The sequence below is a fragment of the Mesorhizobium sp. B2-8-5 genome, from assembly GCF_006440675.2.
Classification (GTDB): domain Bacteria; phylum Pseudomonadota; class Alphaproteobacteria; order Rhizobiales; family Rhizobiaceae; genus Mesorhizobium.
In genome coordinates this window covers 2,948,667-3,004,570 of sequence record NZ_CP083951.1, presented here as the reverse complement: position 1 = coordinate 3,004,570, position 55,904 = coordinate 2,948,667, and the positions used below count along the sequence as shown (strand labels likewise).

The following is a 55,904-nucleotide window of genomic DNA, read 5'->3' as shown; positions in this document are numbered from 1 at the left end:
CCATTCATAGCGGCTGCGGCATGTGCTTTCCAGCGATGTGCCGGCGTCTTCCGACTTCTGAAATTTTCGCCGTTGACAAGTTATAATATTATAATCTTAATGACGTAGAGGAGCGCGCCGGGATCGGCGTGGGCGTGACGGTGCCGGTTGCGGGGCCGGTGGCGTGCGCCGCCAGGGAGGTCAGGATGGAAAGCGCGGCTGACGTGAGCTCGCCGCCCCGGGATGGGCAATCGTTCCGGCGGCGGCTGATCGGCTTCATTGCCATCGGCGAAGTGGGCGTGCTGGCGGCGATGGCTCTGCTGATCGTCTTCTTCTGGCTGCTCGAACCGGCTTTCCTGTCGGAGCGCAACATCCGCGCCATTCTCAACGTCGTGTCGTTTGTCGGCATCATCGCCATCGGCCAGACCATCCTTCTGGTCGCCGGCGAGTTCGACCTGTCCGTCGGCTCGGTGGCCGGGCTGTCCGCGGTCGTCGCCGCCAAGCTGATGACGGCGGCCGCGCTGCCAGTGACCGTCGCCATTCTAGGCGGTGTCGGCGTCGGTGCGCTGATCGGCCTCGTCAACGGCCTGATCGTCGTCAGGCTCGGCATCCCCGCCTTCATCCAGACGCTCGGCATGCTGTTCATCGGCCAGGGCCTGATCCAGGTGGTGACGGGCGGCTACCCCGTCTATCCGCTGCCGGAGGCGATCAGTGCGATCGGCGGCACCGACCTCGCCTTCGGCCTCGGCTGGAGCTTTGCCTTCTTCATCGTCGCGGCGATCGCCGCCGATTTCGTCCTGCGGCGCACCGTGCTCGGGCGCAACATCTATGCCACCGGCGGCAACCAGGAAGTGGCGCGCCTCGTCGGCATCGACACCAGCGCCTACAAGATCGGCGCCTTCATCGTCGTCGGCGCGCTGGCGGCGATTGCCGGCATGTTCGTCATGGCCGATCTCGGCAGCGGCGGCACCTCGATCGGCAGCGGCTGGGAACTGACGGTCATCGCCGGAGTCGTGGTCGGCGGTGTCAGCCTGTTCGGCGGCGCCGGCACGGTCGCCGGCGGCGTTGTCGGCATCCTGATGCTGAAGGTGGTGCAGAGCGGCCTCGTCGTCATCGGCGTCAACTCCAACTGGCAGCAGATCGCGGTGGGCGTGATCATGGTCATGGCCGTTGGGCTCGACATTGTGCGCCGCCGCTACTTCATCGCCGGCGCATAGCCGGCCACGAGGGAGCAACGAACTCACGCACGGACCATTTCCAAACGCCGGAAGATGACGCGAACAGCAGATCTTACGCCGGCAAGAACGCCGGTGAAGCAAGGGAGGTAGGACATGAAAATCGATTTGAGAAAAGGACTGATCCGCACTGCTTTCGCGGCCATGGCGGCTGCCGCGTCGCTGGGCTCGGCGAGCCTCGCCCAGGCGGCCGATATTCATCTGCTCTGGGTGCAGGCGATGAAGGATCACCCCGTGCACCGGCTGATGCAGGCGGGTTTCCTCAACAAATGCAAGGAGCTTGGCTACACCTGCGAAGTCGTCGGCGACCCGAGCGCGACGAATTGGGACATTCCAGCAACGCTGCCGCTGGCCGAAGCCGCCCTGGCCCGCACCAAATACGACGCGATCGGCGTCTATGGTCCCGATCCGGCGATCTACTCCTACATTTCCAAGCTGGCCAAGGAGGGATTCCCGATCGTGACCTGGCATGTGCTGCCGCCGGAAGGCACGGTCCAGGGGCTGAAGGCAGCGACAGGCGAGGATATTGCCGGCGCCGGCCAGAACGCCGCCGTCGCAATCGGCGAAAAGCTCGGCGGCAAGGGCACAGTGGCGCTCACCCAGGGCGCGTCCAACGATACCGAGAACGCCATGTCGGCCGCTTTCCGCAAGACCATCGCCGAGAAGTACCCCAACATCAAGGTGCTCGACACCCAGATGGAAGGCTTCGAACCATCGGCGGCCGAGGCCAAGGCGGTGGCGATCCTGCAAGGCAATCCGGACGTGACCGCGGCCTTCGGCACCACCGGCAACAGCATCCAGACCTGGTCGGGCGCGGCCCGCAAGGCTGGACGCGACGTCGTCATCATCGGCATGGACTATATCAGGCAGAATCTCGACCTGGTGAAATCGGGCGCCGCCTACGGCATCGTCGCGCAGCCGCTCTATGAAGAGAGCGCCAAGGTTGCCGAACTGCTCGGCGATCTCGCCCAGGGCAAGGCCGTCCCCTACAGCAACCCGCTGCCGGCCAGGGTGATCACCGCCGCCGACCTCGACCCCTATTACAAGATGCTGGACAACGCCGGCCAGTAACGCCCATCGCCGGGTCCGCGGCTTGCCCGGACCCGGCTTCCGCCGAGAGGGTCGCCTTGCCCAACGCCGTCCAAGAACCGCTATTGTCGGCCATCGCAATCGCCAAGAGCTTCGGCGGCGTGCAGGCGCTGCGCGGCGTCGATTTCGACGTGATTCCGGGCGAGATTCACGCTCTGCTTGGCCAGAACGGCGCCGGCAAGTCGACGCTCGTCAAGATACTCAACGGTGTGCATCCGGCCGGCTCTTATGTTGGCACCATCAAGCTCGACGGCAGGCCCGTCAGCTTCGCTTCGCCCGCCGACGCGCGGTCGAACGGTGTCGGCTATGTGCCGCAGGAGATCGAAGTGCTCGAGCAGCTCTCGGTCGCCGAGAATGTCTTTGCCGGCCGCACGGGACTGGGCGACGGCTTCATGGTCCACCAGCGGAAACTGGAACAGAAGGCGGGCGAGATTTTTGCCGAGCTTGGCATCGGCATCGATCCCAGGGCCTATGTCGCATCGCTGACTTCGGCGCAGCGACATCTGGTGATGATTGCCCGCGCCATCGTCATGAAGCCGCGCGTGCTCATGCTGGACGAGCCGACCGCCTCGCTTTCCGGCACCGAGGTCGATGCGCTCTTCAGCGTGCTGCGTCGCCTCAAGGCGCAAGGTGTGGCGATGATCTACATCACCCATCGGCTGCCGGAAGTGCTGGCCATCTGTGACCGCGCCACGGTGCTGCGCGACGGACAGGTGGCGGTGCGCATCGCGAGGGAGGATTTCGACGCCGAGACCTTCATCTTCTCGATGTCGGGACAACGATTGCAGCGGCTGTTTCCCGAGCATGCGGCCTCTGTCGGAGCCCCAACCGCGCTGGAGGTTCGCGATCTGACCGTCGCCGGCCATAGCGGCGCCGTCCACGGCGCCAAGGACATCAATCTGTCGGTGGCCGCCGGCGAGATCGTCGGGCTTGCAGGCCTGCTTGGCTCCGGCCGCAGCGAGATCCTGCACGGCATCTACGGCCGCGTCCCGGCCACGGGCGAAATCCGCGTCGCCGGCGAGACCCTGCCGATCAGATCGCCAGGCGACGCCCGTGCCGCCGGCATTGCGCTTCTGACCGAGGACCGCAAGCGCGACGGCCTGCTGTTCAATCTGCCGGTCGGCGCCAACATCACCATCGGCAATCTCGCCCCCTTGTCGCGGCGCGGCGTCGTGCGCGGCGGGCTTGAACGCAGCTCCATCCTGGCCGCCATGCGCGCGCTCAACGTCAAGGCATCGTCGCCGCAGGCTTCGGTCAGCCATCTTTCGGGCGGCAACCAGCAAAAACTTCTGTTCGCCCGCGTGCTGATGCGCGCGCCGAAAGTGCTGCTGCTCGACGAGCCGACCAAAGGCGTCGACGCGGCAACCCGGCACGAAATCTACCGGCTCGTGGTCGACCTTGCCGAAAAGGGCGTGGGCCTGCTGATCGTGGCCTCCGAGCTCGAGGAGCTGATTGGTCTTTGCGACCGTTGCCTCGTCGTTGCCGATGGCCGCATCGTCGACGAATTCAGACGCGGCGAAGGCGGCGAGGATCGCGTGCTGCGTTCGGTGACCACGGCGCAAGCAGAACGCCACGCTTCGCAGGTGCAGGTATTGCCATGATGTTCGCCGGCAAACGCGTTCTGGTGACCGGCGCGGCCACCGGCATCGGCCGGGCGACGGCCGAATATCTCGTCGCTCAGGGCGCGGCCGTGTTCGGCGCCGGGCTGGATGCCGAGGAGGGCAAGGCACTTGCCGGCCGTTACGCCGGCGACAAATTGATCTTTCGCAAGACGGATCTCGCCCGCGAAATCGAGGTGCGAGCGGCCGTGGCGGAGGCGACGGAGCGGTTCGGCGGGCTTGACGCCGTCGTCAACTGCGCCGGCATCTATCCGACCGGCAAGCGGCTCGAGGAGCTTTCCGACGAAGACTGGGACAGGACCATTGCTGTCAACCTGACCGCCATCTTCCGTGTCTGCCGCGCGACCTTGCCGCTGCTGCGCGCGGCTGGCGGCGGCTCGATCGTCAACATCGCCTCGGTGCACGCCGATGCCACGGTTCCCGGCGTGCCAGCCTATGCGGCGACAAAGGCGGCGGTCGTTGGATTGTCGCGACAGATGGCGCTCGACTATGCCGTCGACCGCATCCGCGTCAACGCCGTGCTTGTCGGCTCGGTCGCCACCCGAATGACACTGGACGGGCTGGAGGCGGCCGGCGGCGCGGAAGCGCTGGGCCTCTCTTTCGAACCCAACAGGATCGCGCGCATCGCCAACCCCTCCGAGATCGCCAGCGCCATCGGCTTCCTGATCTCGGACGCCTCGTCCTTCGTCACCGGCAGCGCCATGCAGGTGGATGGCGGTCTCCTGGCCCGGCTGCTCTAAGCTGCCCCGGGTGGAAGCGCGAACGGCATGAACGAGACGGCGCCCGCCGCGCTTTCGCCGGGCGCAAGCACGATCACGCCTTCATCCGGATCGCTCCATCGGCCACGGCCGAAAGCGCCCGAGGCATTCGTCTGCGGTTCCAGGCAGAAATAGGGCTTGGTCGGGTCGGCATAGAGCATCAGATGCTTGAAGACGGGATCGGCGGCGATCCGCAATCCGGCGCCGCGCGACGGAAAGCGGATGATCGCTTCGCCGGTCCAGCCGCCGTAGTCATTGTTGCGCCAACCGTCGGGCAGCGGCCCGCCCTTCGCGAAATCCAGTTCGGGCGGCAGCGTGATCGGATCGCCCGAAATGCCTTCGGGCTCTTCGAGATGGAAGCGCCGGGCGCTGAATTGCAGCGTCACGCCGCGATCTCGATCGAACCACGGATGCAAGCCAAAGCCGAACGGCATGGGAACCGGCCCGGTGTTGGTCAGCGTCATCGTGACGCCGAGACCCTCCTCCGAGACGACAAAGGCCTGCTCGGCGCGATAGGAATAGGGTTCCGCGCCGGCGGCGACCTCAAGCACCAGCGTGGCCGCGGCGGCACCGCTTCCGGTGACGGTCCACGGCTGTTTCCAGCCGCTGCCATGCACGTTGAATGTCTCAGGCGGATTGTTGGGCAGAACCCGCCAGCGCCTTGCCCCGAAGTCGAATTCGTTGCCGGCGATGCGGTTGGCGTAGGGCACCATCGGGAACATGGCGACGCCCAGCACGTTGCCCGCATCGCGATCGTCATCCGAAAGCCGGCGCATGAGATCAACGCCGCGCCAGCGCATCGCGCTGACGCTGCCGCCGATTGCCGGTGCCAGTTCGACGTCCAGCGCCCCTGCCCTCAGTGTCGGCGCCTCAGAAGTTGCGCCCATAGCCCGCCGCCCAGCCGCCGTCGACGCCCAGCATCTGCCCGGTGGTGTAGCTGTTCAACGGATCGCAGAAGAACAGCACCGCGGCGACCGCTTCCTCGATGCTGCCGGCGCGGCCGACCGGGGTGTGGCTGAGCATCGCCTTGTCGCCTGTAACGATGGCGTCGTCCTCGACCGCGCCGAAGCCAACCGCATTGACCAGGATTTTCGGCCCGAATTCCATGGCCAGGGCACGCATCCCGGCAAGGATCGACGCGTTCTCCATGGAAAAGCGCGGATGGCGACGCATCGGCATGCCGGCGACCGCCGAGATCAGGAAGACGATGCGGCCGCCGCGCTCGGTCATCGTCATGGCGGCCTTGCGCGCATCGGCATACAGGGAGCGCGGATCTTCGGCTTTCGTTCCCGGGCGTAGCGGACACGAGATCAGCAGGATATCGGCGGCGGCGCGCGTGGGGGCGCCCTCGACGATATGACCGCCATTGGCGCGCAATGCGGCGAGCACCGCGTCGACGATCGCATTGGTTTCGCCGTCCAGCGCGATCGTGGCGCCGGCAAGATCGATTTCCATGGCGGCGCTCACATCATGTATCCCGCGGTCCAGCCGCCATCGACGGCCAGCACCTGGCCGTTGATGTAGCTGGCGGCCGGAGAAGCCAGGAACAGCACCGCTTCGGCGATCTCCTCCGGCTGGGCCGGCCGGCCGAGCGGCACATGGGCGAGGAACTCCTGGGTGCGCCCGGCGAACTTGCCGTCGTCCCCGTAGAACAGCTTGGCGGTCAGCGCAGTCATCACCGAGCCGGGCGCGACCGCATTGGTAAGGATCCCCTGGGCGCCCAGTTCGATCGCCATCGACCGCGTCAGATGCACGATGGCGGCCTTGGCGGCGACGAACGGGCTTTGCAGGCGCATCGCGGCAAGGCCGACGACCGAAGCGATGTTGACGATACGTCCACCCCTCCCGGCCGCAAGCATCGGCGCCAATGCGGCGCGGCTCATGATGTAGAGGCCGTCGAGGTCGATGCCGGTGATGCGATCCCACTCCTCGGCAGGAAATTCGTCTATGGTGACGCGGTGCGCCAAGGTATTGACGCCGGCATTGTTGACCAGGATGTCGAGCCGTCCGTACTGCTCGCAAACCCTGGCGATCGCGGCATCGACCGATTGGCCGTCGCGAATATCGAGCGCGCAGGCCCTCGCATTGCACAGTCCGGCCGCGACGCGCTCGGCGCCTGCCATGTCGATGTCCGCGACGACAACCGCGGCCCCGTTATCCGAAAGCCGTTTGGCGATGGCACTTCCGATTGCGCCCGCCGCCCCGGTAACCAAGGCGACCCGATCCGATAAGTTACACCGCATTGCGCGCCGTCATCATCACCCTTCGATATGAAGATCACCCTTCGATATGAAGCTATTATAATAATATCAAAGGTCAAGGAAGTCCAAAAACGGAGCCGATGATATCGGATTTCCTTGGATGACCAGAGCCATTTCAGCCTCGGCACGATCTGCCGACGGAAGCCGCGCGGATCTAGCAAAGCGCTACCGCGCCGGTCGATCGCCTCGAAGGGGTCCCAGTTGAGCGGCGCTAGCCGTCCGCCAGCGCCGTCACCTCACGCCGGAAAGGCAGCGCGTCACCGATATCGGCTTCGTCCAGTTCGCGGGCGAAGCGATGGCCGGCATAGGTAGCCCAGGCGATCGGTCCCGGCGCTTCCGCATCGCCGATGACCTTGACCGAACGGATGCCATTGTTGGCCCACTCGTTTTCCCGGGCTTTCAGCGCGTGCCAGACGGCGTCGTCCTGATTGCGCGACGTCACCAGGACGACGGCATCGGCGGCCATGTCCTGTTTCGCGCCGGTATAGACGCAGGCCGTCGCGAGGCCGCCCGAAACGATGCTCGTGACGGTCCTGTTGAGGACGATATCGACCCCCAACTCCGCCAGGCGGCGGTGGATGGCCCCCTGCTCCAGCGTGTTGCGGGTCCAGTCCGAGACATAGGCCGAAGGGGTCACCAAGGTCACCTTCGCGCCCTGGCGCGCCATCAGCTCGGCCAGCACGCCGCCCATGTAATAGTGGTCGTCGTCGAACAGCACGACGTTGCCGGAGGGCACCTTGCCGCCCATCAGATCGTCGGGCGTGTAGACCGGCATTGCGGCGTCGATCGGCATCGGCACGACATGGGCGCGTGCCACGCCGTCGCGACGCCAGGTCGATCCGGTGGCGATGGCGACGTTCTGGAAGCCGAAGGACAGGATGTCGTCCGCCGACAGCCGGCTCTCGAAATAGATGTCGACATTCGGCATCTGGCTGAGCTGGTACTGCCGGTAGTCGCGCACCCGGCCCCAGGCCGACAGGCCCGGCAGCAGGCACTCGCGCGCCACGCGGCCACCAAGCTCGGTGCCGGCTTCCGCAATGGCCACCTGGTAGCCGCGCAGGCCGAGCGCGCGGGCGGCCTCCAACCCGGCGGGCCCGGCGCCGACGATCAGCACGCTGTCGCTGTCGCCCTTTGCCTGCATGCGCTCCGGATGCCAGCCCTTGCGCCATTCCTCCATGAAGGTCGGGTTCTGCGTGCAGCGCGAGATCGACATCGTCATGTCGCCGGTGATGCAGATGTTGCAGCCGATGCATTCGCGGATATCCTCGATGCGGCCTTCCTCGACCTTCCTCGGCAGGAAGGGATCGGCGATCGACGGGCGGGCGCAGCCGATGAAGTCGAGCGTGCCCGACTTGATCATCCTGACCATGACATCCGGCGAGGTGAAGCGGCCGACGCCGACGACCGGCCTCGAGGTCAGCTTCTTGATGCCGGAGACGAGGCTTTCCTGCGCCGCCTCTTCCTTGAAGCGCGACGGTCCCGAGCAGTCCTCCCAGGCGCCGTGGGCGAGATCCCAGAGATCAGGCAGCTCGGCATGCATCTCGATCATGTCGCGGACTTCCGAATTGGCGAAGCCAAGCTCACCGATCATCTCGTCGAGCGACAGCCTGAGCGTCAGGCCGCACGTGTCGCCGATCGCGTCGCGCCCTTCCTCGATCAGCTCGCGCATCAGCCGCGAGCGGTTTTCCAGCGAGCCGCCATATTCGTCGCTGCGCTGGTTGGTGGCAGTGGACAGGAAGTGCTGGATGATGCCGAAGCCGTGCGCGCCGTAAAGGCAGACCAAATCGAAGCCTGCCTGCTTGGCGCGTTTGAAGGCGTTGCGGTGCCAGCGGCGCAGGTCGCGAATATCCTCTCTGTCCATCGCGCGCGCCTGCACCGGATCGTTGGTGAAGGTGCGGATCGGCAAGGCCGACGGCCCGCGCGGGACCTCCTTGGTGTAGAGATTGGGGCCGTTGATGCCGGAATAGGCGAGTTGGACGCCGGCCAGCGCGCCATATTCGTGCATCGCCTTGGCCATCTTGGCCAAGGCCGGAATATCGGCGTCGTCCCACAGCCTGAGCTCGATGAAGGGCGTGATCTCGGAGGTGTGGTGCATCTCCGTCTGTTCGGTGAAAATGACGCCCCAGCCACCTTCGGATTTCATCCGGCGCATCTCGGCAGCGGCGGAAGGATCGCGATAGCCGCCGCCATTGCAATGGGGAACCTGGTAGAAACGGTTCTTGGCCGTCACCGGACCGATCTTCATCGGCTCGAACAGAATGTCGTAGCGTGGGTCGCGCATGGTGCTTCCTTCCTGTCGGCTTGGCGCTGCCGCAGTTGCCGAGACTACTCATAAGTTGGCGCCGGCGCGGGAAAACTATGGATTTCTTCTGCGCGGATTAGGACGCGCCTAATCGCCCTTGCATGGATTAGCCTGCGATGAATCGGGGCTGAGCCAAATGCGACTTCAGGACCGCTACGGCGCGATGTAAACAGCCGGCTGCGGCAACGGAACAAGAGATATGGACAGCACCAGGATCCTCGAAAAGTTGATCGCCTTCCCGACAGTGAGCCGCGACTCGAACCTCGACCTCATCGGCTATGCGGCGGAGCTGCTCGGAGAGAGCGGCATCGCCAACCAGATCATCCACAGCGCGGACGGCCACAAGGCCAATCTCTTTGCCACCATCGGACCGGCCGACAAGCCCGGCATCATGCTGTCCGGCCATACCGACGTCGTTCCCGTCGACGGCCAGAACTGGACCCTGCCGCCATTCGCGATGACCAAGCGCGACGGCAAGCTTTTCGGGCGCGGCGCGGCGGACATGAAGGGTTTCGTGGCCTCAGCTCTCGCGGCCTGTCTCAAGGCCCGGAAGATGGCGCTGCGCACGCCCTTGCATCTGGCGCTCTCCTACGACGAGGAAGTCGGATGTCTCGGCGTGCGCGACCTGATCGAAATGCTGAGTGCAGCGCCCCAACGGCCGCTGCTGTGCATCGTCGGCGAGCCGACCAACATGCAGGTGGCGACCGGGCACAAGGGCAAGCTTGCGGCGCGCGCTCTCTGCAAGGGACGCGAAGGCCATTCGGCGCTCGCCCCGCTGGCGCTCAACGCCATCCATCTCGGTTGTGATTTCGTGCGGGCCTTGCGCGACGAACAGGATCGGCTGGCCCGCGACGGCGCTCGCGACGGCGACTACGACATTCCCTACACGACCGTGCATGTCGGCAAGATCAATGCCGGCGTGGCGCTCAACATCGTGTCCAACCTTTGCCAGGTCGATTTCGAGATCCGCAACGTCGCCGCCGACGATGCCGCCGGCATTCTCGACAGGCTGCGCAGTGCTGCGGCGCGCATTGCCGCCGACGCCGCTTCGATCGCGCCCGAAGCGGCGATCGACATCGAGATCACCAACACCTATCCGGGTCTCGACACGCCGGCCGCTTCGGAAGCCGTCGCCTTCGTCAAATCGCTGACCGGCGCCAACAGCACCATGAAGGTCGCTTTCGGCACGGAAGGCGGCTTGTTCAGCCGCGATCTCGGCACGCCCGCCGTCGTCTGCGGACCGGGCTCGATGGCGCAGGGGCACAAGCCGGACGAATTCGTCAGCGTCGAACAGCTGCGGCGTTGCGACGAGATGCTGGAGAGGCTGCTGTCACGGCTCGCCGACGGCTGGCCGTGATATCGCTCACTTGACGATGCGTTCGGTGCCGAAGACGCCCTGCTCGACCACGAAGCGGCGGCAGTGGTCGATGAAGGCCTGCACCGTCAGCGTGCGGTGCTCGGCGTTCGGCAGCGCGATTCCCATGGTCAGCGGCCGCAGGTCCCCCAGCAAGGGCACGAAGACCAGCAGCTTGCCGTCCGGCGACATGGTGTTGAGCGGCCGCATATTGGCGATGCCGTAGCCGAAGCCATTGGCCACCATCGAACGCATCACTGCGATATCGCCAGTGCGCTCGACGATCCTGGGCCGCAGGCCTTGGAACGCCGAGAGGAAATATTCGCGGCTATAGGGCAGATCGAGCAGCACCATCGGCTCGTCGACCAATTCCTCGGGCGTGATGCCCGCCCTCGCGGCCAGGCGATGCGCGGCCGGCAGCATGACATAGGCCGGCAGCTGCATCAGCGGCTCGAACGTCATGTCCTGCGACAATTCGAGATCGTAGGTCAGTGCTGCGTCTATTTCGCCACGCTGCAGCATCTCGAACAATTGCCCCTGGTTGCGCTCGAACTGCCTGACGCGCACATCCGGAAAGGCGTCCTCGAATTTCCGGCGCAGCGCCGGCAGCACGATCTGCGCAAAGGTCAGCAGGCAGCCGATCGCCAGCGGTCCGCGCACTTTTTCCGCGATATCGCCGGCAATGTCATGCAGCGCATCCGCATCGTTGAGCAGCCGCGCGGCTTCCTTGAGGAAAAGGCGCCCGCCTGCCGTCAGCGCCAAGGCATGCGAGTGCTTGCGCACGAAGAGCTGGACGCCGAACTCCGCTTCGAGCTGGGCGATCGAGGCCGAGATCGAGGGTGGCGAGACATTGACCTGCTCGGCCGCCTTGGCAATCGAACCCGCCTCGCCGACGGCGACGAAGTACTCGAGCTGTCTGAGTGTGAAGCGGAGCGGCATGGTCCTATGTTGCCGGTTTGCACCCGGTGATCAAGGTCACGGCCCTCAGTACTTGATCCAGGTGGTCTTCAGCGCCGTGTATTTGTCGAGCGCGTGCAGCGACAGGTCGCGCCCGAAGCCGGACTGCTTGAAGCCGCCGAAGGGTGTCATCGGGCTCAGCGCATCGACGGTGTTCACCGAAACCGTACCCACCCGCAGTCTCTCCGCGATGCGGTGTGCCCGCGACAGGCTGTCGGTCCAAAGCGATGCCGCCAGCCCGTAGACGCTGTCATTGGCAATCCGGAGCGCCTCGTCTTCGGTGTCGAAGGCGATGACCGACAGCACCGGGCCGAATATCTCGTCGCGGGCAAGCGGATCCTCGGGCGCAACATTGTCGAAGATGGTGGGCTGCACGAAGCTGCCGCGCCCGTCGACCGAGATCCGGCCGCCGCCCGTAACCAACCGGGCCGACTTCCTGCCGCCATCGATGAAGCGCATGACGGTCGCGGCATGCCGCGCGTCGACCATCGCCCCCATCCTGGATGCCGGATCGAGCGGGTCGCCGGGCTGGGTCGCCGCTGCGCGCTCGGCCAGCTTCTCGACCAGCGCATCCTTGATGCCGCGCTCCACCAGAAGCCGGGAATTGGCCGAGCACACCTGGCCCTGGTTGAAGAAGATGCCGAAGGCGGCCATGTCGGCCGCCGCGTCGAGGTCCGCGCAATCCGCGAACACCAGATTGGGGCTCTTGCCGCCGGTCTCCAGCCAGACCTGCTTCATGTTCGACTGGCCGGAATATTGCAGGAACAACTTGCCCACGGCGGTCGACCCGGTGAAGGCGAGGCAATCGACATCCATATGGCGGCCAAGCGCCTGGCCGGCCGTCTCGCCGAGGCCGGGCACCACGTTGAGCACGCCAGCGGGCAGGCCCGCCTGCATGGCAAGCTCCGCCAGCCTGAGCGCCGAGAAAGGCGATTGCTCGGCCGGCTTCAGCACCACCGAATTGCCCGCCGCCAGCGCCGGCGCGCATTTCCAGGTCGCCATATCGAGGGGGAAATTCCACGGCACCACGGCACCCACGACGCCAAGCGGCTCGCGTCGTACCAGTGCCAAGTCGCCATGGCCGGTCGGCGCCACCTCGTCATAGACCTTGTCGATCGCTTCGCCATACCATTGGAAGATCGCCGCCGAGCCCGGCACGTCGATGGTGGCCGCGTCCTTGACCAGCTTGCCCATATCCAGCGATTCCAGCAGCGCGAGCTCCGGCAGGTTCTCGCGCAGCAGCTCCGCCAGCCTGAGCAGCACCTGCTTGCGATGCGCGGGGGCCGTTCGCGACCACACGCCGGCCTCGAAGCTGCGCCGGGCCGCGGCGACGGCCAGATCGATGTCTTCTTCTCCGCAGGAAGCGACCTCGGCGAGCGTCGCTCCCGTGGCCGGATTGATGCTGGCAAAGGTTCGGCCGGAGCGGGCCGGCACGGCCTTGCCGTCGATGAAGGCTTTGTCGCGAAAACGGATCGCCGACGCCTTGCCGACCCACTCCTTGTGGCTGAGTTCGCTCATGCTGACTCCAGAACTGGCCGGACTATTCGTCACCGGGGACGCCGTAGCTCGGCGCGCCGGACGGGTTGAGGGCGCGGGTCACGTAGGCATCGAGCTGGGGCTTGTAGATGTCCCACAACGTTGCCAGCTGCTCGATCGGGCAGTCCTCGGTCCAGTCACAACGCAGGTCGGCGACGGGCCAGGATACATCGCGCACCAGCTTCATGCCGGCGGAGCGGACAGGCCCCGCCTCGCCGCCTGCTTTGAGCGCGGCGCGCATCGTGGCGATCAGCCGATCGCCGAGATCGCCTTCGGAGGCAAGGAAGGCCTCGACCATGGCGCGCGGGACGCCGTCGTTTGCAAGCAGGTTGCCGCCGCAGGCCACGTCCTCGCCGCGCGCCTCGGCCCAGATGCCGAGCGCTTTCGGCCCGGAGTGGATCACGCTGACGCCCGCGGCGTCGACAGCCAGTATCTGCCGGTATTCGATAAAAGCGCCCGTGCGCTTCAGGATCGCGACGGCCTCCGTGGCCGAGGCGCCGCGCGCCATCAACGCCAGCGCCCGTGGCCCGAGCGTCGGGTCGGTGACGTTCTGGCTGGCGACCGCGCCGACGCCAGCCTGCGCGTAGGCGCAACGCGCCGCGACCGCGGGAGACGACGATGACACCGCGACGCCGAACATGCCTGTGCGCCGGCACCGTGCAACGATGGAAAAGGTCATGGCGTTCAGTCCGGGATGACGGCGGTGCCGTCGATCTCGACCAGCCATTCCGGCCGCGCCAAGGCCGATACGACCAGCCCGGTGGAAACCGGATGGACGCCCTTGATGTACTCGCCCATCGTCCGGTAGACGGCTTCGCGATGGCGGACGTCGGTGATGTAGATAACCACCTTCACCAGATGCTCCATCGTGCCGCCGCATTCCTCGATGAGCTGCCTGATGTTCTGCATGACCTTGTGGGTCTGTTCGACCGGATCGTGGCTGTCGATGTTCTTCGCCGTATCGAGGTCCTGCGGGCACTGCCCACGCAGATAGACGGTCCGGCCGCCACGCGTGACGACCGCCTGGCAGAGATCATTGTCGAGCTTCTGCTCGGGATAGGTGTCCTTGGTATTGAATTTGCGAATTCGCGTATGCGCCATCTTGGTCTCCATAAGGGTCGGGCTCGCAGCTTTGGTCAGGCGTCCACGGGCTCGCGGGTCGCGGCGGCGTGATAGGCCAGATATTTGCGCTGCGTCGAAATACGGTCGGCCACGTGCTTGGCATCGTGCCAGACGCCCCAGATGAAGCTCGACCCTCTTCGCGACTGCCAGGGCAGTCCCAGGAAGTAGATCCCGGGCTCGACCGAGACGCCGCGCTGATGCCTTGGCCGGCCCTTCTCGTCGAAAGCGTCGACCTTCAGCCAGCTGTAATCGACGGCAAAGCCCGTTGCCCAGATGATCGTCGCGACCCCGGCCTCGGCCAGGTCGAGTTCGCGGATCGGATTGGTCACGCAGTCCGGATCAGGGTCGATCTTGCGCAGAGCGGGTTCTTCCGGAAGGTCGAGACCGTTGCGGGCAACATAGGCATCGGCTTCGTCCAGCAGCGACATCAGATTGGCGTCGCCGCGGGTAATGTTCTTTGCAAGGTCCGGCGCGAAAGTCATCACGCCGTCCTGGTATGTCTTTGTCATGCCGACAAGCGTAAGCCCCTGCGCGGCCAGGCGGCGGAAATCGATCGTCTCGCCGCCGCGAGCGCCGCTGACCGCGATCGTGACATGTTCCGTGCCGGGTCCCGGGGTCTCCAGGTCCCATTTGCCGAGAACGCCCAGCCACCAGCAGAAGTCGCGGCCGCGATAGGCGCGCGGCGGGCGATCATGCGGGCCGACCGAGAGATAGACGCGCCTGCCTGAGCGCTGCAACTCGTCGGCAATCTGCACGCCCGAGGATCCCGCGCCGACCACCAGCACCGCACCCTTTGGCAGTTGCGCCGGGTTGCGGTAGGCGCTGGAGTGGATTTGCAGGATGCCGGCATCCGCAGGAACGACGGGCGGGATGACGGGGACCTGAAAAGGTCCGGTCGCGGCAACAATGCTGTTGGCTTCGATCACGCCATCCGACGTCTCGACGCGAAATCCCGGACGGCCGACATTTCTCTGCACGAGCTTGACCTCCACGCCGCAGCGGATCGGCGCGTTGATCTGCTTTGCATAGGCGACGAAATAGTCGGCGACCTCCTCCTTGGAAGGGAAGCCATCGGGGCCAGTCACGGGAAACTCCATGCCCGGAAAACGGTCATGCCAGGCCGGACCGTTGGCGACCAGGGAGTCCCACCGCTGCGAGCGCCAGCGTTCGGCGATCCGGCCGCGTTCGAGGACGAGATGAGGCACCCCGCATTTGCTCAGGTGCTCGCTCATCGCCACCCCGGCCTGGCCGCCGCCGACGACGAGCGTGTCTACCTTCTCAACCGACATATCCACGTCTCTTTCGATAGGGCTTTCGCCGCTGCGATGGAGGTCCGGTTTGCTTTTAGTGACGGGCTGGCGGAGCGAAAATTATGATTTCATGTGTCAGTGCTTAGCTTATCCCTAAACGCTGGAACGGGATCGCCGAGGGGCGCCCAATTCCAGCGATCACGATCAGCAAGACCCGCCTCCGGACATCGGGAAAAGCTTAGGCGGACCCTAAGCACGGGTGCTGGAAAAAATAATTCTTGCGCCTTGGGTTTGGTGGTTCCCTGCGTCACCCGCATCAGAGCGACGACCGCTGAGAGTGAAATGGCGCGAGAGACCCTTTATACAAACGGCGCGCTATACACGGTCGATGCGGCGAATCCCGTTGCTGAGGCGATGCTGGTTCGCGGCGACCGCATCGTTGCTGTCGGCTCTTGGTCCTCCGTCAGGGCGCAGGCCTCCGCGAATGCCGAAATCGTCGATCTCCAGAGTCGGTTCGCAATGCCGGCCTTCATCGACTCCCATGTCCATTTTGCCTGGGGGAGCAAATATCTCGATGAAGTACGGTTGCGCGAGGCAAACACCTTTGGCGACGTCCTCGCCCGGTTGAAGGCCTATTCGCAAACCCATCCCGACCGCGCATGGATCGTGGGCAGCGAATTCAGTTATGGCTACCCCGATCTCCCCGAAGGCGGCTTCCACAAATCGCTGCTCGATCAGGTTGTTGCCGATCGCCCCGTTTTCTTCCGCTCCGGCATGGCGCACGCGGCCTGGGTGAACAGCAAGGCGCTGGAACTTGCCGGCATCAGAAGGGACACGCCCACCCCCGAAGGTGGCGAGATCGTGAGAGACGCGAGCGGCGAGCCGACCGGGTGGTTGAAGGAGAGAGCCTGGTCCCAGCTTGAAACCCTGGTTCCCCAATCCTCGAAATCCGATATGCGATCGGCGCTGCTTCGCGCCATCAAGGAAGCAAACCGTTTGGGATTGTCGCGGGTCCAAAGCGCGGGGATGGATGACGAAGCAGTTCCCTTGCTGGCAGAGATATTCGCGAATGGCGAGCTAAGCCTGCGGTTCACGCTTTCCAGCATTGCAAACCCGGAGTCGAACCTCGACGAGGTGATTGCGCGCGTATCCGGATGGAGGGGTGGCCTCGACCCTGACTTTCTCGACGGGCGCGTCGTCAAATTCTTCCTGGACGGCGTGCTGGAATCCCACACCGGCTTCATGCCCCAGGGCTATGCCGACAAACCGGGCGAAACCGGAACATGCCTTTGGAAGGTATCGGCCTACAACGCGGCCGTCAGCCATGCGCAGCGGGAAGGATTTCAGGTCTGGACGCACGCGATCGGAACGGGGGCCATCGAAATGGCCCTCGACGCCTATGCCGCGGACGGGGAACGCTCGCGGCAGCGCCGGCCGCGGGTAGAGCATTGCGAAATACCCACCGCGCGCGACATCGAGCGTTTTGGCGAGATAGGAGCGATAGCCAGCTTCCAGCCCGCCATGATCTATCCACGAGACCAATGGCTCGGAATGGAAGGGCTTTGGGAGGTGCGTGTCGGCTCCGGATCTCTTCCACGGGCCTTTCCTGTTCGCTCCATCCTCGAGGCCGCGGGCGCCGTCGCGTTCGGAACTGACTGGCCCATCGTCGACCTCAATCCACTCATCGGCATTCGCAATGCGGTGTTGCGCCAGAGCCGGGACCACCAGCCGGAAGGCGGCTGGGTCCCTGAGCAGAGGACCAGCGTCGCGCAGGCGGTTCATGCCTATACGCTGGGGGCGGCCTTTGCCTGCCACCGGGAAAACGACGAGGGCAGTTTGGCGGCGGGAAAGCTCGCCGACTTCATCGTCCTTTCCGATGATCCGCTGCAGGTCGAGCCGGACAGAATCGCGGACATCAAGGTGCTGAAAACGATCGTCGGCGGCAGATCGGTCTGGGACGAACCCGCGGCTTGAGGCCGCGTCTTGGGGGTTGGATGGAAGCGGCTGAATTTGACTACATCGTCGTCGGCGCGGGTTCGGCCGGTTGCGTGGTCGCCAATCGGCTGAGCGCCGATCCGTCGGTCAAAGTGTGCCTGATCGAGGCCGGCGGCAGCGACAACAGCCTGCGGGTCAAGGTGCCGGCGGGCATCCTCTCGCTCTACGGCAACCCGGCCTACGACTATTGTTTCGTCGGGGAGCCGCAGCCTGAGCTCAACAACCGCCGCATTCCGGTCAATCGCGGCAAGGCGCTGGGCGGGTCGAGCTCGATCAACTCGATGGTATATATTCGCGGCGCCGCCGAGGACTATGACGAGTGGGCCGCGCTCGGCTGCGCCGGCTGGGCTTATCGCGACGTGCTGCCCGTGTTCAGGAAACTGGAACGCAATCTGCTCGGACAGGACCGGCGCTATCATGGCGGCGACGGCGAATTGCTGGTCGACAATCCGCGTGATCCGAACGTGCTTTCCGGCATGTTCGTCAAGGCCGGCAGGAACGCCGGCCTGCCCGCCAACGCGGACTTCAATGCCGAAAGCCAGCTCGGCCTCGGGATCTACAACGTCACGCAGGACCGTGGACAGCGCTTCAGCAGCTTCAGTGCCTTCATGCGTCCAGTGCTCGACCGCAAGAATCTGACGCTGCTCAGCCAATGCGAGGTGATCGGCCTCGTCATTGCCGAAGGCCGCGCCACGGCAATGCGCGTGCGGCACGAGGGCCAGCAGAAGACGCTCTCCGCAAATCGCGAGATCGTGCTCTCGGCCGGCGCCATCAATTCGCCCAAGATCCTGATGGCGTCCGGCATCGGTCCGGCGGCCGAGCTCCGGCAGATCGGCATCACGCCGGTTCTTGACCTGCCCGGCGTCGGCAAGAACCTGCAGGACCATGTCGACGGCATGATCACCGTGCGCTCCAGGAGCACCAGGACGCTCGGCCTGTCGATCGCCAACCTGCCGCGCATGGCGGCCGCGCCCTTCCAGTATTTCGCGCGCCGCAAGGGTATGCTCACCACCAACTATGTCGAAGCCGGCGGCTTCGCGAAGACCAGGCACGCGAACGGCCTTCCCGACATCCAGTTCCACTTCGTGCCGGGCTATCGCAGCCATCGCGGCAGGCTGATCGAATACGGCCACGGCTACGCCATCCATACCTGCGTGCTCAGGCCGAAAAGCGTGGGCGAGATCAGGCTGTCGCGCGACAGTTCCCGCCGCGACGTCCTGATCGACCACCGCTTCTTCACGCATGAAGACGACGCCATGGTGCTGGTCGAAGGCATCAAGATCGCGCGCCAGATTTTTGCCTCGCCCGAGTTCGACGCGGTGCGCGGCAAGGAGATGCTGCCGGGCAAGGATGTCCGCAGCGACAACGAGATCCTCGCCTATCTGCGCGCCGAGGCGCTGACGGTTTATCACCCCGTCGGAACCTGCAAGATGGGAACCGACGATATGGCTGTCGTCGATCCGGCGACGCTCAAGGTGCGCGGCGTGGACGGGCTGCGGATCGCCGATGCCTCGGTCATGCCGAAGCTGATCGGCGGCAACACCAACGCGCCAAGCATGATGATCGGGCAGAAGGCTTCGGAGATGATCCTCGGCAAATAGGTCGCCGCTGTTTCGGTGAACCATCGCAAACGTCTGGAATTGGCTTGTCCCCCAAACAGCGTCATTCTAGGGCGGAGCAAGGAGCGGAGCGACGCGCGCAGACCCTAGAATCTATTCCGTGACGCCGAGGCGCCGCCGCGGTGAAGAATTCTGCTCCGCTGCGCCTCGGCCAAGGTTACGGAATGGATCCTCGGGTCTCCGCGTCCGCTCCGCCCGTGGATGACGAAGCTGAGAGGCTTTGGTCAATCCCCAGCGGCTGCGCTGATTTCACGGAAATGAACGGTGAAATCCTGCCGCGACGAGATTGGTTTAGTGATCCTCGTCGATCTCGTCGTGCAGGAGGCCGAGGATGCGGCGCTTGAGCGCGATGAAGTCGGGTTCGAGGATCACGTCCATCGAGCGCGGCCGCGGGATGTCGACCTTGATCTCGGCCTTGATCTTGCCGGGCCTGGCCGTCATCACCAGAACGCGATCGCCAAGCACCAGCGCCTCGTCGATGTCGTGGGTGACGAACAGCACCGTTTTCTGCTGCCGCTCCCAGACGCGCAACAGCAGCTTCTGCATGGTGCCGCGCGTCTGGCTGTCGAGCGCGCCGAACGGCTCGTCCATCAAGAGGACGGCCGGATCATTGGCGAGCGCGCGGGCGATCGCCACGCGCTGCTTCATGCCGCCCGAGAGCTGCGCCGGATAATGGTCGGCAAAGGGCGCGAGGCCGACCTCGTTGAGATACTGGTCGACGATCTGCTTGCGCTGCTCCGCCGGCAGGCCCTTGCGCTTGGGTCCATATTCGATGTTGGCGCGCACCGTAAGCCAGGGAAACAGGGTGTAGCTCTGGAATACCATCCCTCTGTCGGGACCCGGCTCGATCACTTCCCTGCCGTCCACCTTGATAGTGCCCGAGGTCGCGTCATTGAGGCCGGCGGCGAGATAAAGCAGGCTGGATTTGCCGCATCCCGAAGGGCCGACGATGACGCAGAATTCGTTCTTCGCCACCTTCAGCGACACATCGTCCAGCGCCAGCACGCCGTTGGCGTCGCCATAGCGCAGCGTCACGTCCTCGATGGCCATCGTGGTGCCGGTTGAATGCGGATCGCCGGCCGCATGGGCCGTGCCGGCCGGAATGTTCGCCTTGACGATTTCGGTCATCACTACCCTTGATCCGGCTGCGGTTTGCGAGGATGCGTTCAACATCAAGGTGCCCATGGCGCGACCCTTGCCCGGAGAATGCGGAATGCGGTGTCGGTGATCAGGCCGAGAAGCCCGATCGCGGCGATCGCCATGAAGATCACATCGACCTGGAAGCCGCGCATCGCCTTGAGGCTGATATAGCCGAGGCCGCTCGACGCCGCGACGAGCTCCGCCACGACGAGATATGTCCAAGCCCAGCCCATGGTGACGCGAAGCGTATCGAGTATCGAGGGAAGCGCGGCAGGGAAAATGACGTGCCACACCGCCTCCGAGCGCTTGGTGCCCAGAGTGTAGGAGGCATTGACCAGGTCCCTGGATACGCTGCGCGCGCAGTCGGAGATCATCACGAGTTGCTGGAAGAAGGTGCCGAAGAAGATGACCGCGATGCGCTGCTCGATGCCGATGCCGATCCAAAGGATGAACAACGGCACGAAGGAGGTCACCGGCAGGTACCGGATGAAATTGACCAGCGGCTCCAGCGGTGCCTGCACCGCCCGGTAGGTCCCCATCCACAGTCCCAGCGGCACCGCGATCACCGAGGACACGATGAAGCCCAGGATGACCACCTTGGCGCTGGTAAGCGTGTGGTAGAAAAGGCTGCCGTCCAGCGACATGCGATAGGTCGTTTGCAGCACGGTTCCAGGCGTCGGCAGGAACATGTTCGGCACGACGCGGCCATAGGACAGCAAGGCCCAGCCGCCGATCACGACCACCCACATCGCCAGCGCGAGTGTCGTTGCCGTGCTGGCGGGGATGTTGGCGAATGGGGTCGTCAGGCGTGTCCACGCCGTCCGCCTTTGTGCCATAAGATGGCCTCCGTTGATTTAGAGCAATTCCACCAAAAGCGAGGGCGGCTTTCCGTTCGGAATTGCGTCAAAACAAGTAATAGAGATGTTCGCCGTTTCGGTGAAACGGTGAACCGACCCAGGCGCGAAGCTCAGGCGTTCGAGAAACCGGGATCGGCCCGGGCGGGCCGACTCCGGCTATCCCGAAGGCTCACTGTTCCTTGATGAAATCGGTGTCGAGGATGGTCTTCGAGTCGATCGTCATCTTGAGCTTGCCGGCCTTGCCCCAGATGTCCTGCGCGAAGTTCACCAGGTCGGACGCTTCGCTCTTCTGCGGCGTGCCGAAGAATTCCAGGTTGCGGGCGCGGTCATAGTAGCGCACGCCCTGGGCGCCGGCCGCGAAATCCTCGGGCTTCTCAAGATAGCCGCCAATGCCCTTGGCCATGATCTCATAGGCCTTTTCCGGGTTGGTCTTGATGTAGTCGACCGCCTTGTAATAGCCCTTGATGAGGGCCTTCACATCCTCGGGGTGCTTCTCGATCAGGTCGCATTTGAGCGCGATCACATCGACGATCAGGCCAGGCGTGGTCGTGGAATCGATCAGCACCTTGCCCTTTCCGCCCTTGCGGACTTCGGTGAGATGCGGCTCCCAGGTCACGGCGGCGGGAACCTGGCCGGCGATGAAGGCGGTCGCCGCATCGTCGGCGGTCATGTTGGTGACACTGACATCGTCCTCGGTCATGCCTTCCTTTTTCAGGAGCACGTTGAACCAGAATTCGGAAACAGAGCCCTCGTTCAAGGCGACGGGCTGGCCTTTCAAATCCTTGAGCGATTTGACGTCGGCCTGCGTGACGACGCCGTCACCGCCATGGCTGTCGTCAAGCGCCACCACGTATTTGAAGCAGAGCTCGTCCGAGCGGTACTTCATCAGTTCGTCGACGGTGGAGGCGGCGCCGTCGAGATCGCCGCCAGCCACCGCCGCCATGTAAAGCGCTGATTCTTCGATGACTTTCAGGTCGACATCGACGCCGGCTTCCTTGAAGTAGCCAAGGTCGCGGGCAAGGAACAGCGGCCCGTAGCCCACCCAGGTGGTCATGCCGAGGCGAATGGCGCCGGCGTTGGCGGGAGCGGCAAGCCCCAGGCCCAGCAGGCCTGCGCTGACCGCGGTCATCAGGCAATTTCGAAATGTCTTCATTGTCGTGGTTCCCCTATGGCTGTTACCGGCATCGACCTCGTTCGAGTGGCGTATGCCAGGCTGTCGTTTCGGCAGCCGCTCTCTTGTTATGCGTCGCCCTCCCAGGCGGGCCTTGTTCTAGGTCCCGCAAGAGAGCATCCGGGCCGGATCGCAAAAAGAAGTCTTTTTCTGTGCTTTGCTTCGCCGAAACCGAAGCAGCGGACCCTGCATGGTTGACGCGCTTGAATTGACGGCGCCAGGCGACCGCGGTTCCGATGGCGCCGGCAGATGCGCCAATGACCGTGGACGGCTTGCTGACAAAGAGATTGTAGCGGTAGGGACGCTCGCCCGATCGAAGGCGCTCTCGACCATCGGGAAATCGACGGCGGCGCCAGGATGAGTGGCAAATTCAGGCGCTTTGGGGCACTGTCGAGGGATGCGGCCTCGTCGGCCGCAACCCGGAGATTTTCGGCGCGATCGCCACGCCCCCCGACGTGGCAATGCGGACTATGCCGCCAAGGCGCCCGACTTCTTGGCGGTCCAGGTGGCGATATAGTCCATCAGGCCGGGGCTGAGGCAGTCATAGGGCTCCAGCCCGATCGACTTCAGCTGGGCGCGGATGCCGTCCATGCGGCTCGGATCGACACCGGATTCGATGATCGAGGAGACGAAGGCGGTGAAGCCCGGCGGCGACCAGCCATCCTCCTCGAAGCGCTCGGGATGGATGAAGGACAGGCCCTTGAAGGGATGGTCGCGCTCGACCGGGCCGTACATGTGGACGCCGCAGCTTGTGCAGGCATGGCGCTGGATGAGGGCCGAGGGATCGACCACCTTCAGCTTGTCGCCATTCTCGGTGACGGTGACGTCGCCGCTGCCGGCAACGGCAACCACCGAGAAGATGGCGCCGTCCGGCTTCCAGCATTTGGTGCAGCCGCAGGCGTGGTTGTGGGCGATCTGGCCCTTGACCTTCACCTTCACCGGATTGCTGGTGCACAGGCAGACCAGCGTGCCGCCGGCAAAGCTCGCGCTCTCCCTCGGCAGGCCATTGTCGATCTTCGGATGCAGTTTTTCAGGCATGAGTTCCTCCCTTGTTGAACCTGTGCAACTTCAGTCGCTGGCCATAGGTCGGCGACTTGTTTTTCCTCAGTAAACCACGACGCTGCGGATCGACTTGCCCTCATGCATGAGGTCGAAGCCCTTGTTGATGTCTTCCAGCTTCAGCGTGTGGGTGATCATCGGATCGATCTGGATCTTGCCTTCCATGTACCAGTCGACGATTTTTGGCACGTCGGTGCGGCCGCGCGCGCCGCCGAAGGCGGTGCCCATCCAGTTGCGCCCGGTGACCAGCTGGAACGGCCTGGTCGAGATCTCCTGGCCGGCGCCGGCAACGCCGATGACGACCGACTTGCCCCAGCCGCGATGCGAGGCCTCCAGCGCCTGGCGCATCACCTTGGTGTTGCCGGTGCAGTCGAAGGTGTAGTCGGCGCCGCCGATCTGGTCGGCGCCGCGCTTGGTCAGGTTGACCAGGTAAGGCACGACGTCGCCGTCGATCTCCTTCGGATTGACGAAATGCGTCATGCCGAACTTCTCGCCCCAGGCCTTCTTGTCGTTGTTCAAATCGACGCCGATGATCATGTCGGCGCCGGCAAGGCAAAGTCCCTGGATGACGTTCAAGCCAATGCCGCCGAGGCCGAAGACGACCGCCGTCGCGCCTTGCTCGACCTTGGCGGTGTTGATCACCGCGCCGATGCCGGTCGTCACGCCGCAGCCGATGTAGCAGATCTTGTCGAAGGGGGCGTCGGGATTGACCTTGGCCACCGCGATCTCGGGCAGCACGGTGAAGTTGGAGAAGGTCGAGCAGCCCATATAGTGGAACAGCTTGTCCTTGCCCATCGAGAAGCGCGAGGTGCCGTCGGGCATCAAGCCCTGCCCTTGCGTGGCGCGGATGGCGGTGCACAGATTGGTCTTGCGCGACAGGCACGACGGGCACTGCCGGCATTCGGGCGTATAGAGCGGGATGACATGGTCGCCCTTCTTGACCGAGGTGACGCCCTTGCCGACATCGACGACGATGCCGGCGCCCTCATGGCCGAGGATGGCCGGAAACAGCCCTTCCGGATCGGCGCCCGACAGCGTGAACTCGTCGGTATGGCAGATGCCGGTCGCCTTGACCTCGACCAGCACCTCGCCCTCGCGCGGCCCTTCGAGGTCCACCTCCATGATCTCAAGCGGCTTTCCGGCGGCAACGGCAACGGCGGCACGCGTCTTCATGAGGCACTCCTCCCAGGGCAATCGAAAAACTTCATGTTCCGGCGGACTTGACGTCCGCCGGACAACAAAAAATACCGTTTCCAAGCCATAGTGAGCTAGCAATAATCGAACGGTCTACCTCATAAGTCTATTCTACCAAGGTCCCCCCACCCTTCACCTGTTTCGAGGTGGCCACCCGATAGACGCGTTGCTTGATCTCGAGGATCAACCGGGAACTTTCCGCGCAGTTCGGCATGCCGCGATCCACTTGATCGCCGGCCGCCTTGCCGGCGGCGAATAGGACTAAAGCAGAAGTGGCAGGTCAGCTTACAAGGTTTGATAAATCCAACACGTCCGCTAAGTTTTCCGCGGGCACCTTGGCTTGGCGCCGGTCCGATAGGATTGGACCCGGCACGAGAGTGGGTAATGTTATCGATGACGAGCGCGGTGCCGAGCACTCTCACGACCTTTTTGTGCTTTCTTTTCCTGGCCGCCAACATTTCCGGTGCGCCGGCTCAGGAAGCGAGCAAGCAACCGGCCGCAACGGCCAAGTCTGAAAAGAAGATCACCGAAATCAAGATAGGCTATTTGCGGGCATACGCGCCGCAGCTGACGCTTTCCCTGCTCGACCTGCCGCCAAGGGACGAGGGTGTTGCCGGCGCCAAGGTGGCGATCAGCGACAATAATACGACAGGAACGTTCCTCGGCCAGAAATTCAGCCTCGACATCACCGAAATAAAGCCGAACGCCGATGTGGTTCAGGCATTCGACGACCTGATCGTCAAGGGCGACCGCTATGTGGTCGCGGACCTCTCGGCCAGGCAATTGCTGTCCATCGCCGACATCGCGCGCGACAAGGGCGTGCTGATCTTCAACATCGGCGCCACCGACGACAGCCTGCGCGAGGAGGACTGCCGCATAAACGTCTTCCACATCGCGCCGACGCGCAGCATGCTGGCCGACGCGCTGGCGCAATATCTCATGGTGAAGAAGTGGCCGAACTGGGTGCTGCTCTACGGCTCGCATGAGCAGGACCATCTCTATGCCGATGCGTTGCGCCGCGCGGCTGCCCGTTTCGGTGGCCAGATCGTGGCGGAGAAGGAGTTCAAGGACTCCGGCACCGCCAGGCGCACCGACACCGGCGCCACGCAGATCCAGCAGCAGATTTCCGTGTTCACGCAGGACCTGCCGGAACACGACGTGGTGCTGGTCGCCGACGAGAGCGAGGTGTTCGGAACCTATGTGCCCTACCGCACCTGGACACCGCGCCCGGTCGCGGGCACGGCGGGGCTTGTCGCCTCGTCATGGCATCCCGCGAGTGAGCAGTGGGGCGGCATCCAGATGCAAAGCCGGTTCCTGAGGACGACGGGCCGGCGAATGTTGTCCAAGGACATGTCGGCCTGGACGGCCGTGCGGGCCGTCGGCGAAGCCACCACGCGCACCAATGGCGACGATCCGAAAAAGATCAGTGACTATATCCGCTCGGACGATTTCTCGGTCGCCGCCTTCAAGGGCCAGAAGCTGACCTTCCGCAAATGGAACCTTCAGTTGCGCCAGCCGATCCTGCTCAGCGACGCCAAGTCGGTCGTCTCGACCTCGCCGCAGGAGGGCTATCTCCATCAGGTTTCCGAGCTCGACACGCTCGGCGTCGACCAGCCGGAGACGAAATGCGCCCTTAAGTAAAAAGCAATCGGGAGGAAAATCGGTGCAAGGACGAGCTTGTGCACTCGCCTTTCTCGCGACCGGCCTCATGGCCGGTCCGGCATCGGCCTATACGGCCTATGTGTCCAACGAGAAGGACAACACCATGACCGTCGTCGACACGGCGACGATGAAGGTGATCAAGACCGTCGATGTCGGGCAGCGGCCGCGCGGCATCACGATTTCGCCCGACGGCAAGTTCGTCTATCTGTGCGCCAGCGACGACGACACGGTCCAGATCATCGATACGTCGAGCCTTCAAATCGTGGGCGATCTGCCCTCCGGGCCCGATCCTGAATTGTTCGTGCTCTCGCCTGACGGCAAGACGCTTTACATCGCCAACGAGGACGACAATCTGGTGACCGTCGTCGATGTCGCGAGCAAGGCGGTGCTCTCGGAGATCCCGGTCGGCGTCGAGCCGGAAGGCATGGGCGTCAGCCCCGACGGCAAGACCATGGTCAACACCTCCGAGACCACCAGCATGGCCCATTTCATCGACACGCAAAGCCATGAGGTGACCGACAACGTCCTGGTCGATACACGCCCGCGCTTCGCCGAATTCAAGCCCGACGGCTCCCAGGTCTGGGTCAGCGCCGAGGTCGGCGGCACGGTAAGCGTCATCGACAATGCCAAGCGCCAGGTGGTGAAGAAAATCCAGTTCGCGATCAACGGATTGCGGGCCGAGACCATCCAGCCCGTCGGCATCGCCATAACCGCCGACGGCAAGAAGGCCTATGTCGCGCTCGGCCCGGCAAACCATGTCGCGGTGATCAACACCGAAACCTACGAAGTGGAAAAATACATCCTCGTCGGCCAGCGTGTCTGGCATCTCGCCTTCACCCCCGACCAGAAGACGCTGATCACCACGAACGGCAACTCGAACGACATCACCTTCATCGACACGGCGACCGATGAACCGGTCCAGTCACTCACCGTCGGCCAGCAGCCGTGGGGCGTGGCCATATCGCCGAACTAGCGATGTCCCAAGCAAGCCAGGAAGTTCGCTCCATGAAGACCAGTCGCATGATTGCCTTCGCCGTTCTTGTCGGGCTGGCGGTTGCCCCGCTCGCGGCCAGTGCCGACGACGATGATGCCCCAAAGGTGACGCGATCCAGCAAGAACCTCCCCGGGCTTGTCCTGGGCTCGGACAAATCCAGCTACGACGTCAATCGGACGGATTTCGAACTGGTCGCCGGCCAAGGCTATCGCTGGAAGATCACATCTCACGGCGGCTTCGAATACAAGTTCATGACCGATCTCTGGCGCAACGTCTGGATCGACCAGATCGTCATAAACGATCTCGAGGTGCACATGGCCGGCGCACCGGCCTGGCTCGAATTCGACGATGCGGGAACCATATTGGTTCAGTTCCACACCGTGCGCCCCGGCGAATACACGTGGTCCGTCCCCGACCTTGCCGACAAGGGCCTGAAGGGCAAGATCACAATCAAATGAAAACCGGCAAATGGGGACCGGGCGCATGAGAACAGGGTGATGGGCGTGCAGCATGTACGGACAGGCGGTTCGGGAAATGAGGTGGCGGCGCTCGACGTCGTCGGCGTCAGCCATTCCTACGGTCCCAAACGGGCGCTGAACAACGTGTCGTTCTCGATCGCCCCGGCGACCTTCACGGTGCTGCTCGGCCTCAACGGGGCGGGCAAGACAACCTTGTTCTCGCTGATCAGCCACCTTTACGACACCCGCCATGGATCGATCCGCATCTTCGGCCATGACATCCGCCGCGCTTCCGGCGAAGCGCTCAGATGTGTCGGCATCGTGTTCCAGGCACGTACGCTCGACCTCGATCTCAGCGTGTACCAGAACCTCTCCTACCATGCCTCGCTGCACGGTATCGGCGGCGGCGAAGCCCGGCAGCGCATCGCCGCCCTGCTCGAAACGGTCGACATGCAGGGCCGTGAGCATGACAAGGCCCGTTCTCTCTCCGGCGGCCAGATGCGACGGATCGAAATCGCCAGGGCTCTGCTCCACCGCCCCTCCCTGCTGCTGCTCGACGAGGCGACCGTCGGTCTCGACGTCCAGTCGCGCGCCGGCATCCTGGCCACCATCCGCAGGCTCGTCGAAACCGAAGGCATCGGCGTTCTGTGGGCCACGCACCTGATCGACGAAGTCGACGACAGCGACCATGCCGTCGTGCTGCGACAGGGCAACCTTGTCGCCAGCGGCACGGTGTCCGATCTCATCCAGGCCAGCGGCGCCGGTTCGATCCGCGACGCCTTCTCGAAGCTCAACCGCAGCGAGACGACCGGCATTGCGGAGATTTCGCCATGAGCACGTCCGCGATGCCGCAAAAGGTCGCCTCCGTCACGCCGGAGAGGTCGGACGCGTTCGGTCCGCGCCACTATCTCGTCTGCCTCAAGGGCATCGTCCTGCGCGAGTGCCTGCGTTTCCTGCATCAACGCGAGCGCTTCATCTCCTCGCTGGTCAGGCCGCTCGTCTGGCTGTTCATCTTCGCCGCCGGCTTTCGCCAGGTGCTCGGCGTCTCGATCATACCGCCCTATAAAACCTACGTCCTTTACGAGGTCTACATCACGCCCGGCCTGTGCGGCATGATCCTTCTGTTCTCTGGCATGCAGTCTTCGCTGTCGATGGTCTACGACCGCGAGATGGGCAATATGCGCACCCTGCTTGTCAGCCCATTTCCGCGCTGGTTTCTGTTGGTGTCCAAGATGCTCGCCGGCGTCGCCGTATCGATCGCGCAGGTCTACGCGTTCCTGATCGTGGCCTGGTTCTGGGGCGTCAAGGCGCCGCCCCTTGGCTACCTGTTCGTGCTGCCGGCGCTGTTTCTGTCGGGCATGATGCTTTGCGCCCTCGGGATGCTTTTATCCTCGGTGATCAAGCAACTCGAAAACTTTGCCGGCATCATGAACTTCGTCATATTCCCTGGCTATTTCGCCTCACCCGCCTTGTATCCGTTGTGGCGCATCCAGGAAGCCAGCCCTCTCCTCTACAAGATCTGCATCGTCAATCCGTTCACCTACGCGGTCGAACTCATCCGCTTCGCCTTTTACGGTCAGATCGATTGGGTGTCGCTGGGCGTCGTCGCCGGATGCACGCTGCTGTTTCTGGCCGGAGCCATCATCGCCTACGACCCCTCGCGCGGCCTGATGACCCGCAAGCAGGATACGGGAGGAAATGCCTGATGACGGGAATGCTTGCTCGCAGCCTGGTTGTGGTCGCCATGCTAGCGCCGGGCGCGAATGCCGGGGCGGCGACCGCCGATCCGGGCTGGCCCTGCGTCCAGCGCAAGGTGCCGCAATTGTCGCTCGGCCAGGTCTGGAACGGGCCGGACCTTCCGCCGTCGGCCAAGGACTGGTCAAACGACTCATCGGTCTCCGCCCTTGTCGAGGACGTCTCGGCGCGGCGGCTGCCGCTCGGCGACGCTCAGAAGAAAATCAGGGATTTTGCGGCATCGCTTCCGGCCGAGCAGCTTGCGCCGAAAATGGCGATGCTCGTGCAGGGCATGTTCGACCACATGGACGCCGAGCGTTCGCACGTCATTTCCGGCATTTCCCGTTATGCCCACAGGCAGCTCGAAATGGCCGCCGACTTGCGCAAGCAAGCGTCCGACGTCGATGCGTTGCGGACAAAACCCGGCGCGGATCAGGACGAGGTCGAGCGGCGGACCGACCAGCTGAATTTCGCGACGCGCATCTTCACGGAGCGCGCGCAATCACTGACCTACGTCTGTGACGTGCCGACGATAATCGAGCAGCGGCTTTACCAGCTGGCCAAGACCGTCTCGGAGACGCTTGCCGCGAAGAAATAACTCTTCCTGGAATTGCTCTAGCTGCTCCGGCCGGGCAGCACGCGCCAGCGCTGCACGAAATAGCCGGGATGTGTGTCCAGCCAATGCGCGACCAGCGGCTGTGCCTGCATGAAGGCCACTCCGGGATTCATGGCCAGGCCGTCCGCCATTTCCTCGCGTTGCTCACAGGTCTGCGGCACGGTCGTCATGCAGACCATCATCACGATTGTATAAAGCATTGCCCCTTCCCCTTCGAAATCCCGAACCCCACGCCGGGACGCATGCGATTTGCCTGCAGGTTTGGCTGCACTTCCGCCTTGTGTGAATTGCTGCCCTGCCCTTCCATCAGCAATATGCCATGCAGGCCTGCCGACCACCATGGCGATGACCCATTGCTCACGCCCTTCCCCAACCTTTTCGCACGATCCCCGACAGCCGATATGTCAGGCGTTTCACTTGGGCCGCCTTGCAGGCGTTCTCGCTTGCCGTGTCGGCGCTGCTTCATCCGCTTCGGCATGTGGATACAGTTTGCCGAACAGGGGCAGGTAAGTCGCGCCCTTGCGCATCAGGAAATCGTTGAAGGTTGCCATCGCGGGCGAGATCACGTGATCGGTGCGCATCACCGAAAACCATTGCCGGCGGATCGGCATGCCGGCCACGTCGAGAATGACGAGCCGACCGGCTTCCGTTTCCGCGGCGATGGTGTGGGCGGAGATGAAGGCAATACCGAGACCTGCCATCACCGCCTGCTTGATCGTCTCGTTCGACCCCATCTCGACGCCGAGATCGTCGATCCGGCCAGGCACGTCGCTCAGGAATATCTCCAGCGAGATGCGCGTGCCCGAGCCTGGCTCGCGGATCAGGAAATGCTCCTCGGCGATCCTTTCCTTGGAAATGTCGCGTGCCGAAACCAGTTTGTGTTCGGGCGGCGCGATGATGACCAGCGGATGGTCGCCGAAGACCGAAGCGCGCACCGAAACTTCCTTGGGTGGACGGCCCATCAGCGCGATGTCGATGTCGTGATTCTTCAGCCTGTCGATCGTTTCGGCTCTATTGCCGATGGCAAGCCGCATGTCGATGTCGGGATGTTCCTTCATGAAGCCGGCCATCAGCCGCGGCGCGAAATATTTGGCGGTGGAGACGACGCCGAGCCTCAGGCTGCCGGCGCGCACGCCCTTGATGGCGTCCATCTCGTCTTCAAGCATGCGCAGCCGCTCCTCGATGGCCTGCGCGGCCTCGACGAAGGCCAGCCCTGCGGTAGTAGGACGCATGCCGTCCGACGTCCGGTCGAACAAGGCCAGCTGGAACTCCTCCTCCACTTGTCGCAACTGGATCGTAACCGCTGGAGGAGAGAGGCCTAACACCTTGGCCGCGCTCACGATTTTCCCGTGGCTGACGATGGCCTGGACGGTCTTGAATTGCTTGAGCGTGAGAGTCCTCATGCAGCATACTAAATTATTTTTAGCGCCAAGGTAAAGTTATTGAATTTTACTTATCTTGGACCGTTTGGTTTCATCTCTCCATCCGGCGCCTGGGAAATACGCCGGACCGGGAGGTTACGATGCCAGCGGCAACGCTCGACGCTTTTCTGAACTCCTATCTCGGCGATCAGCCGGACGAACGCCGATCCGCGGTCGTCACCACCGTCCGTCAGTTCACGCAGGCGGCTACCAAGGTCCGCAATGCCATCAACCAGGGAGCGCTCGGCGCCGCTTTTGCCGGGACCCGAGGCGCCAATGCCGACGGCGATGTCCAGAAGGATCTCGACGTCTTCGCCGACGACATCTTCCTCGACGCCATGCGTCGCGCCCCGGTCGCGCTCTATGCCTCCGAGGAGCTGGAGCAGCCTGTCCTGCTCGACAGGCAAGCCCCCCTCGCCGTCGCCATTGACCCGCTGGACGGCTCCTCCAACATCGACACCAACGTGTCGGTCGGAACGATTTTCTCGCTCCTCCCTGCAACTGGCGCGCCGGACGCCGATCCGGCCGCCTCCTTTTTGCAGGCAGGCGCGAACATGCTGGGCGCCGGCTTCTTTATCTACGGGCCGCAGTTGGCGCTCGTTCTGTCGCTCGGCAGCGGCACGCACGTCTTCGTGCATTCGACCAGGCTAGGCACCTTCGTCCAGGCCTACGAAAGCCGGATCATTCCGGAGCGGACCCAGGAGTTCGCCATCAACGCCGCCAACTACCGCCACTGGGACGAGGCCGTGCGCCTCTATGTCGATGACTGCCTGGAAGGCACCGAAGGCCCACGGGAGAAGGATTTCAACATGCGCTGGATCGCCTCTTTGGTTGCCGAATGCTACCGCATATTGATGCGCGGCGGCGTGTTTCTGTATCCCGGCGACCAACGCCGGGGTTACAGCCAGGGACGGCTTCGGCTGGTCTATGAGGCCAATCCGATTGCCTATCTGATCGAACAGGCGGCCGGTGCCGCGACCGATGCGATCACCCGCATCCTGGAAATCGAACCCGAGAGCCTGCATCAGCGCGTACCCGTGGTCTTCGGATCCGCGCGGGAAGTCGCGCGGATCGCCCGCTACCACACCGAGCCCAGCGCCATCGGCGAGCGTGCGCCGCTGTTCAGCCGCCGCGGACTCTTCAGGGCCTGAGCGGAACCATGTCGGCGAAGCACCCCATCATCACCATCACCGGGTCGTCGGGCGCGGGCACGACCTCGGTCAAGCGCATCTTCGAGATGATCTTCCGGCGCGAGAACATCGAGGCTGCCTTCATCGAAGGCGACGCCTTTCATCGCTACGATCGCGCCGCGATGAAGGTGGAGGTCGCCAAGCAGGAAAAGGCAGGCAACCCGAACTTCACCCACTTCCATGCCGAGGCCAACGAGCTCGAGATCCTCGAGGAGGTTTTCGAGGAATATGGCCGCCGGGGGAGCGGGAAGACCCGCACCTACATCCATGACGAGGACGAGGAGAAACAGTACGGCACACCGCCCGGCCATTTCACCGAATGGCGCGAATTCGCGCCGAGCGACCTGCTCTTCTACGAAGGCCTGCATGGCTGCGTCGTCACCGAAAAGATCAATCTGGCCAGGCACGCGGACCTCAAGATCGGCGTGGTGCCGGTCATAAATCTCGAATGGATCCAGAAGATCCATCGCGACCGCGCCACGCGCGGTTATTCGACCGAGGCGGTGATGGACGTGATCCTGCGCCGCATGCCGGACTATGTCCGCTACATCGTCCCGCAATTCTCGCAAACCGCGATCAATTTCCAGCGCGTGCCGATCGTCGACACGTCGAACCCGTTCATCGCGCGCTGGATCCCGACCCCCGACGAATCGATGCTGGTGATCCGCTTCGCCAATCCCCGCGGCATCGATTTCCCTTACCTGCTTTCAATGATCCACGACTCCTTCATGTCGCGGCCGAATTCCATAGTGGTGCCGGGCAACAAGCTCGACCTTGCCATGCAGCTGATCCTGACGCCGCTCATCCTGCAATTGATCGAACGCAAGAAACGTGTGTCGTGAGGAGGATGCCATGACCAGCCTGGCAGCATTGAAGCCCACCGCCGCAGTGTCCGAGCGCGACATGGCGAACGCCATCCGCGCGCTGGCCATGGACAGCGTGCAGAAGGCCAGTTCCGGACATCCGGGCATGCCGATGGGCATGGCCGATGTCGCGACGGTATTGTTCAGCCGCTTCATCGCCATCGATCCGACGGCGCCGGATTGGCCCGATCGCGACCGGTTCGTGCTTTCGGCCGGACACGGCTCGATGCTGCAATATGCCCTGCATTACCTGCTCGGCTACCAGGACATGCCGATCGAGGAGTTGCAGCGGTTCCGTCAGTTGGGCAGCCGTACTGCCGGGCATCCGGAGCATGGCCACGCGCTTGGTATCGAGACGACCACCGGTCCCCTCGGGCAAGGCATTTCGACCGCTGTCGGCATAGCGCTGGCCGAGCGCATGCTGGCCGCCCGCCACGGCGCCGATCTCGTCGACCACTACACCTATGTGATCGCCGGCGACGGCTGCCTGCAGGAAGGCATTAGCCACGAGGCGATCGACCTCGCGGGTCACCTGAAGCTCTCCCGCCTGATCGTGCTTTGGGACGACAACGCGATCTCCATCGACGGACCGACCTCGCTTTCGACATCGATGGATCAGCCGGCCCGGTTCAAAGCCGCCGGATGGCATGTGCAGTCGGTGGACGGCCACGACATGGAAGCCGTCGCTACGGCGATCGAGGCAGCACAGCATTCGGATCGGCCATCCCTGATCGCCTGCCGTACGGTGATCGGCAAGGGCGCCCCCAATCTCGGCGGTTCGGAAAAGACGCATGGCGCGCCGCTGGGCGATGCGGAGATCGCCGCGACGCGCGAAAACATCGGCTGGGCCCACGCGCCGTTCGACGTGCCGCACGACATCCTTTCGGCTTGGCGCGAGATCGCCGAACGCGGCCAGGCGGCGCGGCGCGCCTGGGAGCGGCGGCTTGCCGCCTCGGCGCGCCGCGAAGACTTCGAACGCGCGCTTTCCGGCAAGTTGCCCGATGCGGTCTTCGAAGCGCTGAATGCCTTCCGCGCGGAGCATGTCGAGAAGGCGACCAAGGTCGCGACGCGCAAGGCCTCCGAAATGGCGCTCGCCGCGATCAACGGCGCAACCGAGCTGACGGTCGGCGGCTCCGCCGATCTGACCCATTCGAACTTGACGATCACCAAAGGCATGGATCGCATAGCGCCGGGCGGCTATGCAGGCCGCTATATTCACTACGGCATTCGCGAGCACGGCATGGCCGCGGCCATGAACGGCATCGCCCTGCATGGCGGGTTCATACCTTATGGCGGCACTTTCCTGTGCTTCGCCGACTATGCTCGCGGCGCGATGCGGCTCTCGGCGCTCATGAGCCAGCGCGTCGTCTATGTGATGACGCACGATTCCATCGGCCTCGGCGAGGACGGACCGACCCATCAGCCGGTCGAGCACCTGGCGATGCTGCGGGCGACGCCGAACCTCAACGTCTTCCGCCCGGCCGACATCATCGAAACGGCGGAGTGCTGGGAACTGGCGCTGAAGAGCGGGACGCGGCCGAGCGTGCTCGTGCTCTCGCGCCAGAACCTGCCGATGCTGCGCCAGGTACATGGCCACGAGAACCGGTCCGGCCGCGGCGCTTACGTCTTGCGCGAGCCATCCGCGCACCGCGCCGTGACGCTGATCGCCACCGGCTCGGAGGTCGAGATCGCCGTTGCCGCCGCCGAACGGCTGGAAACCCAGCACGGCGTCGCCGCCGCGGTCGTCTCGATGCCGTGCTGGGAATTGTTCGAGGAACAGGAAGCCGACTACCACAAGTCCGTCCTCGGCTCGGCGCCGCGCGTCGCCATCGAGGCGGCCGCCCGTCTCGGCTGGGATCGCTGGATCGGCGACACGGGCGCTTTTGTCGGCATGACCGGCTTCGGCGCCAGTGCCCCCGCCCCTGACCTGTATCGGCATTTCGGCATCACACCCGAAGCCGTCGCCGCGGCGGCGCTGAAACTCATCATCTAGGAGGACCGACAATGGCCCGCATCACCCTTCGCCAGCTTCTCGACCATGCCGCCGAGCACGGTTACGGCGTGCCGGCATTCAACATCAACAACATGGAACAGGGCCTCGCCATCATGGAGGCGGCCAGGGCCTGCGACGCGCCTGTGATCATCCAGGCTTCGCGCGGCGCCCGCTCCTATGCCAACGACATCATGCTGTCCAGGATGATGGAGGCGCTGACCGAGATCCATCCGGCCATTCCGCTGTGCATCCATCAGGATCACGGCAACAACGAAGCCACCTGCCTTTCGGCGATCCGCCACGGCTTCACCTCGGTGATGATGGACGGGTCGTTGATGGCGGACGCCAAGACCCCAGCGAGCTACGACTACAACGTCGCCATCACCGAACGCGTCGCGCGCATGGCGCATTGGGTCGGCGCTTCCGTCGAAGGCGAGCTCGGCGTGCTCGGCTCGCTGGAAACCGGCCAGGGCGAAGCGGAGGACGGTCACGGAGCGGAGGGCGCGCTGTCGCACGACCAGCTCCTGACCGATCCCGATCAGGCGGTCGACTTCGTGACCGCCACCCGCGTCGATGCGCTCGCCATCGCCTGCGGCACCTCCCACGGCGCCTACAAGTTCACGCGCAAGCCGGACGGCGACATCCTGGCCATGCAGGTGATCGAGGCGATCCACGAGAAGCTGCCGAACACGCATCTGGTCATGCACGGTTCGTCCTCCGTGCCGCAGGAGCTGCAGGACATTATCAACAAGTACGGCGGCGAGATGCCCCAGACCTTCGGCGTTCCGGTCGAGGAGATCGAGCGCGGCATCCGCTACGGCGTGCGCAAGGTCAACATCGACACCGATTGCCGCATGGCCATGGCCGGGCAGTTCCGCCGCGTCGCGACGCAGGATCCGCGTGAATTCGATCCGCGAAAATTCCTGAAGCCCGCCATGGACGCCTTGCGCGACCTCTGCCGCGATCGCTTCGAACGCTTCGGCACCGCGGGCAACGCCTCGAAGATCAAGGTCATCGCCATGGACGAGATGGCCAAGCGCTACGCCGCGGGAAAGCTCGACCCGCAGATCGCAACCGCGAAAGCCGCCTGAGCGGCGGTCCGCCAAGCAAGGAAAGGACCAGACTCATGCCCAACAAATCCGAGACCGTGACCGGCAAGGACCGCTACAGATCCGGTGTGATGGAATACAAGAAGATGGGCTATTGGGAGCCTGACTACGAGCCCAAGGACACCGACATAATCTCGGTGTTCAGGATCACGCCGCAGGACGGCGTCGACCCGATTGAGGCCGCCGCGGCAGTCGCCGGCGAATCCTCGACCGCAACCTGGACTGTGGTCTGGACGGACCGGCTGACGGCGAGCGAAAAATACCGCGCCAAGGCCTATCGGGTCGACCCCGTGCCGAACGCGCCCGGACAGTACTTCGCCTATATCGCCTACGATCTCGACCTGTTCGAGCCGGGTTCGATCGCCAATCTTTCGGCATCGATCATCGGCAACGTCTTCGGCTTCAAGCCATTGAAAGCATTGCGGTTGGAGGACATGCGTTTTCCCGTCGCCTATGTGAAGACCTTCCAGGGTCCGGCGACCGGTATCGTTGTCGAGCGCGAGCGCCTCGACAAGTTCGGCCGCCCGCTGCTCGGCGCCACCGTCAAGCCGAAGCTCGGCCTTTCCGGCCGCAACTACGGCCGTGTCGTCTACGAGGCGCTGAAAGGCGGGCTCGATTTCACCAAGGACGACGAAAACATCAACTCGCAGCCCTTCATGCATTGGCGCGAGCGTTTCCTCTACTGCATGGAGGCGGTCAACAAGGCGCAGGCCGAGACCGGCGAGATCAAGGGGACCTATCTCAACGTCACCGCGGCCACCATGGAGGACATGTACGAAAGGGCCGACTTCGCCAGGGAGCTCGGCTCCAACATCGTCATGATCGACCTCGTGATCGGCTACACGGCGATCCAGTCGATGGCAAAGTGGGCGCGCAGGAACGACATGATTCTGCACCTGCATCGCGCCGGGCACTCGACCTACACGCGGCAGAAGTCGCACGGCGTTTCCTTCCGCGTCATCGCCAAATGGATGCGGCTTGCCGGCGTCGATCACATCCATGCCGGCACCGTCGTCGGCAAGCTGGAAGGCGACCCGGCGACGACAAGGGGTTACTACGATATCTGCCGCGAGGACCATAACCCGATGCGGCTGGAGAACGGCATCTTCTTCGACCAGCACTGGGCATCGCTCAACAAGCTGATGCCGGTGGCGTCGGGCGGCATCCATGCCGGCCAGATGCATCAGCTCATCGACCTGCTCGGCGAGGATGTCGTGCTCCAGTTCGGCGGCGGCACGATCGGCCATCCGATGGGGATCGCGGCCGGCGCCACCGCCAACAGGGTGGCCCTCGAAGCGATGATCCTCGCCCGCAACGAGGGTCGCGACTACCTGCGGGAAGGGCCTGAGATCCTCGAGCGCGCCGCCCGCTCATGCCTGCCTCTGCGGCAGGCCCTCGACGTCTGGAAGGACGTGACATTCAACTACGCCTCGACCGACACGCCGGACTTCGTTCCGGTGGCAACAGCCGCCGAATAAGGAGACAGACAATGCGCATAACCCAAGGGGCCTTTTCCTTCCTGCCCGACCTGACCGACGATCAGATCCGCGCGCAGGTGCAGTATTGCATCGACAACAAATGGGCCGTCAGCCTCGAGTTCACCGACGACCCGCACCCGCGCAACACCTATTGGGACATGTGGGGCCACCCGATGTTCGACAATCCCGACGCGGCGGCGCTGATGATGGAGCTCAACGCATGCCGCAAGCTCTATGGCGATCGCTATATCCGCGTCGTCGCCTTCGATTCCTCGCAGGGCTGGGAATCGGTGAAGCTCTCCTTCATCGTGAACCGCCCGGCCGAGGAACCCGGCTACCGGCTCGACAGGCAGGAAACCGCGGGCCGCATGATCCGCTACACCACCAAGCCCTATGCGGCCGACAGGCCGGCCGGGGCGAGATACGGCTGATCGTCGCGACAGGAGGAAAATACCATGCCGGCGCCAGCCTTAGCCGAAACGCAAGTGCCGCAAGCCGCCGCCCCGGCGGCGATCGATCTGCGCGAGGAATTCGAAACGTCCGGCGTCAAGGACGTCCTGGCCGAGCTCGACCGCGATCTGATCGGGCTCGCCCCGGTCAAGCGACGCATCCGCGAGACGGCGGCGCTCCTGCTGGTCGAGCGGGCCCGCCGCCGCATGGGCCTCGCGCACGAAACGCCGACGCTGCATATGAGCTTCACCGGCAATCCGGGCACCGGCAAGACGACCGTCGCGCTGCGCATGGCCGACCTGCTGCATCGCCTGGGCTATATCCGCAAGGGCCATCTGGTTTCGGTTACCCGCGACGATCTGGTCGGCCAGTATATCGGCCATACGGCCCCCAAGACCAAGGAGATCCTGAAGAAGGCGATGGGCGGCGTCCTGTTCATCGACGAGGCCTATTATCTCTATCGCCCTGAGAACGAACGGGATTACGGCCAGGAAGCGATCGAGATCCTGCTGCAGGTGATGGAGAACCAGCGCGACGATCTCGTCGTCGTCCTCGCCGGCTATGCGCAGCGCATGGATCGCTTCTTCGAAAGCAATCCGGGATTCCGTTCACGCGTTGCCCACCACATCGACTTTCCCGATTATTCCGACGACGAGCTTCTCAGGATCGCGGAACAAATGCTCGAAAAGCAAAACTACCTGTTCGACACCGAGGCAACCGCCGCAATGGCCGACTACATCGCGCGCCGCCGCGCACAACCGCATTTCGCCAATGCCCGCTCGATCCGCAACGCGCTCGACCGGACACGGCTGCGGCAGGCCAACCGCCTGTTCGAGAGCGCTAGGGAACCGCTCGACGCCAAGGCGCTGTCGACGATCTCCGCCGAGGACATCACCGCCAGCCGGGTGTTCGCAGTGAAGCCCGGGGAAGGAGAAGGCAAATGACCGCAAAGACCATCATCGCCCCTTCCGTTCTGTCGTCGGATTTCTCGCGGCTCGGCGACGAGATCGAAGCGGTCGCGCGGGCGGGCGCCGACTGGATCCATCTCGACGTTATGGACGGACATTTCGTGCCCAACATCACCTTCGGCCCGCCGGTGATCAAGGCGATCCGCGATCGAACCGACAAGATCTTCGACTGTCATCTGATGATCGCGCCGGCCGATCCCTATCTCGCCGCCTTCGCCGACGCCGGTTGCGACATCATCACGGTGCACGCCGAGGCCGGGCCGCATCTCGACCGCTCGCTGCAGGCGATCAGGAACCTCGGCAAAAAGGCCGGCGTGTCGCTCAACCCGTCGACGCCGGAAAGCGTCATCGAATATGTCCTCGACCGGCTCGACCTAGTGCTTTTGATGACCGTCAATCCGGGTTTCGGCGGTCAGGCCTTCATTTCGGCGGTCATCGACAAGGTCAGGCGTGTCAAGGCGCTCGTCGGCCAGCGTCCGATCGACATCGAGATCGACGGCGGCGTCACGCCCGAGACGGCTCCCCTTGTTACCGCGGCCGGCGCCAATGTGCTCGTCGCCGGCTCCGCCGTTTTCAAGGGTGGCGCCGAGGCCGCCTATCGCGCCAATATTGGCGCGATCAGACAGGCGGCCGACGGAGCGGTCCGGCGAGCCGCGTGAACCACTTGCGGAGGATGACATGGCGGCAATCCCACCGGTCTGCGATTTCGGCTGGCAAGGCGTCGACGCCGTCTTGCCCGGCATCGACGGCAGATCGCATTCGATCTTCGGCCAGGCCGGACCCAACGGGCTGGTCGTCGCCTTCATCTGCAATCACTGCCCCTATGTGAAGGCGGTGATTTCGCGCATCGTGCGCGACGCCGACGACCTCAAGGCCGAGGGTATCGGCTTTGTTGCGGTCAACGCCAACGATGCCGACGCCTATCCTGACGATGGCTTCGACAACATGAAGCTCTTCGCCAGGGCGAACGCCTTCACCTTCCCGTATCTCCATGACGAGTCGCAGGCGGTGGCGCGCGCCTATGGCGCCGTGTGCACCCCGGATTTCTTCGGCCTCAACGGCGAGCTGACGCTGCAATATCGCGGCCGGCTGGATGCATCGCGACGCGAGGCCGGACAGCCTGGACTGAGACGCGATCTGCTGGAGGCGATGAAGCAGGTTGCCCGAACCGGTAACGGACCGCGCGACCAGATCGCTTCGATCGGCTGCTCGATCAAATGGAAGGAGGCCGCATGAAAGGCGCAAGCAAGCCGTTTGGGTCGCCAAGGGCGATCCTGTTCGATCTCGACGGCACGCTGATCGATTCGGCGCCCGACATCGCGGCGGCCGTGAACGAACTGCTGGCCGGCCGCGATCTGCCGCCGCTCAGCGTGGATCGGGTCAGGGCGATGATCGGCGGCGGTGTCATGAAATTGGTCGAGCGCGCTTTCGCCGCCTCGGGGTCGCGGCTTGCCGGCAGCGTTCTCGAGGAAGCCAATCGCGACATGGCGCCGATCTACCGCAGACATCTGACCGGGCTGACGAAGCTGATGCCTGGCGTCAGGGAAGTTCTCACCCACTTCCATCTGAACGGAACGGCCATGGGCGTTGCCACCAACAAGCCGCAATTGGCAACGCGCGAAATCCTGCTGCATTTCCACTTGACGGAATATCTCGGCGCGATCGTCGGCGGAGATGCCGTGACAAACCTGAAACCGGCGCCTGACGCTTTGCTTCTGGCGCTCGACCAGCTTGGCGTCGAACCATACGAGGCGCTGATGGTTGGAGACAGCATCAGCGACGTCGGCGCCGCGCGCGCGGCCGGCATGCCGGTCGTTCTGCTGCGCGGCGGCTACACCCATGTCCCCGTCGAGGAGCTGGGCGCGGACCTCGTATGCGACAGCTTGCTCGATCTGCCTTCCGCCATGCGGAGGCTGCGTGACGCCGCGTAGAGCGGCTCGGCGATTCTATCAACGCTGAACCGCTCTAGGCCGTCACTTCGAGAATTGCTTGAGATAGGCGATGACGTTGGCCACGTCCTTGTCGTCCTTGAGGCCTGCAAACGCCATCTTCGTGCCTTTCACCATGGCCTTTGGATCATGGAGATAGGTCGTCAGCGTCGGCTCGTCCCATTTGACGCCGGACTTTCCGGCCGCGACCATGGCCTGGGAATAGCTGAATCCCGGATGCGTGCCGGCCGTGCGGCCGATGACGCCGTTCAACGACGGACCGACCTTGTTCTGGTCCTTGTCCGCGACGTGGCAGACCTTGCATTTGGTGAAGACCTTCTCGCCTGCCGCCGCATCCTGTGCGTAGGATTGGTCCGTAATGAAAGTAACCAGGAATATGGCGGCGAAAAATGCGATAGCGCGCATGGCAATTCCTCATTAATCGTCAAATCCCCGGCACGAGCAAAAAGCTAACCGGCGGATGGCGGAAGTCAATCATACGAAGGTCCAGACTGCCGCATCCGAGAGAGCCCATCCTGTACTTTCGACTTTGTTGACGGTCCTGGGGCGAGCGCGTAGCTTCAGGCCGTTCTGGATTCCCAAGGGCACCTCGGGACACCGGTCAGGCTGGTTTCATCCAGGCTGAGATTTGCCCAGGCAATGGGGGCGGCGGCATTTCGCCAGAGCGGGCGTCTTCGCGCGCGCAAGAGGTGCTGAATGAATATGGTCGACCTCATATTGACGGTTTGCCTGAGTGCCAATCCCGGCGATTGCCGAGACGAGCATCTCTATTTTGAAAGCCGCGGCTCCCTGTTCCAATGCATGATGCTGGCGCCCAGCGAAATCGCGAAATGGTCGCAGGAACACCCGGCCTTGAAGGTCAGGCGCTGGAAATGCGCTTTCCCGACGAAGGACCGGGCAATCTGACCGGCGCCGCTGGTTTGTTGCAGTCCCGGGAGGACACATCGTGATTTCGCGGCGGGAAGCGCTCCGTCTGGCGGCTCTTGGAACGGCGGCGGTTCTCGGCTCACACGCCGTTGCCGCCTCCGCCGCGTCCAAGCTTCGCATCGGCGTGCTGAAGTTCGGCACGGTGAGCTGGGAGCTTGATACGCTGAAGCAGCACAAGTTCGACGCCGCCAACGGGATCGATCTGGACGTCATCAATTTCGCCGGGGAGGATGCGACCAATGTGGCGATGCTGGCGGGCGCGATCGACATGATCGTGACCGATTGGCTGTGGGTCTCGCGCCAGCGCTCGGAGGGCGGCGACGTCACATTGGCCCCCTATTCGACCGCCGTCGGGGCGATCATGGTGAAGGACGCATCGCCGATCCGCACGATCGCAGACCTCAAGGGAAAGAAGATCGGCGTCGCCGGCGGAGCCATCGACAAGAGCTGGCTGCTGATACAGGCGCTGGCCAGGCGCGATCACGGCATCGACCTGCCGGCGGTCAGCGATGTCGTCTTTGGCGCGCCGCCGCTGATTTCGCAAAAGGCCATTCAGGGCGAGCTCGATGCGGCGCTCAATTTCTGGCACTTCTGCGCCAGGCTCGAGGCCGACGGCTTTCGTCGGCTGATCGGCGCCGGCGACGCGCAGATGGCGCTCGGAGCATCGGGTCCGGTATCCGCGCTTGGCTATGTCTTCCACGACAAATGGGCGAACGACAATCCGCAAGCCGCCCGCGGCTTCCTCAAGGCTTCCGCGCAGGCCAAGGATCTGCTGGCAAGGTCCGACGAAGAGTGGCTGCGCCTCGCGCCGGTCATCCGCGCGGACGGCAAGGAGCTGGCCAAGCTGCGCGAACGCTACCGCGAGGGCATCCCCAGGCGGCCGGTCGCCGAGGAGGCGGTCGATGCCGGCAGGCTCTATCGGGTGCTGGCCCGAATCGGCGGCGAAAAGCTGGTCGGCAGCGCGCCGGAGATGGCGCCCGGCACATTCTGGCGGGAGCCGCCGCAATGACCGCAAGAGACGGTGGCGATCGCACGCTCGGCGAAGCGGCCGGCATCTCCAGCCGTTCCGGCTCCGCTGCGACGCTGATGCCCGCGCTGACGGTGACAGTCTCCTTGCTCGGGCTTGGCCTGCTGTGGAGCCTGGCGGCGAATACCTGGCCGAGTCCCGCCTTTCCGGGACCAGGTGAGGTCTGGCAGGTGCTGCTGAGAGAGGCGGCGAGCGGCGACCTTTTCTACCACCTCGGCGCAACACTGGGCCGGGTCGCCGCGGCGTATCTCGTCGCGATGATCGTCGGATCGGCGATCGGCATCCTCCTCGGCAGCTACCGCCGCGCGGACCGGTTCTTCAACCCCTGGGTCATCCTGTTCCTCAACATCCCCGCGCTGGTGGTCATCGTGCTGGCCTATATCTGGTTCGGCCTCAACGAGGCGGCGGCGATAGGCGCGGTCGCCGTGAACAAGATCCCGAATGTCGTGGTGACCATGCGCGAGGGCGCCAGGGCGCTGGACCCGAGTTACGCCGAAATGGCGGCCGTCTACCGCTTCGGTCCCCTCGACCGCCTTCGCCATATCCTGCTGCCGCAATTGCAGCCCTATCTGGCCGCGGCCTCGCGCTCCGGTATCGCTCTCATCTGGAAGATCGTTCTGGTGGTCGAACTGCTCGGCCGCTCCAACGGCGTGGGCTTTCAGATCCACCTCTATTTCCAGCTTTTCGACGTCGCCGCCATTCTCGCCTACACGCTGGCATTCGTGGCGGTGATGCTCGTGATCGAACTTCTTCTGGTGCAGCCCGTTGAACGACATGCAACCCGTTGGCGCCGCCGCTCCGCTTAGGGTCGACATCGCCGAAAAAACCTTCATGTCCGCGCAGGGTGTCTCGGTCATGGCGCTGAAGAACCTTTCCTTCGAGGTCCAACAAGGCGAATTCGCCTGCCTGCTCGGGCCATCCGGCTGCGGCAAGACCACGACGCTGCGCATTCTGCTTGGGCTCGACAGGCAGTTCTCCGGTTCTTTCCAGCTGCCCGAAGGCGGCTCGAACCGCATAGCCGCCGTGTTCCAGGAACCCACCTTGCTGCCCTGGCGCACGGTGGAACAGAACGTCAGGCTGGCGCTGCCGAAAGACCTGCGCGCGAAAAATCTCGACGCGCTGTTCGACACGCTCGGTCTCGCCGGCATGCGCTCGCTCTATCCGGCGGAGCTTTCGCTCGGCCTTGCGCGAAGGGCGGCGCTCGCGCGCGCCTTCGCGACCGAGCCGGCGGTGCTGTTCCTCGACGAGCCCTTCGTCTCGCTCGACGGACGGACCGCCGGGCAACTCCGGCGCCTGCTTCTCGACGTCTGGTCGGCCAAGCCCACGACCGCCCTGATGGTGACACACAACCTGACCGAGGCGCTAACGCTGGCGGACCGCATCATCGTGCTTGCGCCGCGGCCCTCGCACGTGCTCGGCGTTTTCGACATAGGGCTGCCCCGGCAACACCGCGGCCCCGAGGCGACGAACGGCCTTTTGCGATCGTTCCATCAGAAATTTCCGGGCGTGGCCTGACCGCCCTGGTCTATGCAGTTCCGGACGGAAAACCACTGCGGACTTTCCCGGATGCTTCAGAAGCAGCGCACGTCGGCTTCGGCCTGCGCCTGCTTCAGCTCCGTCCGCGCGGCTTTCGCCGGCGCGCTTTCGCGGAACAGACCTGCATTCTCGCCTGTCGTCAGGGACAGGCTCTTGAAGGTCTCGGCCCTCTCATAATGGTCGTAAGGGAGGATCGAGGCGATGACGTCGATCGAGCATGAGCAACTCTCCAGCGCCTGACGCGTCTGGCCGTTGGTCTGCATGCAGCCGAGCACGTAGTCGACAATCGTCGCCGTCGGGTAGTCCTCCGCGGCGCCGGCCGGGTTTGCAAGGACCATTGCCGGCGAAAAGAGGAGCGGAAGGATCGAAAATCCAACATATCTGACCATGAGAAATTCCTCCGATTGCCCGCGCGCGCTGCAGCGAGGCAGCACCATCGTGCCCAGTTGGCGGCATGCCGCAAGCCCGGTCAAGTTCTCACCGCCCCGGTATAGGACCAAAGGAGGAATGCCTTTCCCACCGACGGCAGCTCTCCAAAGCAGCTTCACGGTTCGTCCCAGCGCCCATCTTAGCGAGTATTTTTTCATAACCAGATCAATGCGGACAACCAGAGATATCGAGCGAAACGAGGTACAAGAATATTTAGAAATATACTTAGAAGTTTATCACGCCTATAATACGATCATATTAGATATTGCATATGAAATCATTCGATTTTAAACTTCTAACCATGGTGAAATTTTGAATGTCTTTTTTCTCTAAATTTTATATTGCGTCGCACTAGATAAATGCTGCAGCGCACAATTCAGGCGGGGGTTTTTCCTTGCCTGACATTTTGCAATGACATAGCCTTACCCTGTTTCCGGCTTCAAGGACATCGCTGTAACAAGGGAGCGGCGGCAGTCTTTCGTAGGCCAACCGGGCGGGTGCAGGCTAGGCTGATTTGGTAGAGGATAGGAAAGTTCCTCTGCTACTTGCAGTTTAGGTCGTGACAGCTGCCGGAAATACTTCCCAATACCAATCGCCTGAACAAGCTCTTGCGAGCTTGATTGCCGATTTCTTGTTGTCAACATGGGAGGAATTTGATGCGCGCACTTACTCAAGCCACCTACATCGCAACAACCGCCGCGCTACTGTCGTTAGGCGCACTCTATACAGCGTCAGCCAACGAAGACCTCGTGAAGATGGCCGAAAATCCGAAAGACTGGGTGATGCAGACTGGCGACTACGCCAACACCCGGTATACCAAGCTCAAGCAGATCACCAAGGAAAACGTGAAGAACCTGCAGGTCAAATGGACCTTCTCGACCGGCGTGCTGCGCGGCCACGAGGGCGGACCGCTGATCATCGGCAACGTGATGTATGTTCACACACCGTTCCCGAACACCGTCTTCGCCCTCGATCTCGACAATGACGGGAAGATCCTCTGGAAGTACGAACCCAAGCAAGACACCAACGTCATTCCGATCATGTGCTGCGACACGGTCAATCGCGGCGTCGCCTACGGAGACGGCAAGATCATTCTCAACCAGGCCGACACAACCGTCGTTGCGCTCGATGCCAAGACCGGCAAGGTCGTGTGGTCGGTCAAGAACGGCGAACAGACCGACGGCGGCAAGGGTGAGTCCGGCACATCGGCGCCGGTGGTCATCAAGGACAAGGTCCTCGTTGGCGTATCCGGTGCGGAATTCGGCGTCCGCGGCTGGCTGGCCGCCTACAATCTGAAGGATGGCAAGCTCGCCTGGAAGGCTTATTCGGAAGGTCCGGATGCGGACACCTTGCTCGATCCCGAGAAGACCACGCAGCTCGGCAAGTCGGTGGGAAAGGACTCCGGCACGAATACCTGGGAAGGCGAGCAGTGGAAGACGGGCGGCGGCACGACCTGGGGATGGTATTCCTATGATCCCAAGCTGAACCTCGTCTACTACGGCACCGGCAATCCCTCGACCTGGAACCCGGTCCAGCGCCCCGGAGACAATCGCTGGTCGATGACCATCTTCGCCCGCGATGCCGACACCGGCGTGGCCAAATGGGTCTACCAGATGACCCCGCATGACGAATGGGACTTTGACGGCATCAACGAGATGATTCTCGTCGACGGCATGGAGGTCAAAGGCAAAAAGCACGATGTGCTGGTGCATTTTGACCGCAACGGCTTCGCCTACACCATGGATCGCGCCAACGGCGAACTTCTCGTCGCCAAGAAGTACGACCCGGCGGTGAACTGGGCGACCGAAGTCAATATGGACCCCAACAGCAAGGAATACGGCCGCCCGCAGGTCGTGGCGAAATATTCGACGCAGCAGAACGGCGAAGACACTAACTCGACGGGTATCTGCCCGGCAGCGCTTGGAACCAAGGACCAGCAGCCGGCCGCCTACTCGCCGAAGACCGGGCTGTTCTATGTGCCGACCAACCACGTCTGCATGGACTATGAGCCGTATAAGGTGAGCTACACGGCCGGCCAGCCTTATGTGGGCGCCACGGTGTCGATGTATCCGGCGCCTGGCGGTGACGGCAACATGGGCAACTTCATTGCCTGGGATGCCGCCAAGGGTGAGATCGTCTGGTCGAAGCCCGAGCAGTTCTCGGTGTGGTCGGGCGCTCTGGCGACCGCTGGCGACGTCATCTTCTACGGGACGCTCGAAGGCTACATCAAGGCAGTCGATGAGCACGGCAAGGAACTTTACAAGTTCAAGACCCCGTCCGGCATCATCGGCAACGTCACGCCCTTCGAGCATGACGGCAAGCAGTACATCGCCGTTCTGTCCGGTGTCGGCGGATGGGCAGGTATCGGCCTCGCCGGCGGACTGCTGTCACCCGACAACGCCGCCGCTTGGCATGGCGCCGTCGATCAGGGCCGCGCGCAGGGCGATCAGGCCGCGGTCGTTGGAACAGCCGGTCTCGGAGCGGTCGGTGGCTACGCGGCACTCGCCGACTACACGACGCTGGGCGGCCAGCTCACCGTCTTCGGTCTTCCGGATTGATATCCCGGGAAAACCTTAAGACCGAAGGCTGAAAGATCGAGAGCCCGGATCATTCCGCAGGCAACGGCCGGGCTCTCGATCTGCAGCACACCCAAACACCGGTCAACGCCGCTTCGCGACGGCAACCCTTCGTCCTTGGCAAAATAAGGAAGTGTCTGAATGTCCATCCGCATCGCAGTTTCCGTTCTCGCCCTGACCCTTCTGCCTTTGGCCGGCCCGACTTCAGCGCAGGCCGAGGACAGCGCCGACAAAGCCAAGGCGGTGAAGGACGAGGGCGGCAAATATTTGGATGCGGATGGAAATCCAACCTACAAGATCGAGAACGGAACCGTGGATTGGTACACCTTCAGCGGCTATCGCCGCTATCACTCGGACTGCCATGTCTGCCACGGACAGGACGGGATGGGTTCGACCTATGCCCCGGCCCTGGCGAACAGCCTTAAGACAATCGACTACCCTACCTTCCTCTCGATCGTCGCCCAGGGCCGCAAGAACACCGCCAACGGCAAGGAGAATGTCATGCCGGCCTTTGGCGACAACAAGAACGTCTATTGCTACCTGGATGACCTCTACGTCTATCTGCGCGCCCGCGCCGACGGCGCCGCGCCGCGCGGCAGGCCGCCCAAGCACGAGGACAAACCCCAGGCGGCCAAGGATGCCGAAAAATCCTGCATGGGGGGATGACGTGACAGGCCGGGTTGCATCGAAGCCACGTTTCGTTCTGCCCCTGCTCGGCGCGCTCGCCTTGCTGCCATCGGCCGCCTGGGCGCAAGGCGCCGGCCTTGGCGCAGCGGGAGAGCTGGTCGACCCCGACATCCTGCGCGTCTGCGCCGATCCTTCGAACATGCCCTTCACCGACCAGAACGGTCAGGGATTCGAAAACAAGCTGGCCGAGCTGGTCGCCAGGAAGACAGGGCGGAAGTCGGTCGCCTACACATGGTTTCCGACTGTCATGGGCTTCGTGCGCAACACGCTTGCCGCCAACCGATGCGACATCATCATGGGCTATGCCCAGGGCGACGAGCTGGTGCAGAACACCAACGCCTACTATCGCTCCTCATACGTGCTTGTGCACCCGAAGGGCGATGACCTCGAGGGTGTCGAGACGATCGAGGATCCGAAACTCGCCGGTAAGAGGATCGGCGTCGTCGAACGCACGCCGCCGACCGCCAACATGGCCGCCAACAAGCTCTTGCGAACGGCGAAGATCTACCCGCTGGCCGTCGATACGCGCGTCACCCCGTCGATGGGAGAAGTCGTGCTCAAGGACATGCTTGCCGGCAAGATCGACGCGGCGATCCTGTGGGGGCCGATGGCAGGCTACTACGCAAGGCAGCTCGGCGCGAATGTCACGATCGTTCCGCTGGTCAAGGAAAAGACCGGTTCACGCATGTCCTACCGCATCACCATGGGCGTGCGTCCATCCGACCAGGAATGGAAGCGTATGCTCAACAAGGTGATCCGCGAGAACCAGGCGGAGATCAACAAGCTCCTGCTCGACTACAACGTGCCGCTGATCGACGAACATGACAACCCGATCACGGCGGCGCCGGGGTGAACGCGATCGGCGCGAAAACGGCGATGGAGGGAAGGAACCGATCTTCGAGGCAGATAGTTTTCTTTAGTTGTTTGAGAACCCGGTGTTTCATTTGTCCATTTGTGAAGTGATGGACGAGCCATTGCACCCGCCCGCAATGGCGCCAACGACATGACCGGCCCCTTCGGGCTGGCAGAAGAGGAGAATGCGATGAAGAAGAGCTGGAAGAAACCGACCATGTGCCAGGTTGCTGCGGGCTTCGAAATTTCGCGGTATCTGCCTGCTGAAATTCCTCCCAGGAAGTAGGCCGCAAGGGTGCATGTCCCTGGCAGCAGGGGCATGCACCCCCGCCGCACGCTTTGCAGCGGGAAACAACGCGGATACAAAGCTGTCTAACGCCGACAAGCCGGCCAGACTGGCCGCGGAGCACGCATTTGCCATGCGCGTGAAGATCATCGGATCGGCGGCCGGAGGCGGCTTTCCGCAATGGAACTGCAATCACCGCCTGAGCCGCGCGGCTCGCAGCGGGATGTCCGGCGTGCATTCGCGAACCCAATCATCCATTGCCGCATCGGCGGACGGGACGGGTTGGGTTCTCTTCAACGCATCGCCCGACATCCGCCAGCAGATTGCGCACGCGCCCGAGCTGCAGCCCGCGGCCGACGCACCGTTGCGCTCGACGCCTATCCGCGCGGTGGTGCTGACCAATGCCGACGTGGACCATATCGCCGGCCTGCTCAGCCTGCGTGAACGACAGCCCTTCGCGATCTATGCGACGGCACAGGTGCTGGCGACGCTGGAGGCGAATTCGATCTTCAATGTCCTCGATCCGGTGATCGTGCCGCGGCGTCTCCTGGCGCCAACGGAGGAAATGGCGATCCGCGGCGCGGACGGCCATCCGACCGGCGTTGTCGTCGGCAGCTTTCCGGTGCCCGGGAAGGTCGCGCTCTACCTCGAGCAAGGAGGCGATCCCGATGCCGACTTCAGCTCCGACACGGGCGACACGATCGGGGTCCGTATCAGCGGGGCCGACGGCAGCGGCGCCGTTTTCTACATTCCGGGCTGCGCGCGCGTCGACGCCGCGCTACGCGCGCGCCTGGCCAACGCCGGCTGCCTTCTGTTCGACGGCACCGTCTACACGGACGACGAGATGATCGCGGCGCGTGTCGGCCAGAAAACCGGCGCGCGCATGGGGCACATCGCAATGTCCGGACAAGCGGGTTCGATTGCCGGCCTGGCCGATGTGAAGATCGCTCGCCGTATCTTCATTCATATCAACAACACCAATCCTGTTCTGGACGAGAATTCCGCCGAACACGCGGCGGTCAGGGCGGCTGGCTGGGAAATCGCCAGCGATGGAATGGAGATGGAATTTTGAGCGATTTCCGCGACGCGGCCAGAGGTGGCCTGTCCAAGAGCGAGCTCGAGGCTGTGCTGCGGCAGGTCGGTGACGAGCGCTATCACAACCGCCATCCTTTCCATCACAGAATGACCGGCGGCGCGCTGTCGAAAGCCGAAATGCAGGCCTGGGCGCTGAACCGATATTGCTACCAGGCGGTCATTCCGCGCAAGGACGCCATGATCCTGGCACATGCCGAGGATCCGGCGTTTCGCGCCGCCTGGCGCAAACGCATCGAGGACCATGACGGCGAGGACGGCTGGAGCGGCGGCATCGCGCGCTGGCTGCATCTGGCGACCTCGCTCGGGCTCGATGGCGAAGCGGTCAAAAGCGAAAGGCTGGCGCTGCCGGCGACCCGCTTCGCCGTCGGCGCCTACCTGTCGTTCTGCACGAACCGGACGCTGCTCGAGGCGGTCGCGTCGTCGCTGACCGAGATGTTCTCGCCGCGCATCATCGGCGAGCGGGTGCCGGCGATGCTGGCGAAATACGATTACATCACCGAGGATACGCTGGCCTATTTCAGCCGGCGGCCCGAACAGGCATCGCGCGACGCAGACTTCGCCCTCGCCTACGTGATGGCCCACGCCGACACGCCCGAACGCCAGCAGCAGGCGATCGATGCGCTGGTGTTCAAATGCGATATACTCTGGGCCATGCTCGATGCTCTCCAGCATGCCTACGGCGCGCCGGGAAACATACCGCCCGGCGCCTTCCGCCCGGAGGCGGCCCAATGATGGCGCTGCGCGAAAGAGCCATTGTGTCGTTGCGGTCGGCGCCATCGCTGCCCAAGCATGTGCGCATCCAGTACGATCCCGTGCGGCAGGCCTTCGCCGTGCTTTCGCCGGAGAAGGTATTCTGGCCGAACGAGATCAGCCTCGACATACTGCGCCGCTGCGACGGCCAGTCCACCGTCGACAGCATCATCGCCGGTCTTGCGGCCGATTATGACGCAGGCCCGGAGGACGTGGCGGCCGACGTCATCGCCTTCCTGCAGGAATGGTCGGACAAGCTTTTGGTGAAGCTATGAGCGAGCCCATTCTGCCTCCGATCGGCATGCTGGCGGAACTGACGCATCGCTGCCCGCTGCAGTGCCCCTATTGCTCCAATCCGCTCGAATTGCTGAAGGCCAATCGCGAACTCGACACGCAGACCTGGCTCGATCTCTTCTCGCAGGCCGCCGATCTCGGCGTGCTGCAGGTGCATCTTTCCGGCGGCGAGCCGACCCTGCGCCGCGACCTCGAGCAATTGATCGCCGGGCTTTCGGCGCGCGGCGTCTACACCAATCTCATCACCGCCGGCATCGGCATCGCCGAGGGCCGTATCGAGGCCTTTGCCGAAGCCGGTCTCGACCACCTGCAACTCAGCTTCCAGGGCGCCCGACCAGTGACCACCGACCGTATCGGCAATCACCAGGGCAGCCATGAGAAGAAGCTGGAGACGGCGCACCGCGCCCGCGCGGCCGGGCTGCCCCTCACCATCAATGCGCCGGTCCACCGGCACAACATCGAGGAAGTGCCGGAATTCATCGATCTCGCCCTCTCCTTGGATGCCGAGCGGCTCGAGATCGCGAACGTCCAGTATGCCGGTTGGGCGCTCGCCAACCGCGACAGGCTGATGCCCGACCTGGCAGCGGTCAACCGCCAGGCGGACATCGTCGCGGCGGCGCGCGAAAGGCTCGCCGGCATCATGGACATCGACTTCGTCACGCCGGATTATTTTGCCATCTATCCCAAGCCATGCATGGGCGGCTGGGCGCGCGACGCGTTCATGGTGGCTCCCGACGGCACCGTGTTGCCGTGCCATGCCGCGCAGACGATTCCCTCGCTCCGCTTCGAGCGCTTCGGAGAACGCAGGCTCGCCGAAATCTGGACCGATTCAGAGGCATTCAACGCCTTCCGCGGCACCGAATGGATGCAGGAACCTTGCCGAAGCTGCGAACGGCGCGAGGTCGATTGGGGTGGGTGCAGATGCCAGGCGATGGCGATTGCCGGCGATGCCACCGCAACGGATCCGGCCTGCGTCAAGTCGCCGATCCACAATCGAATGGCGATACTGACCGACGCTGCGCAGGCGGAGGCAGCGCCCAAGGGAAATGAAAGCTTCATTTTCCGGCGGATCGGCGCCGCAACCCGACCTGACACGCGCGCCGAGCCTGCCCACCGATAACGGCCCGAAGGATACCTTGGCCCTTGGCGGTATCGCCTTGTGTCTCTTGCCGATTAGGCGCCGCTCAAGCTCGGAATCCCGGCCAGATCGATCTCGGTGATGTGCCAGCGGCCAAGGTTTGCGGTGTAGAGCTTGTCGCCCTTGAAGGCGATGTTGGTGGGATGCGCCAGCGTCGTCGCAGACGGATCCTCGATCAGCACTTCGAGATCGCTGTCCTTTCGCCAGCGATAGATGCGGCTCGGCTCGTAGCATGAAATGAGCAGTGAGCCGTCGGAAGCGAAGGCGAGCCCGTCGGGAACATTGCGCACGTCTTCGACGACGACCTGCCGGCGTCCCGCCGTACCATCGGTGAGGATCGGCACATAACTGATGCAGGGCGCATCGCTCTCAACCACATAGAGCCCGTTGGCGTCCGGCGCCATGGCCATGCCGTTGGCGAAGGACATCGCTTCCCGGCACCACAGGCCGCCCTCACCCGTCCGGAGATCGTAGCGAAAGATGCCCGAACGTTTATCCTCGCCCACACTGTCAGACACGTAGAGCCAGCCTCGCGCCTCGTCGATGACCGGATAGTTCGGCACGCGGATGCCGGACGAAGCGAAGCGCTCCATATCGCCCGTCGCGGCATCCCAGCGGAAGATCACAGCATGCTTGAGATCGCAGGCAAAACAATTGCCGGCGCTGTCGAAGGCAATGCCGAGAAGGAAGCCGTCGGTGCCGCCCATGCGCTCGACCGAACCGCCATCGGCGGCAAGCCTCAGGAGGTCGCCAGTCTCGGTGCCGCACCAGATCGATCCGTCGCGATGGACAGCCACGCCCTCCGGATGCGCGACACGCGGATTGCTGAAGATGCCGTCGAAGAAGACACGGGCGGCCGACATATCGAGCAACGGCTTTGCCATGGAACGCTCCTCAGCTTGCGGCAGGCGAGCTTTGCGCGGCGATGCAGCGCTCGACCATGGCGCGGTCGGCCGCGAGGATTTCGGCGATGAGCGCGCCGCGCTCCTTGGCGCTGACGAATTCGAGACGTCGCAGGCCAAGCGGGTCGATGCGGTTTCGCAATACGGCGAGCGTATCGCTGGAGGGCACCGGCACCTCGCGGCAATCGGCATCGAATGTCACTTCGAACCCGGTGGCTTCACGGATCTGCTGCTGGGTAACGCCTGGCATGGTTTCGACGACGGTCAATACCCGCGATGTCTGGTCGAGCCGGAAGATGCAGAGATCGGTGAAAACCAGCGACTTGCCTGTCCGATAGCCCATCGGCTCGCGTTCGGCCGGCGTCAGCAGTCCGCGGGCGGAACTTGCGATCTCGACCGCGTCCACCAGCGACTGGACCGAATGACGCGGGACGTAAAGCAGGTAGTCGCGATGCATGTTGGCGACGTCAGCCATGCCGCCTTGCCCTGGCAGCCGGATGAGGCCGCCGCTCGGCTTGCTGAGCGCGATGGTGTTGACGCGGCCGTGCCGGTCGACCTGCGCCGCGCCGACGATCTCATGCGTCACGGCGCCCGCCTGGTAATAGGTCGAATAGGTGTCGTCGCCGCCGGCATGCGCCACGGCTGTCTCGCAATCGAGGCTTTCGATCAGCGACAGCACCATCGGGCTCGGCGCGATGTCGAGGTGGCCGCAGCTCATCGTCGCGATGATCATGTCCGGCGCGTGCGTCGCCTTGGCCAGCCGGTAGGCGACGTTGGCGAGCGGCGATACCGCCCCGGCGCTGGCGAAGCTCTCATTGTCGAGCTCGGCGGCGATGCGGGCGGCAATGATCTCGTCGACGGTTGCCTTCCCGCTCCCCTGTGCCGGCACCGGCATCGCGAGGACCGTTTCGGCGGTGACCTTGGCCGCTTTTTGAAGCCGCTCCGGCAGGCCGTCAGCAGGCAGGCCGAGCTTGTCCGACAAAGCTGCGTCCTTCGCCGCGAACGCCTCCGACAAGGCCTGATAGTCGGTGACGTAGAATGGCAGGCACGAGGCCGGATAGGCCCCGCCCGGGACCAGCGCTATCGCCGAAACTTGATTGCGGGTAAGCACGCTCTGGCGGCCGTCCCGCCGCAGCGCTCCGACCGGGACGATCTCCTCGACCGTGACCAGCACCTGGCGCGCCGCGCCCGCCATGGCGAAGTCCAGCGCCCGCGGCCCGATGATCTCGACATTGCCGCTTGCGTCGGCGCGCTGGGCATGGGCGATGAACGTATCGAGCCTGAGCGGTGGGACGAACCCCGTATCGGTCCCGGCAAGCGGATCGGGCCTGGCGACCGCACCCGGCACGCGCGCCAGCATGTCGGAGCCCTGAGGCACCTGGAACGGCATCGACGGCAGGTTCTGCTGCGCCGCCCGCAGCGCCTGGATCATGGCCAGAGCCGTCCAGTCGCGGACGGGGATCGCGCCGTTCTCGGCCGCCGCGCGAAACCTCGGCGGCAGCCCGAAGATGTCGAGGCTGGAAAAGCACAGCTCGATTTCCGCCACCGCGCCCGCCTCGAGCAGCAGCTCGAGCGGCAGCCCGCCGGCCCAGGAGACATAGCGCAAATCTTTCACGCCGGACCCGGCGATCGCGCGCAGCAACGCGATCGGCAGCCGGGCGAAGTGGTGGCCGCCGACGCCGAAAGCGTCGCCGTCGCGGACCATCGCCGCCAGCCCCTCGATATCGGTGAAGCGGGGCCGGTTCGGCTTGACCAGGGAAACTGACCTGCGATCTGTCACAGCGCCGAGCCGCTGCACGGTCAGCGCGCCATGCGCCCAGCCGAGGCCGCGATTGTCGTCGTCACTCATGAGCCGGCCTTCTTCACGGCGCTCCTCTCGGCGAACTCCTTGACGCGCCGCTGGCCGATCTCGCTGCGGTAGAGGCCGCCCAATATGTTGCGCTCCATGGCGAGGCCATCCGCCAGATCGCCGGACACGGCATGGGCCGTCAGGGCCTTCAGGCCTTCGATCGCGGCGGCGGGT

Annotated in this window: 55 protein-coding genes (1 of these 55 only partly in view); 34 read left to right on the top strand and 21 right to left on the bottom strand. The window is 63.9% G+C overall.

Features of this window, described 5'->3' with window-relative positions:
• Positions 1–185: 185 nt before the first annotated feature.
• The 4 genes from FJ430_RS14635 (at position 186) to FJ430_RS14620 (ending at position 4,662) form a co-directional block, all read left to right on the top strand.
• A complete protein-coding gene (locus FJ430_RS14635; RefSeq protein ID WP_140640253.1) occupies positions 186–1,196 on the top strand; it encodes an ABC transporter permease in 1,011 nt (336 codons plus the stop codon).
• A 114-nt stretch (positions 1,197–1,310) separates the two neighbouring features.
• Positions 1,311–2,285: a sugar ABC transporter substrate-binding protein gene (locus FJ430_RS14630; RefSeq protein ID WP_140706704.1), complete on the top strand. Its 975-nt coding sequence runs from the start codon at positions 1,311–1,313 to the stop codon at positions 2,283–2,285.
• A gap of 83 nt (positions 2,286–2,368) precedes the next feature.
• Positions 2,369–3,904 carry a sugar ABC transporter ATP-binding protein gene (locus FJ430_RS14625; protein ID WP_226892196.1) on the top strand — a complete coding sequence of 512 codons (1,536 nt, stop codon included), beginning with the start codon at positions 2,369–2,371 and terminating at the stop codon, positions 3,902–3,904.
• A complete protein-coding gene (locus FJ430_RS14620; RefSeq protein ID WP_140706708.1) occupies positions 3,901–4,662 on the top strand; it encodes an SDR family NAD(P)-dependent oxidoreductase in 762 nt (253 codons plus the stop codon). Before FJ430_RS14625 ends, FJ430_RS14620 begins: the two co-directional genes overlap by 4 nt.
• Here FJ430_RS14620 and FJ430_RS14615 read toward each other — a convergent pair.
• The 4 genes from FJ430_RS14615 to FJ430_RS14600 form a co-directional block, all read right to left on the bottom strand.
• Entirely contained in the window at positions 4,659–5,567 is a 909-nt protein-coding gene (locus FJ430_RS14615; RefSeq protein WP_140706710.1) for an aldose 1-epimerase, read from the bottom strand. The genes FJ430_RS14620 and FJ430_RS14615 overlap by 4 nt on opposite strands.
• Entirely contained in the window at positions 5,551–6,147 is a 597-nt protein-coding gene (locus tag FJ430_RS14610) for an SDR family oxidoreductase (RefSeq protein WP_226892195.1), read from the bottom strand. Before FJ430_RS14610 ends, FJ430_RS14615 begins: the two co-directional genes overlap by 17 nt.
• Complete coding sequence (locus tag FJ430_RS14605) at positions 6,144–6,923, bottom strand: SDR family NAD(P)-dependent oxidoreductase (protein ID WP_140706712.1); 780 nt, start codon at positions 6,921–6,923, stop codon at positions 6,144–6,146. Before FJ430_RS14605 ends, FJ430_RS14610 begins: the two co-directional genes overlap by 4 nt.
• 229 nt (positions 6,924–7,152) lie before the next feature.
• Positions 7,153–9,222 carry an NAD(P)-binding protein gene (locus tag FJ430_RS14600; protein ID WP_140706714.1) on the bottom strand — a complete coding sequence of 690 codons (2,070 nt, stop codon included), beginning with the start codon at positions 9,220–9,222 and terminating at the stop codon, positions 7,153–7,155.
• A gap of 220 nt (positions 9,223–9,442) precedes the next feature.
• Between FJ430_RS14600 and argE the strand changes: the two genes are divergently transcribed.
• Complete coding sequence (argE, locus tag FJ430_RS14595) at positions 9,443–10,600, top strand: acetylornithine deacetylase (protein ID WP_140706716.1); 1,158 nt, start codon at positions 9,443–9,445, stop codon at positions 10,598–10,600.
• Positions 10,601–10,606: 6 nt separating this feature from the next.
• Here the strand turns inward: argE and FJ430_RS14590 are convergent, their stop codons facing one another.
• The 5 genes from FJ430_RS14590 to FJ430_RS14570 are packed head-to-tail and all read right to left on the bottom strand — an operon-like array spanning position 10,607 to position 15,501.
• Entirely contained in the window at positions 10,607–11,536 is a 930-nt protein-coding gene (locus tag FJ430_RS14590) for a LysR family transcriptional regulator (RefSeq protein WP_140640269.1), read from the bottom strand.
• 45 nt (positions 11,537–11,581) lie between these two features.
• Complete coding sequence (locus tag FJ430_RS14585) at positions 11,582–13,072, bottom strand: aldehyde dehydrogenase (protein ID WP_140706718.1); 1,491 nt, start codon at positions 13,070–13,072, stop codon at positions 11,582–11,584.
• Between the two features lie 22 nt (positions 13,073–13,094).
• A complete protein-coding gene (locus FJ430_RS14580; protein WP_140706720.1) occupies positions 13,095–13,769 on the bottom strand; it encodes a DUF1028 domain-containing protein in 675 nt (224 codons plus the stop codon).
• 5 nt (positions 13,770–13,774) lie between these two features.
• Positions 13,775–14,191, bottom strand: a complete 417-nt coding sequence (locus FJ430_RS14575) for a RidA family protein (protein WP_140640275.1) — start codon at positions 14,189–14,191, stop codon at positions 13,775–13,777.
• 35 nt (positions 14,192–14,226) lie between these two features.
• Complete coding sequence (locus tag FJ430_RS14570; protein WP_140706722.1) at positions 14,227–15,501, bottom strand: flavin-containing monooxygenase; 1,275 nt, start codon at positions 15,499–15,501, stop codon at positions 14,227–14,229.
• Between the two features lie 303 nt (positions 15,502–15,804).
• Here FJ430_RS14570 and FJ430_RS14565 point away from each other — a divergent pair, with 303 nt between their 5' ends.
• Positions 15,805–17,436, top strand: coding sequence for an amidohydrolase (locus FJ430_RS14565; protein WP_140706724.1), 1,632 nt, complete (start codon positions 15,805–15,807; stop codon positions 17,434–17,436).
• A 20-nt stretch (positions 17,437–17,456) separates the two neighbouring features.
• Positions 17,457–19,058, top strand: coding sequence for a GMC family oxidoreductase (locus FJ430_RS14560; RefSeq protein WP_140706726.1), 1,602 nt, complete (start codon positions 17,457–17,459; stop codon positions 19,056–19,058).
• Between the two features lie 309 nt (positions 19,059–19,367).
• On the opposite strand, the gene FJ430_RS14555 is transcribed toward FJ430_RS14560, so the two are convergent.
• From FJ430_RS14555 to FJ430_RS14530, 5 genes are all read right to left on the bottom strand, one after another.
• Complete coding sequence (locus FJ430_RS14555; RefSeq protein WP_210239423.1) at positions 19,368–20,126, bottom strand: ABC transporter ATP-binding protein; 759 nt, start codon at positions 20,124–20,126, stop codon at positions 19,368–19,370.
• A 122-nt stretch (positions 20,127–20,248) separates the two neighbouring features.
• Positions 20,249–21,052, bottom strand: a complete 804-nt coding sequence (locus FJ430_RS14550; protein ID WP_140640285.1) for an ABC transporter permease — start codon at positions 21,050–21,052, stop codon at positions 20,249–20,251.
• A 190-nt stretch (positions 21,053–21,242) separates the two neighbouring features.
• Complete coding sequence (locus FJ430_RS14545) at positions 21,243–22,226, bottom strand: ABC transporter substrate-binding protein (RefSeq protein ID WP_140651196.1); 984 nt, start codon at positions 22,224–22,226, stop codon at positions 21,243–21,245.
• Positions 22,227–22,712: 486 nt separating this feature from the next.
• Entirely contained in the window at positions 22,713–23,282 is a 570-nt protein-coding gene (gfa, locus tag FJ430_RS14535) for an S-(hydroxymethyl)glutathione synthase (RefSeq protein ID WP_140640289.1), read from the bottom strand.
• 66 nt (positions 23,283–23,348) lie between these two features.
• Positions 23,349–24,476 carry an S-(hydroxymethyl)glutathione dehydrogenase/class III alcohol dehydrogenase gene (locus FJ430_RS14530; RefSeq protein ID WP_226892194.1) on the bottom strand — a complete coding sequence of 376 codons (1,128 nt, stop codon included), beginning with the start codon at positions 24,474–24,476 and terminating at the stop codon, positions 23,349–23,351.
• 414 nt (positions 24,477–24,890) lie between these two features.
• On the opposite strand from FJ430_RS14530, the gene FJ430_RS14525 reads away from it, so the two are divergent.
• From FJ430_RS14525 to FJ430_RS14500, 6 genes are all read left to right on the top strand, one after another.
• Complete coding sequence (locus tag FJ430_RS14525) at positions 24,891–26,138, top strand: ABC transporter substrate-binding protein (protein ID WP_140707911.1); 1,248 nt, start codon at positions 24,891–24,893, stop codon at positions 26,136–26,138.
• A gap of 67 nt (positions 26,139–26,205) precedes the next feature.
• Positions 26,206–27,132, top strand: a complete 927-nt coding sequence (locus FJ430_RS14520) for a YVTN family beta-propeller repeat protein (protein WP_181175488.1) — start codon at positions 26,206–26,208, stop codon at positions 27,130–27,132.
• Between the two features lie 32 nt (positions 27,133–27,164).
• On the top strand, positions 27,165–27,611 hold the full coding sequence (locus FJ430_RS14515) for a hypothetical protein (protein WP_140707679.1): 447 nt from the start codon (positions 27,165–27,167) through the stop codon (positions 27,609–27,611).
• A gap of 39 nt (positions 27,612–27,650) precedes the next feature.
• Positions 27,651–28,445: an ATP-binding cassette domain-containing protein gene (locus tag FJ430_RS14510; protein ID WP_181175489.1), complete on the top strand. Its 795-nt coding sequence runs from the start codon at positions 27,651–27,653 to the stop codon at positions 28,443–28,445.
• Positions 28,446–28,456: 11 nt separating this feature from the next.
• Positions 28,457–29,317, top strand: a complete 861-nt coding sequence (locus tag FJ430_RS14505; protein WP_181175499.1) for an ABC transporter permease — start codon at positions 28,457–28,459, stop codon at positions 29,315–29,317.
• On the top strand, positions 29,317–29,943 hold the full coding sequence (locus FJ430_RS14500; RefSeq protein ID WP_140707683.1) for a hypothetical protein: 627 nt from the start codon (positions 29,317–29,319) through the stop codon (positions 29,941–29,943). The genes FJ430_RS14505 and FJ430_RS14500 overlap by 1 nt, the downstream gene beginning before the upstream one ends.
• A gap of 17 nt (positions 29,944–29,960) precedes the next feature.
• On the opposite strand, the gene FJ430_RS14495 is transcribed toward FJ430_RS14500, so the two are convergent.
• Together FJ430_RS14495 and FJ430_RS14490 are read right to left on the bottom strand one after the other, a co-directional pair.
• Positions 29,961–30,161 (bottom strand): hypothetical protein, encoded by a 201-nt coding sequence (locus tag FJ430_RS14495; protein WP_140640301.1) that lies wholly within the window; start codon positions 30,159–30,161, stop codon positions 29,961–29,963.
• A 213-nt stretch (positions 30,162–30,374) separates the two neighbouring features.
• Positions 30,375–31,364: a LysR family transcriptional regulator gene (locus tag FJ430_RS14490; RefSeq protein WP_140640303.1), complete on the bottom strand. Its 990-nt coding sequence runs from the start codon at positions 31,362–31,364 to the stop codon at positions 30,375–30,377.
• Between the two features lie 119 nt (positions 31,365–31,483).
• Between FJ430_RS14490 and FJ430_RS14485 the strand changes: the two genes are divergently transcribed.
• Genes FJ430_RS14485 through gph form a run of 10 tightly spaced genes read left to right on the top strand, consistent with a single transcriptional unit; the run spans position 31,484 to position 41,364 of the window.
• Positions 31,484–32,533: a class 1 fructose-bisphosphatase gene (locus FJ430_RS14485; RefSeq protein WP_140707685.1), complete on the top strand. Its 1,050-nt coding sequence runs from the start codon at positions 31,484–31,486 to the stop codon at positions 32,531–32,533.
• An 8-nt stretch (positions 32,534–32,541) separates the two neighbouring features.
• Complete coding sequence (locus FJ430_RS14480) at positions 32,542–33,414, top strand: phosphoribulokinase (RefSeq protein WP_140640307.1); 873 nt, start codon at positions 32,542–32,544, stop codon at positions 33,412–33,414.
• Between the two features lie 10 nt (positions 33,415–33,424).
• Entirely contained in the window at positions 33,425–35,428 is a 2,004-nt protein-coding gene (tkt, locus tag FJ430_RS14475) for a transketolase (RefSeq protein WP_140707687.1), read from the top strand.
• An 11-nt stretch (positions 35,429–35,439) separates the two neighbouring features.
• Positions 35,440–36,519 (top strand): class II fructose-bisphosphate aldolase, encoded by a 1,080-nt coding sequence (gene fba / locus FJ430_RS14470; protein WP_140707689.1) that lies wholly within the window; start codon positions 35,440–35,442, stop codon positions 36,517–36,519.
• Positions 36,520–36,554: 35 nt separating this feature from the next.
• Positions 36,555–38,015: a form I ribulose bisphosphate carboxylase large subunit gene (locus FJ430_RS14465; RefSeq protein ID WP_140652881.1), complete on the top strand. Its 1,461-nt coding sequence runs from the start codon at positions 36,555–36,557 to the stop codon at positions 38,013–38,015.
• A gap of 11 nt (positions 38,016–38,026) precedes the next feature.
• Positions 38,027–38,446 (top strand): ribulose bisphosphate carboxylase small subunit, encoded by a 420-nt coding sequence (locus FJ430_RS14460; protein WP_140640313.1) that lies wholly within the window; start codon positions 38,027–38,029, stop codon positions 38,444–38,446.
• Positions 38,447–38,470: 24 nt separating this feature from the next.
• The gene (gene cbbX, locus FJ430_RS14455) at positions 38,471–39,409 is read left to right on the top strand and encodes a CbbX protein (RefSeq protein ID WP_140707691.1); all 939 of its coding nucleotides are present in this window, start codon (positions 38,471–38,473) and stop codon (positions 39,407–39,409) included.
• The gene (gene rpe / locus FJ430_RS14450; RefSeq protein WP_140652875.1) at positions 39,406–40,092 is read left to right on the top strand and encodes a ribulose-phosphate 3-epimerase; all 687 of its coding nucleotides are present in this window, start codon (positions 39,406–39,408) and stop codon (positions 40,090–40,092) included. Before cbbX ends, rpe begins: the two co-directional genes overlap by 4 nt.
• Before the next feature lie 19 nt (positions 40,093–40,111).
• Complete coding sequence (locus FJ430_RS14445; protein WP_140707693.1) at positions 40,112–40,669, top strand: thioredoxin family protein; 558 nt, start codon at positions 40,112–40,114, stop codon at positions 40,667–40,669.
• Positions 40,666–41,364, top strand: coding sequence for a phosphoglycolate phosphatase (gene gph / locus FJ430_RS14440; RefSeq protein ID WP_140707695.1), 699 nt, complete (start codon positions 40,666–40,668; stop codon positions 41,362–41,364). Before FJ430_RS14445 ends, gph begins: the two co-directional genes overlap by 4 nt.
• Positions 41,365–41,406: 42 nt before the next feature.
• On the opposite strand, the gene FJ430_RS14435 is transcribed toward gph, so the two are convergent.
• Positions 41,407–41,787, bottom strand: coding sequence for a c-type cytochrome (locus tag FJ430_RS14435; protein ID WP_140640321.1), 381 nt, complete (start codon positions 41,785–41,787; stop codon positions 41,407–41,409).
• Positions 41,788–42,325: 538 nt separating this feature from the next.
• Between FJ430_RS14435 and FJ430_RS14425 the strand changes: the two genes are divergently transcribed.
• From FJ430_RS14425 to FJ430_RS14415, 3 genes are read left to right on the top strand one after another with little or no spacing between them, the layout of a single operon-like run.
• On the top strand, positions 42,326–43,318 hold the full coding sequence (locus FJ430_RS14425) for an ABC transporter substrate-binding protein (RefSeq protein WP_140707697.1): 993 nt from the start codon (positions 42,326–42,328) through the stop codon (positions 43,316–43,318).
• The gene (locus FJ430_RS14420) at positions 43,315–44,142 is read left to right on the top strand and encodes an ABC transporter permease (RefSeq protein WP_413467853.1); all 828 of its coding nucleotides are present in this window, start codon (positions 43,315–43,317) and stop codon (positions 44,140–44,142) included. The genes FJ430_RS14425 and FJ430_RS14420 overlap by 4 nt, the downstream gene beginning before the upstream one ends.
• Positions 44,111–44,851 (top strand): ATP-binding cassette domain-containing protein, encoded by a 741-nt coding sequence (locus tag FJ430_RS14415; protein ID WP_140707915.1) that lies wholly within the window; start codon positions 44,111–44,113, stop codon positions 44,849–44,851. The genes FJ430_RS14420 and FJ430_RS14415 overlap by 32 nt, the downstream gene beginning before the upstream one ends.
• A gap of 56 nt (positions 44,852–44,907) precedes the next feature.
• Here the strand turns inward: FJ430_RS14415 and FJ430_RS14410 are convergent, their stop codons facing one another.
• Positions 44,908–45,261 (bottom strand): hypothetical protein, encoded by a 354-nt coding sequence (locus tag FJ430_RS14410; RefSeq protein WP_140707699.1) that lies wholly within the window; start codon positions 45,259–45,261, stop codon positions 44,908–44,910.
• Between the two features lie 696 nt (positions 45,262–45,957).
• Between FJ430_RS14410 and FJ430_RS14405 the strand changes: the two genes are divergently transcribed.
• From FJ430_RS14405 to pqqE, 8 genes are all read left to right on the top strand, one after another.
• A complete protein-coding gene (locus FJ430_RS14405; protein ID WP_140707701.1) occupies positions 45,958–47,859 on the top strand; it encodes a methanol/ethanol family PQQ-dependent dehydrogenase in 1,902 nt (633 codons plus the stop codon).
• Between the two features lie 159 nt (positions 47,860–48,018).
• A complete protein-coding gene (locus tag FJ430_RS14400; RefSeq protein WP_140640331.1) occupies positions 48,019–48,543 on the top strand; it encodes a c-type cytochrome, methanol metabolism-related in 525 nt (174 codons plus the stop codon).
• Positions 48,515–49,417 (top strand): substrate-binding domain-containing protein, encoded by a 903-nt coding sequence (locus FJ430_RS14395; protein ID WP_140707703.1) that lies wholly within the window; start codon positions 48,515–48,517, stop codon positions 49,415–49,417. Before FJ430_RS14400 ends, FJ430_RS14395 begins: the two co-directional genes overlap by 29 nt.
• 150 nt (positions 49,418–49,567) lie before the next feature.
• The gene (locus FJ430_RS31615; protein ID WP_264296173.1) at positions 49,568–49,702 is read left to right on the top strand and encodes a hypothetical protein; all 135 of its coding nucleotides are present in this window, start codon (positions 49,568–49,570) and stop codon (positions 49,700–49,702) included.
• Positions 49,703–49,835: 133 nt separating this feature from the next.
• Positions 49,836–50,774, top strand: coding sequence for a pyrroloquinoline quinone biosynthesis protein PqqB (gene pqqB, locus FJ430_RS14390; protein WP_140707705.1), 939 nt, complete (start codon positions 49,836–49,838; stop codon positions 50,772–50,774).
• Complete coding sequence (gene pqqC, locus FJ430_RS14385; RefSeq protein WP_140707707.1) at positions 50,771–51,529, top strand: pyrroloquinoline-quinone synthase PqqC; 759 nt, start codon at positions 50,771–50,773, stop codon at positions 51,527–51,529. The genes pqqB and pqqC overlap by 4 nt, the downstream gene beginning before the upstream one ends.
• Entirely contained in the window at positions 51,526–51,822 is a 297-nt protein-coding gene (gene pqqD / locus FJ430_RS14380; RefSeq protein ID WP_140640337.1) for a pyrroloquinoline quinone biosynthesis peptide chaperone PqqD, read from the top strand. The genes pqqC and pqqD overlap by 4 nt, the downstream gene beginning before the upstream one ends.
• The gene (gene pqqE, locus FJ430_RS14375; protein WP_140707709.1) at positions 51,819–52,961 is read left to right on the top strand and encodes a pyrroloquinoline quinone biosynthesis protein PqqE; all 1,143 of its coding nucleotides are present in this window, start codon (positions 51,819–51,821) and stop codon (positions 52,959–52,961) included. Before pqqD ends, pqqE begins: the two co-directional genes overlap by 4 nt.
• Positions 52,962–53,014: 53 nt before the next feature.
• Here the strand turns inward: pqqE and FJ430_RS14370 are convergent, their stop codons facing one another.
• The 3 genes in view from FJ430_RS14370 to FJ430_RS14360 are tightly spaced (at most 10 nt apart) and all read right to left on the bottom strand, a layout consistent with a single transcriptional unit that may run on beyond the window.
• Positions 53,015–53,863: an SMP-30/gluconolactonase/LRE family protein gene (locus tag FJ430_RS14370; RefSeq protein WP_140707711.1), complete on the bottom strand. Its 849-nt coding sequence runs from the start codon at positions 53,861–53,863 to the stop codon at positions 53,015–53,017.
• Between the two features lie 10 nt (positions 53,864–53,873).
• Positions 53,874–55,730 carry a CoA-transferase gene (locus tag FJ430_RS14365; RefSeq protein WP_181175490.1) on the bottom strand — a complete coding sequence of 619 codons (1,857 nt, stop codon included), beginning with the start codon at positions 55,728–55,730 and terminating at the stop codon, positions 53,874–53,876.
• A protein-coding gene (locus FJ430_RS14360) for an enoyl-CoA hydratase/isomerase family protein (RefSeq protein ID WP_140707713.1) crosses the window boundary here: on the bottom strand, positions 55,727–55,904 show its 3' portion. Its footprint extends 605 nt past the window's final position; 178 of the gene's 783 nt are visible here — the last part of the coding sequence; the start codon falls outside the window, past its right edge; its stop codon occupies positions 55,727–55,729. Before FJ430_RS14360 ends, FJ430_RS14365 begins: the two co-directional genes overlap by 4 nt.

Excerpts from the sequence above, each read along its gene's own strand:
- FJ430_RS14635 (WP_140640253.1), top strand. The coding sequence starts at position 186 with ATGGAAAGCGCGGCTGACGTGAGCTCGCCGCCCCGGGATGGGCAATCG.
- FJ430_RS14630 (WP_140706704.1), top strand. The coding sequence starts at position 1,311 with ATGAAAATCGATTTGAGAAAAGGACTGATCCGCACTGCTTTCGCGGCC.
- FJ430_RS14620 (WP_140706708.1), top strand. The coding sequence starts at position 3,901 with ATGATGTTCGCCGGCAAACGCGTTCTGGTGACCGGCGCGGCCACCGGC.
- FJ430_RS14615 (WP_140706710.1), bottom strand. The coding sequence starts at position 5,567 with ATGGGCGCAACTTCTGAGGCGCCGACACTGAGGGCAGGGGCGCTGGAC.
- FJ430_RS14605 (WP_140706712.1), bottom strand. The coding sequence starts at position 6,923 with ATGCGGTGTAACTTATCGGATCGGGTCGCCTTGGTTACCGGGGCGGCG.
- FJ430_RS14600 (WP_140706714.1), bottom strand. The coding sequence starts at position 9,222 with ATGCGCGACCCACGCTACGACATTCTGTTCGAGCCGATGAAGATCGGT.
- argE (WP_140706716.1), top strand. The coding sequence starts at position 9,443 with ATGGACAGCACCAGGATCCTCGAAAAGTTGATCGCCTTCCCGACAGTG.
- FJ430_RS14590 (WP_140640269.1), bottom strand. The coding sequence starts at position 11,536 with ATGCCGCTCCGCTTCACACTCAGACAGCTCGAGTACTTCGTCGCCGTC.
- FJ430_RS14585 (WP_140706718.1), bottom strand. The coding sequence starts at position 13,072 with ATGAGCGAACTCAGCCACAAGGAGTGGGTCGGCAAGGCGTCGGCGATC.
- FJ430_RS14580 (WP_140706720.1), bottom strand. The coding sequence starts at position 13,769 with ATGACCTTTTCCATCGTTGCACGGTGCCGGCGCACAGGCATGTTCGGC.
- FJ430_RS14575 (WP_140640275.1), bottom strand. The coding sequence starts at position 14,191 with ATGGCGCATACGCGAATTCGCAAATTCAATACCAAGGACACCTATCCC.
- FJ430_RS14570 (WP_140706722.1), bottom strand. The coding sequence starts at position 15,501 with ATGTCGGTTGAGAAGGTAGACACGCTCGTCGTCGGCGGCGGCCAGGCC.
- FJ430_RS14565 (WP_140706724.1), top strand. The coding sequence starts at position 15,805 with ATGGCGCGAGAGACCCTTTATACAAACGGCGCGCTATACACGGTCGAT.
- FJ430_RS14560 (WP_140706726.1), top strand. The coding sequence starts at position 17,457 with ATGGAAGCGGCTGAATTTGACTACATCGTCGTCGGCGCGGGTTCGGCC.
- FJ430_RS14555 (WP_210239423.1), bottom strand. The coding sequence starts at position 20,126 with ATGGCCATCGAGGACGTGACGCTGCGCTATGGCGACGCCAACGGCGTG.
- FJ430_RS14550 (WP_140640285.1), bottom strand. The coding sequence starts at position 21,052 with ATGGCACAAAGGCGGACGGCGTGGACACGCCTGACGACCCCATTCGCC.
- FJ430_RS14545 (WP_140651196.1), bottom strand. The coding sequence starts at position 22,226 with ATGAAGACATTTCGAAATTGCCTGATGACCGCGGTCAGCGCAGGCCTG.
- gfa (WP_140640289.1), bottom strand. The coding sequence starts at position 23,282 with ATGCCTGAAAAACTGCATCCGAAGATCGACAATGGCCTGCCGAGGGAG.
- FJ430_RS14530 (WP_226892194.1), bottom strand. The coding sequence starts at position 24,476 with ATGAAGACGCGTGCCGCCGTTGCCGTTGCCGCCGGAAAGCCGCTTGAG.
- FJ430_RS14525 (WP_140707911.1), top strand. The coding sequence starts at position 24,891 with ATGACGAGCGCGGTGCCGAGCACTCTCACGACCTTTTTGTGCTTTCTT.
- FJ430_RS14520 (WP_181175488.1), top strand. The coding sequence starts at position 26,206 with ATGGCCGGTCCGGCATCGGCCTATACGGCCTATGTGTCCAACGAGAAG.
- FJ430_RS14515 (WP_140707679.1), top strand. The coding sequence starts at position 27,165 with ATGAAGACCAGTCGCATGATTGCCTTCGCCGTTCTTGTCGGGCTGGCG.
- FJ430_RS14510 (WP_181175489.1), top strand. The coding sequence starts at position 27,651 with ATGGGCGTGCAGCATGTACGGACAGGCGGTTCGGGAAATGAGGTGGCG.
- FJ430_RS14505 (WP_181175499.1), top strand. The coding sequence starts at position 28,457 with ATGCCGCAAAAGGTCGCCTCCGTCACGCCGGAGAGGTCGGACGCGTTC.
- FJ430_RS14500 (WP_140707683.1), top strand. The coding sequence starts at position 29,317 with ATGACGGGAATGCTTGCTCGCAGCCTGGTTGTGGTCGCCATGCTAGCG.
- FJ430_RS14495 (WP_140640301.1), bottom strand. The coding sequence starts at position 30,161 with ATGCTTTATACAATCGTGATGATGGTCTGCATGACGACCGTGCCGCAG.
- FJ430_RS14490 (WP_140640303.1), bottom strand. The coding sequence starts at position 31,364 with ATGAGGACTCTCACGCTCAAGCAATTCAAGACCGTCCAGGCCATCGTC.
- FJ430_RS14485 (WP_140707685.1), top strand. The coding sequence starts at position 31,484 with ATGCCAGCGGCAACGCTCGACGCTTTTCTGAACTCCTATCTCGGCGAT.
- FJ430_RS14480 (WP_140640307.1), top strand. The coding sequence starts at position 32,542 with ATGTCGGCGAAGCACCCCATCATCACCATCACCGGGTCGTCGGGCGCG.
- tkt (WP_140707687.1), top strand. The coding sequence starts at position 33,425 with ATGACCAGCCTGGCAGCATTGAAGCCCACCGCCGCAGTGTCCGAGCGC.
- fba (WP_140707689.1), top strand. The coding sequence starts at position 35,440 with ATGGCCCGCATCACCCTTCGCCAGCTTCTCGACCATGCCGCCGAGCAC.
- FJ430_RS14465 (WP_140652881.1), top strand. The coding sequence starts at position 36,555 with ATGCCCAACAAATCCGAGACCGTGACCGGCAAGGACCGCTACAGATCC.
- FJ430_RS14460 (WP_140640313.1), top strand. The coding sequence starts at position 38,027 with ATGCGCATAACCCAAGGGGCCTTTTCCTTCCTGCCCGACCTGACCGAC.
- cbbX (WP_140707691.1), top strand. The coding sequence starts at position 38,471 with ATGCCGGCGCCAGCCTTAGCCGAAACGCAAGTGCCGCAAGCCGCCGCC.
- rpe (WP_140652875.1), top strand. The coding sequence starts at position 39,406 with ATGACCGCAAAGACCATCATCGCCCCTTCCGTTCTGTCGTCGGATTTC.
- FJ430_RS14445 (WP_140707693.1), top strand. The coding sequence starts at position 40,112 with ATGGCGGCAATCCCACCGGTCTGCGATTTCGGCTGGCAAGGCGTCGAC.
- gph (WP_140707695.1), top strand. The coding sequence starts at position 40,666 with ATGAAAGGCGCAAGCAAGCCGTTTGGGTCGCCAAGGGCGATCCTGTTC.
- FJ430_RS14435 (WP_140640321.1), bottom strand. The coding sequence starts at position 41,787 with ATGCGCGCTATCGCATTTTTCGCCGCCATATTCCTGGTTACTTTCATT.
- FJ430_RS14420 (WP_413467853.1), top strand. The coding sequence starts at position 43,315 with ATGACCGCAAGAGACGGTGGCGATCGCACGCTCGGCGAAGCGGCCGGC.
- FJ430_RS14415 (WP_140707915.1), top strand. The coding sequence starts at position 44,111 with ATGCAACCCGTTGGCGCCGCCGCTCCGCTTAGGGTCGACATCGCCGAA.
- FJ430_RS14410 (WP_140707699.1), bottom strand. The coding sequence starts at position 45,261 with ATGGTCAGATATGTTGGATTTTCGATCCTTCCGCTCCTCTTTTCGCCG.
- FJ430_RS14405 (WP_140707701.1), top strand. The coding sequence starts at position 45,958 with ATGCGCGCACTTACTCAAGCCACCTACATCGCAACAACCGCCGCGCTA.
- FJ430_RS14400 (WP_140640331.1), top strand. The coding sequence starts at position 48,019 with ATGTCCATCCGCATCGCAGTTTCCGTTCTCGCCCTGACCCTTCTGCCT.
- FJ430_RS14395 (WP_140707703.1), top strand. The coding sequence starts at position 48,515 with ATGCCGAAAAATCCTGCATGGGGGGATGACGTGACAGGCCGGGTTGCA.
- FJ430_RS31615 (WP_264296173.1), top strand. The coding sequence starts at position 49,568 with ATGACCGGCCCCTTCGGGCTGGCAGAAGAGGAGAATGCGATGAAGAAG.
- pqqB (WP_140707705.1), top strand. The coding sequence starts at position 49,836 with ATGCGCGTGAAGATCATCGGATCGGCGGCCGGAGGCGGCTTTCCGCAA.
- pqqD (WP_140640337.1), top strand. The coding sequence starts at position 51,526 with ATGATGGCGCTGCGCGAAAGAGCCATTGTGTCGTTGCGGTCGGCGCCA.
- pqqE (WP_140707709.1), top strand. The coding sequence starts at position 51,819 with ATGAGCGAGCCCATTCTGCCTCCGATCGGCATGCTGGCGGAACTGACG.
- FJ430_RS14370 (WP_140707711.1), bottom strand. The coding sequence starts at position 53,863 with ATGGCAAAGCCGTTGCTCGATATGTCGGCCGCCCGTGTCTTCTTCGAC.
- FJ430_RS14365 (WP_181175490.1), bottom strand. The coding sequence starts at position 55,730 with ATGAGTGACGACGACAATCGCGGCCTCGGCTGGGCGCATGGCGCGCTG.